This window comes from Pseudomonas putida (assembly GCF_025905425.1).
Taxonomy (GTDB): domain Bacteria; phylum Pseudomonadota; class Gammaproteobacteria; order Pseudomonadales; family Pseudomonadaceae; genus Aquipseudomonas; species Aquipseudomonas putida_AF.
This window is the reverse complement of record NZ_CP109603.1, coordinates 3,097,100-3,154,770: the sequence shown is the minus strand read 5'-3', so window position 1 is coordinate 3,154,770 and position 57,671 is coordinate 3,097,100. Positions and strand designations below refer to the sequence as shown.

General features: G+C 60.3%; 47 protein-coding genes, 1 tRNA gene and 4 pseudogenes (2 of these 52 running past the window's edge). 23 read left to right on the top strand and 29 right to left on the bottom strand.

Annotated features, from left to right (window positions below; all coding sequences use genetic code 11):
• The 4 genes from OGV19_RS14055 to OGV19_RS14040 all read right to left on the bottom strand — a co-directional run.
• Window positions 1-8,992, bottom strand: the 5' portion of a protein-coding gene (locus OGV19_RS14055; protein WP_264309330.1) for a type I polyketide synthase. The gene continues 1,010 nt to the left of window position 1, outside the view; only the first 8,992 of its 10,002 coding nucleotides appear in the window; it begins with the start codon at window positions 8,990-8,992; its stop codon lies off the left edge, out of view.
• A gap of 194 nt (window positions 8,993-9,186) precedes the next feature.
• Entirely contained in the window at window positions 9,187-9,609 is a 423-nt protein-coding gene (locus OGV19_RS14050; protein WP_264309329.1) for an acyl carrier protein, read from the bottom strand.
• Between the two features lie 64 nt (window positions 9,610-9,673).
• Window positions 9,674-11,353: an AMP-binding protein gene (locus OGV19_RS14045; RefSeq protein ID WP_264309328.1), complete on the bottom strand. Its 1,680-nt coding sequence runs from the start codon at window positions 11,351-11,353 to the stop codon at window positions 9,674-9,676.
• Between the two features lie 51 nt (window positions 11,354-11,404).
• A complete protein-coding gene (locus tag OGV19_RS14040) occupies window positions 11,405-12,733 on the bottom strand; it encodes a DUF1302 family protein (protein WP_264309327.1) in 1,329 nt (442 codons plus the stop codon).
• 514 nt (window positions 12,734-13,247) lie between these two features.
• Here OGV19_RS14040 and OGV19_RS14035 point away from each other — a divergent pair.
• The gene (locus tag OGV19_RS14035) at window positions 13,248-14,291 is read left to right on the top strand and encodes an NAD-dependent epimerase/dehydratase family protein (RefSeq protein ID WP_264309326.1); all 1,044 of its coding nucleotides are present in this window, start codon (window positions 13,248-13,250) and stop codon (window positions 14,289-14,291) included.
• Here OGV19_RS14035 and OGV19_RS14030 read toward each other — a convergent pair.
• Window positions 14,206-14,613 (bottom strand): MerR family transcriptional regulator, encoded by a 408-nt coding sequence (locus tag OGV19_RS14030; RefSeq protein ID WP_264309325.1) that lies wholly within the window; start codon window positions 14,611-14,613, stop codon window positions 14,206-14,208. The two genes, OGV19_RS14035 and OGV19_RS14030, sit on opposite strands and share 86 nt — an antisense overlap.
• A gap of 103 nt (window positions 14,614-14,716) precedes the next feature.
• Window positions 14,717-14,902, bottom strand: a complete 186-nt coding sequence (locus OGV19_RS14025) for a hypothetical protein (protein ID WP_264309324.1) — start codon at window positions 14,900-14,902, stop codon at window positions 14,717-14,719.
• Window positions 14,903-15,393: 491 nt separating this feature from the next.
• Between OGV19_RS14025 and OGV19_RS14020 the strand changes: the two genes are divergently transcribed.
• The 3 genes and pseudogenes from OGV19_RS14020 (at window position 15,394) to OGV19_RS14010 (ending at window position 16,910) form a co-directional block, all read left to right on the top strand.
• Entirely contained in the window at window positions 15,394-15,813 is a 420-nt protein-coding gene (locus OGV19_RS14020) for a DUF892 family protein (protein WP_264309323.1), read from the top strand.
• Between the two features lie 41 nt (window positions 15,814-15,854).
• Window positions 15,855-16,262, top strand: a pseudogene (locus tag OGV19_RS14015) (class I SAM-dependent methyltransferase); the annotation flags it as partial.
• Between the two features lie 453 nt (window positions 16,263-16,715).
• A complete protein-coding gene (locus tag OGV19_RS14010; protein ID WP_264309322.1) occupies window positions 16,716-16,910 on the top strand; it encodes a hypothetical protein in 195 nt (64 codons plus the stop codon).
• 132 nt (window positions 16,911-17,042) lie between these two features.
• Here OGV19_RS14010 and OGV19_RS14005 read toward each other — a convergent pair whose 3' ends face one another.
• Window positions 17,043-17,948, bottom strand: a complete 906-nt coding sequence (locus OGV19_RS14005) for a LysR family transcriptional regulator (protein WP_264309321.1) — start codon at window positions 17,946-17,948, stop codon at window positions 17,043-17,045.
• A gap of 98 nt (window positions 17,949-18,046) precedes the next feature.
• On the opposite strand from OGV19_RS14005, the gene OGV19_RS14000 reads away from it, so the two are divergent.
• Window positions 18,047-18,808: a sulfite exporter TauE/SafE family protein gene (locus OGV19_RS14000; RefSeq protein ID WP_264309320.1), complete on the top strand. Its 762-nt coding sequence runs from the start codon at window positions 18,047-18,049 to the stop codon at window positions 18,806-18,808.
• 1 nt (window position 18,809) lies between these two features.
• Here the strand turns inward: OGV19_RS14000 and OGV19_RS13995 are convergent, their stop codons facing one another.
• The 4 genes from OGV19_RS13995 to OGV19_RS13980 form a co-directional block, all read right to left on the bottom strand.
• Window positions 18,810-20,234 (bottom strand): GGDEF domain-containing protein, encoded by a 1,425-nt coding sequence (locus OGV19_RS13995; protein WP_264309319.1) that lies wholly within the window; start codon window positions 20,232-20,234, stop codon window positions 18,810-18,812.
• A gap of 138 nt (window positions 20,235-20,372) precedes the next feature.
• Window positions 20,373-22,202: an SLC13 family permease gene (locus OGV19_RS13990; protein WP_264309318.1), complete on the bottom strand. Its 1,830-nt coding sequence runs from the start codon at window positions 22,200-22,202 to the stop codon at window positions 20,373-20,375.
• A gap of 138 nt (window positions 22,203-22,340) precedes the next feature.
• The gene (locus OGV19_RS13985) at window positions 22,341-22,727 is read right to left on the bottom strand and encodes a glycine zipper domain-containing protein (RefSeq protein WP_264309317.1); all 387 of its coding nucleotides are present in this window, start codon (window positions 22,725-22,727) and stop codon (window positions 22,341-22,343) included.
• Window positions 22,728-22,801: 74 nt separating this feature from the next.
• On the bottom strand, window positions 22,802-22,990 hold the full coding sequence (locus OGV19_RS13980) for a hypothetical protein (protein WP_264309316.1): 189 nt from the start codon (window positions 22,988-22,990) through the stop codon (window positions 22,802-22,804).
• 224 nt (window positions 22,991-23,214) lie between these two features.
• On the opposite strand from OGV19_RS13980, the gene OGV19_RS13975 reads away from it, so the two are divergent.
• The 3 genes from OGV19_RS13975 to OGV19_RS13965 all read left to right on the top strand — a co-directional run bounded on the left by OGV19_RS13975 (window position 23,215) and on the right by OGV19_RS13965 (window position 25,651).
• On the top strand, window positions 23,215-24,375 hold the full coding sequence (locus OGV19_RS13975) for a GGDEF domain-containing protein (RefSeq protein WP_264309315.1): 1,161 nt from the start codon (window positions 23,215-23,217) through the stop codon (window positions 24,373-24,375).
• 70 nt (window positions 24,376-24,445) lie between these two features.
• Window positions 24,446-24,796: a hypothetical protein gene (locus tag OGV19_RS13970; protein ID WP_264309314.1), complete on the top strand. Its 351-nt coding sequence runs from the start codon at window positions 24,446-24,448 to the stop codon at window positions 24,794-24,796.
• Between the two features lie 33 nt (window positions 24,797-24,829).
• A complete protein-coding gene (locus tag OGV19_RS13965) occupies window positions 24,830-25,651 on the top strand; it encodes a class I SAM-dependent methyltransferase (protein WP_264309313.1) in 822 nt (273 codons plus the stop codon).
• On the opposite strand, the gene OGV19_RS13960 is transcribed toward OGV19_RS13965, so the two are convergent.
• The 7 genes from OGV19_RS13960 to OGV19_RS13930 all read right to left on the bottom strand — a co-directional run bounded on the left by OGV19_RS13960 (window position 25,652) and on the right by OGV19_RS13930 (window position 32,579).
• On the bottom strand, window positions 25,652-26,419 hold the full coding sequence (locus OGV19_RS13960; protein ID WP_264309312.1) for an SDR family oxidoreductase: 768 nt from the start codon (window positions 26,417-26,419) through the stop codon (window positions 25,652-25,654). It abuts the gene before it with no gap.
• A 23-nt stretch (window positions 26,420-26,442) separates the two neighbouring features.
• Window positions 26,443-27,510: a phosphotransferase family protein gene (locus tag OGV19_RS13955; RefSeq protein WP_264309311.1), complete on the bottom strand. Its 1,068-nt coding sequence runs from the start codon at window positions 27,508-27,510 to the stop codon at window positions 26,443-26,445.
• 188 nt (window positions 27,511-27,698) lie between these two features.
• Entirely contained in the window at window positions 27,699-28,016 is a 318-nt protein-coding gene (locus tag OGV19_RS13950; RefSeq protein ID WP_264309310.1) for an SCP2 sterol-binding domain-containing protein, read from the bottom strand.
• 54 nt (window positions 28,017-28,070) lie between these two features.
• Window positions 28,071-28,781 carry a histidine phosphatase family protein gene (locus tag OGV19_RS13945; RefSeq protein ID WP_264309309.1) on the bottom strand — a complete coding sequence of 237 codons (711 nt, stop codon included), beginning with the start codon at window positions 28,779-28,781 and terminating at the stop codon, window positions 28,071-28,073.
• Between the two features lie 107 nt (window positions 28,782-28,888).
• A complete protein-coding gene (locus OGV19_RS13940; RefSeq protein ID WP_264309308.1) occupies window positions 28,889-30,160 on the bottom strand; it encodes an FAD-dependent oxidoreductase in 1,272 nt (423 codons plus the stop codon).
• Window positions 30,161-31,522: an amino acid permease gene (locus OGV19_RS13935; protein ID WP_264309307.1), complete on the bottom strand. Its 1,362-nt coding sequence runs from the start codon at window positions 31,520-31,522 to the stop codon at window positions 30,161-30,163.
• A gap of 403 nt (window positions 31,523-31,925) precedes the next feature.
• The gene (locus tag OGV19_RS13930) at window positions 31,926-32,579 is read right to left on the bottom strand and encodes a helix-turn-helix domain-containing protein (RefSeq protein WP_264309306.1); all 654 of its coding nucleotides are present in this window, start codon (window positions 32,577-32,579) and stop codon (window positions 31,926-31,928) included.
• Between the two features lie 232 nt (window positions 32,580-32,811).
• On the opposite strand from OGV19_RS13930, the gene sohB reads away from it, so the two are divergent.
• Together sohB and OGV19_RS13920 are read left to right on the top strand one after the other, a co-directional pair.
• Window positions 32,812-33,831, top strand: a complete 1,020-nt coding sequence (gene sohB / locus OGV19_RS13925) for a protease SohB (protein ID WP_264309305.1) — start codon at window positions 32,812-32,814, stop codon at window positions 33,829-33,831.
• A 154-nt stretch (window positions 33,832-33,985) separates the two neighbouring features.
• Window positions 33,986-34,059 (top strand) — tRNA-Cys (locus tag OGV19_RS13920).
• 100 nt (window positions 34,060-34,159) lie between these two features.
• Here OGV19_RS13920 and OGV19_RS13915 read toward each other — a convergent pair.
• Window positions 34,160-35,182, bottom strand: a pseudogene (locus OGV19_RS13915) (integrase).
• A 196-nt stretch (window positions 35,183-35,378) separates the two neighbouring features.
• Here OGV19_RS13915 and OGV19_RS13910 point away from each other — a divergent pair.
• A complete protein-coding gene (locus OGV19_RS13910; RefSeq protein WP_264309304.1) occupies window positions 35,379-36,299 on the top strand; it encodes a hypothetical protein in 921 nt (306 codons plus the stop codon).
• Window positions 36,300-36,560: 261 nt separating this feature from the next.
• Here the strand turns inward: OGV19_RS13910 and OGV19_RS13905 are convergent, their stop codons facing one another.
• Window positions 36,561-38,531 carry an acyltransferase family protein gene (locus tag OGV19_RS13905; protein WP_264309303.1) on the bottom strand — a complete coding sequence of 657 codons (1,971 nt, stop codon included), beginning with the start codon at window positions 38,529-38,531 and terminating at the stop codon, window positions 36,561-36,563.
• 92 nt (window positions 38,532-38,623) lie between these two features.
• Between OGV19_RS13905 and OGV19_RS13900 the strand changes: the two genes are divergently transcribed.
• The 8 genes and pseudogenes from OGV19_RS13900 (at window position 38,624) to OGV19_RS13865 (ending at window position 45,890) form a co-directional block, all read left to right on the top strand.
• Window positions 38,624-39,055, top strand: a complete 432-nt coding sequence (locus tag OGV19_RS13900; protein ID WP_264309302.1) for a lysozyme — start codon at window positions 38,624-38,626, stop codon at window positions 39,053-39,055.
• A gap of 439 nt (window positions 39,056-39,494) precedes the next feature.
• A complete protein-coding gene (locus OGV19_RS13895; protein ID WP_264309301.1) occupies window positions 39,495-40,025 on the top strand; it encodes a sigma-70 family RNA polymerase sigma factor in 531 nt (176 codons plus the stop codon).
• Window positions 40,022-40,987 carry a FecR domain-containing protein gene (locus tag OGV19_RS13890; RefSeq protein ID WP_264309300.1) on the top strand — a complete coding sequence of 322 codons (966 nt, stop codon included), beginning with the start codon at window positions 40,022-40,024 and terminating at the stop codon, window positions 40,985-40,987. Before OGV19_RS13895 ends, OGV19_RS13890 begins: the two co-directional genes overlap by 4 nt.
• 90 nt (window positions 40,988-41,077) lie before the next feature.
• Window positions 41,078-43,513 (top strand): TonB-dependent siderophore receptor, encoded by a 2,436-nt coding sequence (locus tag OGV19_RS13885; protein WP_264309299.1) that lies wholly within the window; start codon window positions 41,078-41,080, stop codon window positions 43,511-43,513.
• Window positions 43,514-43,751: 238 nt separating this feature from the next.
• Window positions 43,752-44,196 (top strand): annotated as a pseudogene (locus OGV19_RS13880) (GNAT family N-acetyltransferase).
• A complete protein-coding gene (locus tag OGV19_RS13875; protein WP_264309298.1) occupies window positions 44,193-44,552 on the top strand; it encodes a cupin domain-containing protein in 360 nt (119 codons plus the stop codon). The pseudogene OGV19_RS13880 and the gene OGV19_RS13875 overlap by 4 nt, the downstream one beginning before the upstream one ends.
• A gap of 248 nt (window positions 44,553-44,800) precedes the next feature.
• Window positions 44,801-45,142, top strand: coding sequence for a hypothetical protein (locus tag OGV19_RS13870; protein WP_264309297.1), 342 nt, complete (start codon window positions 44,801-44,803; stop codon window positions 45,140-45,142).
• Between the two features lie 460 nt (window positions 45,143-45,602).
• Window positions 45,603-45,890: a hypothetical protein gene (locus OGV19_RS13865; protein ID WP_264309296.1), complete on the top strand. Its 288-nt coding sequence runs from the start codon at window positions 45,603-45,605 to the stop codon at window positions 45,888-45,890.
• 405 nt (window positions 45,891-46,295) lie between these two features.
• Here the strand turns inward: OGV19_RS13865 and OGV19_RS13860 are convergent, their stop codons facing one another.
• On the bottom strand, window positions 46,296-46,757 hold the full coding sequence (locus OGV19_RS13860; protein ID WP_264309295.1) for a hypothetical protein: 462 nt from the start codon (window positions 46,755-46,757) through the stop codon (window positions 46,296-46,298).
• 73 nt (window positions 46,758-46,830) lie between these two features.
• Here OGV19_RS13860 and OGV19_RS13855 point away from each other — a divergent pair, with 73 nt between their 5' ends.
• Window positions 46,831-47,094, top strand: a complete 264-nt coding sequence (locus OGV19_RS13855) for a hypothetical protein (protein ID WP_264309294.1) — start codon at window positions 46,831-46,833, stop codon at window positions 47,092-47,094.
• A 255-nt stretch (window positions 47,095-47,349) separates the two neighbouring features.
• Here the strand turns inward: OGV19_RS13855 and OGV19_RS13850 are convergent, their stop codons facing one another.
• Window positions 47,350-49,257: an acyltransferase family protein gene (locus OGV19_RS13850; RefSeq protein ID WP_264309293.1), complete on the bottom strand. Its 1,908-nt coding sequence runs from the start codon at window positions 49,255-49,257 to the stop codon at window positions 47,350-47,352.
• Between the two features lie 94 nt (window positions 49,258-49,351).
• Here OGV19_RS13850 and OGV19_RS13845 point away from each other — a divergent pair.
• A pseudogene (locus OGV19_RS13845) lies at window positions 49,352-49,540 on the top strand (glycoside hydrolase); the annotation flags it as partial.
• On the opposite strand, the gene OGV19_RS13840 reads toward OGV19_RS13845, so the two are convergent.
• The 3 genes from OGV19_RS13840 to OGV19_RS13830 form a co-directional block, all read right to left on the bottom strand.
• Window positions 49,535-49,918 (bottom strand): ASCH domain-containing protein, encoded by a 384-nt coding sequence (locus OGV19_RS13840; RefSeq protein ID WP_264309292.1) that lies wholly within the window; start codon window positions 49,916-49,918, stop codon window positions 49,535-49,537. The pseudogene OGV19_RS13845 and the gene OGV19_RS13840 sit on opposite strands and share 6 nt — an antisense overlap.
• A 167-nt stretch (window positions 49,919-50,085) precedes the next feature.
• Complete coding sequence (locus OGV19_RS13835; RefSeq protein WP_264309291.1) at window positions 50,086-52,056, bottom strand: acyltransferase family protein; 1,971 nt, start codon at window positions 52,054-52,056, stop codon at window positions 50,086-50,088.
• Between the two features lie 183 nt (window positions 52,057-52,239).
• Window positions 52,240-52,446 (bottom strand): DUF6434 domain-containing protein, encoded by a 207-nt coding sequence (locus OGV19_RS13830; protein WP_264309290.1) that lies wholly within the window; start codon window positions 52,444-52,446, stop codon window positions 52,240-52,242.
• Window positions 52,447-52,569: 123 nt separating this feature from the next.
• Between OGV19_RS13830 and OGV19_RS13825 the strand changes: the two genes are divergently transcribed.
• On the top strand, window positions 52,570-52,794 hold the full coding sequence (locus OGV19_RS13825; protein WP_264309289.1) for a hypothetical protein: 225 nt from the start codon (window positions 52,570-52,572) through the stop codon (window positions 52,792-52,794).
• Window positions 52,795-52,884: 90 nt separating this feature from the next.
• Complete coding sequence (locus tag OGV19_RS27815) at window positions 52,885-53,058, top strand: hypothetical protein (RefSeq protein ID WP_413470101.1); 174 nt, start codon at window positions 52,885-52,887, stop codon at window positions 53,056-53,058.
• Window positions 53,059-53,114: 56 nt separating this feature from the next.
• Here OGV19_RS27815 and OGV19_RS13820 read toward each other — a convergent pair whose 3' ends face one another.
• From OGV19_RS13820 to OGV19_RS13805, 4 genes are all read right to left on the bottom strand, one after another.
• Complete coding sequence (locus OGV19_RS13820; RefSeq protein WP_264309288.1) at window positions 53,115-53,393, bottom strand: hypothetical protein; 279 nt, start codon at window positions 53,391-53,393, stop codon at window positions 53,115-53,117.
• 214 nt (window positions 53,394-53,607) lie between these two features.
• On the bottom strand, window positions 53,608-56,130 hold the full coding sequence (locus tag OGV19_RS13815) for a TonB-dependent siderophore receptor (RefSeq protein ID WP_264309287.1): 2,523 nt from the start codon (window positions 56,128-56,130) through the stop codon (window positions 53,608-53,610).
• Between the two features lie 93 nt (window positions 56,131-56,223).
• Window positions 56,224-57,159, bottom strand: a complete 936-nt coding sequence (locus tag OGV19_RS13810; RefSeq protein WP_264309286.1) for a FecR domain-containing protein — start codon at window positions 57,157-57,159, stop codon at window positions 56,224-56,226.
• Window positions 57,156-57,671, bottom strand: partial view of a sigma-70 family RNA polymerase sigma factor gene (locus tag OGV19_RS13805; RefSeq protein ID WP_264309285.1) — the 3' portion only. It continues 12 nt past the right edge of the window; the window shows 516 of its 528 coding nt (coding positions 13-528); the start codon falls outside the window, past its right edge; it ends in the stop codon at window positions 57,156-57,158. The genes OGV19_RS13810 and OGV19_RS13805 overlap by 4 nt, the downstream gene beginning before the upstream one ends.

The window sequence follows — 57,671 nt, the reverse complement described above, 5'->3', positions numbered from 1 at the left end:
CGTCGCAAGACCTGAGCAGCACCGAGGCGCCCAGTGCTTGCCAGCGTGCAAGCTGCGGCGCAATTTTCGCCACCTCGGTGGTGCGGGCCACCAGTACCAGGTGGCGGCCACCACGCTGGATGATGAGGTCCGCCAGGCTCAGGCCGATGGCGCCGAGGCCACCGGTGATCAAGTAGCTGCGGTCGGCGTGGAATACGGCCTGCGCCGGGGCGACAGGCGCATAGGGCAGTGCGCTCAGGCGGGCAACCTGGCGAGCATCACCGGTGTAACGGATTTCACTTTCGTTGTCGTCCAGCCCAAGCTCGCTGTACAGGCAATCGACACGCTCTTGCAGCGCCTGAGCCGCTACGCTGACGTGCTTGATGCGGGCCTGCGGATGCTCTTCGCCCATCACCTTGGCCAGCCCGCGCAGCATGCCCGCGATTGGCGCTGCGGGGGCAGTGTGGGTGTCGTGGGCAACGGCAAACGTCCAGTCCGGCTCGCTCCCGGCCTTCAGGCACATCTGCTGGACCGCAAGTACCGGCAGCAGCAGGGCGCGTTGCTGCGCCGACAGGTCCTGTGCATCTGCCGGCAGATGATCAAGGCCTTGCAAGTGGATGACCTGCTGGATCGCGTGCCCCTGGGTCAATGGCTCCAGCAGCGCCGCAAGGCCTTCTGGCAGCCGATCCAGGTCATAGCGCACAAGGCCGGGTTGCTCGCTGTCCGCATCGCTAGCGAGCAGCAGGCAACGCACCCCGGCATGCTCCAGCCGTTGGCGCAAGGCGTGGGCATGGCCGCTGCGGTCAGCCAGGATCAGCCATAGCGGTTTGCTGCCCATGACCGCCAATGGCTGGTGAGCCAAGGGCGTGGCGCCTGCCACCCAGTCGATGTGATAGGCAAGCGATGGCTTGTGCTTGAGCGAATCGATCAGCACCGATTTCGGCGCGCGTTTGCTGCGCAGCGCCTCGACGGTCACCACCGGCTCGCCGGCCTCGTCATAAACCGTCAGCCGGTGGCTGTACGCCTCCAGTTCTGCTTCGCCGGCATGCTGGGGTGCTGCAGACAGGCATTGCACGTGGCACCACAACGGCCCTTTGACCTGCTTGAGAACGCGCATGGCATCGATGGCGAACGGAATGTACAGGGTGTCACGCCCGCCAAGGCTCAGGTGCGTGTCATACGAGGCGGCGGCACTGGTCTGGAAGAAGGCATCCATCAGCCCCGGCGCCACGATGTAGGCGGTCTCGGCGTTTTGTGGCGCACGTAGACGTGCCAGCGCTTGCCCAGGGCGGCGCCAAATGCGCTCGACCCAGCGGAACCCCCCTTCCAGGGCATAGCCGGCAGCGGCCATTTCGCTGTAGAAGCGCTCGCCATCCAGTTGCTGCTCAAGGCCCTGGCAGAGTTGCTGCGGGTCAAAGCTGTGCTCAACCCCAACTGCGCTTGCGGGTAACCGGGGGCTGAGGGTGCTGGTGAAGTGCTGCTGCCACGGGCCCTCGTCGCCCTCGGTGCGGCTGTAGCCTGCGATCGACAGGCGCTGGTCGGCCTGGCGGCTGACCAGGTACTGGAACTGTTTGGCTTCATCGTCGGCGAACACCATGGCGGCCGGGAAGGTGATGTCGCTCAACTCGTAGCCCAGGGCCTGGTCAAGGTTTTCGGCAATCAGCGCGCTCAGCGCCAGGTGTGTGGCACCGGCGATGACGATCGTCCCGTAAAGGCGATGGTCGGCGATCGGGAACGGCGCCTGTGCGTCGAAGCGGGTCTGGTAGATCACCTCGCCTGTGGCACTGACGGTTTTTTGCCCCAGTACCGGTAGCTCGGCCGGCCGGCTGTTGCCCTGCGAACGCTGCGCAGGGAACAGCGCCGGGCCTTGTTGTTGCGGCCAGAAGTGGCTGCGCTGGAAGGCATAGGCAGGCAGGGCGGTGCGCAGGTAGGGGCGAGTTGAAGGGAATACGGCCGACCAGTCGGGTGTGACCTGCTGGGCATAGAGTGCGCCCAGGGTGCTCAGCATGTGCCGGCGAGCCTCGGCTTTGGCCTTCAGTGAAGACAGCCAGACTATCTGTGAACCCTCCAGGCAACGCCTGGCCATGCCGATGAGCTGGGTACCAGGGCCGACCTCCAGGCCGACCTGGGGCGCCAGGGTGGCGAGCGTCGCCAAGGCCTCGTTGAACAACACCGGGGCCCGTACATGCTCGACCCAGTAATCGGCACAGGCGTTCTCACCGTTCAGCACCGTGCCGGTCACCGTCGATACGAAGGTGATAGTGGCCGGCTTGAAGCGGATACCTTCGGCCACGCGGCGGAAGGCGTCGAGCATCGGCGCCATCAAAGGCGAATGGAAGCCATGGGAAACGCGCAGTGACTGGGTGTCGATGGCCTCGCTGGCGCACAGCGCGATCAACCGCTGCAGCGTCTGCGAGCAACCGGCAACCACGGTGTTCGCCGGGCCGTTGTGGGCCGCGACCGACAGCTGCTGTGCCACGTCACCGAGCCTGGCCAGCAAGGCCTGGGTTTCGCCGCGGCTGGCATGCACCACCAGCATCGAGCCGGTTTCGCACTGTTCGACCATCAGGCGTGCACGGGCACAGATCAGACGCACTGCATCTTCCAGGCTCATCACGCCGGCCAGGCACGCAGCGGCGTACTCGCCGACGCTGTGGCCCAGCACGTAGTCCGGTACCACGCCCCAACCCATCCATTGCTTGCCCAAGGCATATTGCAGGGCGAACAGCGCCGGCTGGGTGTAGTAGGTGTTGTCCAGGCGTGCGGCATCCTCGGCCCACAGTACCTCCAGGATCGAGCCTGGCAACTGTGCCTGCATCAGCGCCGCGCACTGGTCCAGCGCTTGCTTGAACAACGACCCCTGCACATAAAGGGCACGGCCCATGCCCAGGTACTGGCTGCCCTGGCCGGTAAACAGGAAGGCCACCCGGGTGGCGCTGTGGGCGCTGCGGCGGGGTGCTTCGAGCATGGGGTGCTGCAACTGCTGGCACAGTTCGTCGGCCGTGCTGGCGACGAACGCCTCGCGTACCTCGAAATGCACGCGCCGGGTACTGGCACTGTGGCAAAGGCTGGGCAGGTCACTGACGCCCCCTTGCAGGCGTGCGACATAACGGCGCTTGAGCGCCTCCAGTGCTGCTGTGCTGCGTGCCGACAGCGCCAGCAGGCAAGGCTCGTCGACAGGCTCGGCAGGCACCTGTTGTTGCACCTCTGGGGCGCCAGCGAGGATCAGGTGAGCATTGGTGCCACTGAAACCGAACGAGCTGACAGCACCCGTCGCCGGCCCGGTGGTGGCGGGCCACGGGCGTGGCTGGTCGGCGACGATCACGCTGGGCGTTTGCCCCAGCAGGTTTGCGCTGAAGTGCGGGTTGAGCGTGTTCAGGTGCAGGTTGCGGGCGATGGTGCGGTGTTGCAGCATCAAGGACAGCTTGATCAGGCTGGCAACCCCGGCCGCCGCCTCGGTGTGGCCCAGGTTGGTCTTGACTGAGCCCACATAGAGCGGGCTAGTGCCTGCGCGCTGGCCGTACACCGCCTCGATGGCGTGCATTTCGATGGGGTCGCCCAGCGGGGTACCGGTACCGTGCGCCTCCAGGTATTGAATGTGCTCAGGCTCCATGCCGGCTTGCCCCAGCGCAGCGCGCATGACCCGCTCCTGCGCCGGCCCACTGGGCGCGGTCAGGCCTTGGCTGCGGCCATCCTGATTGATGCTGCAGCCCTTGATCACGCTCAGCACCTGGTCACCGTCGCGCAGTGCGTCTTCAAGCGGCTTGAGCAGGACCAGCCCGCACCCTTCGGAACGCACGTAGCCGTTGGCACGCTGGTCGAAGGTTTTGCAGCGCCCGTCGGGCGACAGCATGTGCGCTTTGGACAAGGCGATGTTGGTGTGTGGCGACAGGGTCAGGTTTACCCCGCCGGCCAGCGCCACCGAGCATTCGCCGTGACGCAGGCTCTGGCAGGCGAGGGCGACGCTGACCAGGCTCGAAGAGCAGGCTGTGTCGATGGCGATGGCAGGGCCTTCCCAGCCCAGGAAATACGCCAGACGCCCGGCATTGACGCTGATCGAGTTGCCGGTGGCGAAATAGGCGCTGGTTTGCGGCGCCCCCGGTGCATTGAGAATGTGGCTGTACTCATTGGGGCCACAGCCTACGAATATGCCGCCGTTGGCCACCGCTGCCGGGGTAATGCCGGCGTTTTCCAGGGTTTCCCAGCCCACCTCCAGCAACAGGCGTTGTTGCGGGTCCATGCTGATGGCTTCTTGCGCACTGATGTTGAAGAAGCGGTTGTCGAAATGGCCGACGTCATCGAGCAAACCACCCCAACGGCTGTACATCTTCCCTGGCGCATCGGGGTCGGCGTCGTAGTATTCGTCGTGATTCCAGCGTGCATTGCCGACTTCACCGACCCCGTCGACGCCATCGACCAGCATCTGCCAGAAGGACTCGGCATCGCTCACCCCGCCAGGGTAGCGACAGCCGATACCAATGATCGCGATGTCCTGTACGGCGGTGGCGCGTTGGCTGGCGTCTGGCGCTGGCAGTGCGGCAGTGTCCGGGCCGCTGCCGGCTGTGTGCAGCGACAGCAGGTAGTCGCCCAGGCGGGCCAGGCTTGGGTAGTCGAACAGCAGGCTGACCGGCAGCGCTTCGCCGGTCAGTGCCGACAGGCGATTGCGCAATTGCACGGCCATCAACGAGTCCAGGCCCATCTCGATCAACGGCGCGTCGCTGCTGAAGCCGGCCATGGCTTCATTGCCCGACACATCGGCGATGCTTTCACGCAAGAGGCTTTCGATCGCTTTGGCCGGGGCTTGCGGGTGCATGCGCTGCAGGTAGGCGCGCAGTGGCGAGTCGGTGTTGGCGGCCGCAGACGGCCGCGGGCGTTGTGCCTGAGCATAAAGACGCAGCAGCGCGGGGCCCGTTTGATCCAGTGACAGCTGTTCCAGCGCCTGGGGCTGAAGATTGAGCAGCACCGGGTTGTACGGGGCACTCGGCAACAGGCGCAAGAACAGATCGAACCCTTCATCTGGCTCGATCAACGCCAGGCCCTGAGCACGCAGGGTGGCCGCGGCGGTGCCTGCACTGGCCATGCCGGCACCCGCCCAAGGCCCCCAGGCCAAACTGGTGGCGACCAGGCCTTGGGCGACACGGTAGGCGGCCAGTTCGTCGAGGAAGCTGTTGGCAGCGCAATAAGCGCCCTGGGCGTAGTTGCCAAACACGGCCGAGGCGGACGAAAACAGGGCGAAGAAGTCCAGTTGCAGCGGGCAGGTCAGTTCATGTAGATGCCAGCCACCGGTGATTTTCGGCGCCAGCACAGACGCTGTGGCCGCAGCGGTCATTTGGTCGAGCCGGCCGTCGCTCAGGGCGCCGGCCGCATGCACGACACCGGCCAGGGGCAGTAATGACTGGCCACATTCGGCGATCAGTGCGCCCAAGGCCAGACGATCGCAGACATCCAGCGTAAACAGCCGGACATCGCAACCGAGTACGCCCAAGCCGTCGAGCAACGCTTGCTGGGTGGCGCTCGGCTCGCTACGGCGCGACACCAGCAGCAACTGCCCGGCGCCACGGCGGGCCAGGCCCTGGGCGATGGCAAGGCCCAGCGCGCCGAGGCCACCGGTGATCAGGTAACTGCGCCCCGCCTTGAGGCTGAGCGCCTCGGCCGGGCTGGCTGGCGCGAGCGTTTCCAGGCGGCATTCGTAGACGTTGTTCTGCTTGATGCGCACTTCGAAAGGCACGCCGGTATCGGCCGCACGGGCGACCCAGGCCAGCAGCCGTTTGGCATCGTCAGCCAGCGAACCTGCGGGGCGCAGGTCGATCTGGTTGAAGCGCAACTGCGGGTATTCCTGCGCCAGGGTCTTGGTTACGCCGACACCGCCGCTGTGGACCAGGCGATCGAGCGGGTCGGTGTTGTAGTGCGCGACCACGAAACGCGCCCCAGCCGCGAGGCAACTGGCCGAGCAGATGCGCGTGCTCAGCGCGATGAACCGGTTGATGGATTCAGGTGCGTGCTGACCGATGTCGGTGCCGCTGGCGCAGGCCACGTACAGCACACCGTCAAACCGTTCGAGGCCTTGGCCAAGGGCGCTGTCCACATCGCTGACGAGGACTTTGCGCACTGCGCCATCCTCGACGGCTGCCAGAAAATCGGCCGACTCACTGACCATCAACCAGCGCCCGTCCAGCGCCAGTGGCTCGCCCAGGCTGGCGCTGACCTGCCATTGCCGCTGAGCCCGCAGGTGCACGACCTCGGGCGAATTCGACGGGCGCGCGTCACGCAGCCGGACGGGGCTCATCTTGCCGCCGTTGACCCAATAGGGCTTTTCGTCGAGCACTTCGACTGGCAAGGCGAGCTTGCGCGCAGGGCTGCCGGGGATGCGGGCGAGCACGCCCTGCACATACAGCCGGGCCAGGTTGTCGCGCAGCAGGTGTTGCTCATCTTGGCCCTTGCGCAGCGAGTACAGCGTTGCACGCAGGTCATCGGTCGGCAGGCTGCGGCTGGCCAGATCGACCAGGGTAGGGCTCGGGCCGACTTCCAGCAGGCCGTGCGGTTGTTCTTGCGCCAGTGTCACCAGGGCCTGGTGAAACTCAACGGGTGCTGCCACCTGGTGAGCCCAGTAGGCGGGGTCGCACAGCTCGGTGTCGACGCGTCGACCGAGCACGGTCGAGTAGAACGCCACGGTAGGGGCGCTGTAGTGAACTTGTGCGGCGTATGCCTTGAAGGCGTCGAGCATCGGCGACATCAGCGCCGAATGGAATGCCCGCGACACGTTGAGTGCGTTGCTGCGGATACCGCGTTGATCCAGCTCGGCCTTGATCTGCTCGACCACCGGGCTGCTGCCGGAGATCACCAGGTCATTGGGCCCGTTATCGGCGGCGATGGAGACCTGCCCGGCAAACGGGGCGATCAGTTGCTCGATGGCCAACCGCTCGGCTTTGACGGCGAGCATGCTGCCTGCAACCGTCATGCTGTGCATCAAGTGGCCGCGCTGGATGATCAGGCGCAGGCCATCTTCCATCGAAAAGACCCCGGCAGCGCAGGCTGCAGCGTACTCGCCCAGGCTGTGCCCGATAACGGTCGCAGGCGCGATGCCAAGGCTGGCCCAGAGGCGGGTCAGGGCATACTGGAGACAGAAAATCGCAGGTTGGGTGTACTGGGTCTCGCTCAACGCCTGCGTGCGCTCGCCCCACAGCACATCTTTGATGCTATGGCCGAGCGCCTCGGTGTAGAGCGCATCGCACTGCTCCAGTGCTTCGCGGAATGCCGCCTGCGTGGCGTAGAGCTGCTGGCCCATGCCGGCGTACTGTGAACCCTGGCCGGTGAACAGCATGCACATCTCGGCGCGCGCGCCCGGTATTGCACCCTGATGAACCTGGGCGGGGCGTTCGCCGGCGGCAAACCGCTGCAACAGCGCCTGAGCGTCTTCTGCACGGTCGGCGACCACGCTCAGGCGGTGCTTGGCGTTGTGTCGGTAGGCATTGCTGCTGCTGCAGATGTCGGCGTAGGGCAGGGTGCTGTCGCGCAGGAAGTCGCTCCAGCGCACGCTGGTCTGTGCCAGGGTTTCGGCGCTCGTGGCGCAGAAGGTCAGCACGCCTGGGAAGTGCTCGGCTGGCGGCTGTTGCGCCTCTTCTGCCGAGGACAGGACCATGTGCACATTGGTGCCGCTCAGGCCAAATGCGCTGACGCCGGCATGGCGCAGTGCCTCCTGCTGTGGCCAGGGGCGGCACTGGGTGGGCACTTCGAGCTTGTCAGTCGCCCAGTTGATATGCGGATTGGGCTTGGCAAAATGCAGGTGCGGCACAATCAGTTGATGCTTGAGCGAAAGGCACAACTTGATGAGCGCGGCAATGCCCGCGGCCGATTCGAGGTGGCCGATGTTGGTCTTCACCGAGCCGATGAGCAATGGGTTTTCGGCGGGGGCCTGGCGCAAGGCGCGCAGCAGGGCGTTGACTTCGATGGGGTCGCCCAGCGGGGTACCGGTGCCGTGGGTTTCCACATAGTCGATGTCGCCGGGGCTGAGCCGGGCCTGCTTGAGTGCCTGCTCGATCACCTCCTGTTGCATGCGCCCGTTGGGGGCTGTCAGGCCATTGCTGGCGCCGTCGTGGTTGACCGCCGAGCCACGGATTACCGCGTAGATGTGGTCATTGTCCAGGCGCGCCTGGCTCAAGGTCTTGAGCACGACCACACCACAGCCTTCGCCGCGCACGTAGCCGTCGGCCTCGGCATCGAAGGTGCGGCATAGCCCATGGCGGGACAAGGCCTGCATTCTGGACAGGCCGATGCTGTTCTCCGGCGACAGGATCAGGTTGACGCCGCCCGCCAGGGCCATTGTCGATTCGCCTGCTCGTAAGCTCTTGCAGGCCAGGTGCACGCTGAGCAACGAGGAGGAACAGGACGTATCCAGCGCCAATGCCGGCCCATGGAAGCCGAACAGATAGGCAATGCGCCCGGCCGCCACGCTGTGCGCATTGCCAAGGCAGGCGTAGGCGTCAATGGCCTCTGGTACCAGGGGGTCGACGGCCAAGCGTGAGTAGTCGCTGGTACTCATGCCCAGAAATACGCCGGTCTTGCTGCCCTTCAGCGCGGGCAGGTCGAGGTTGGCGTTACGCAGGGCTTCCCAGCAGACCATCAGCAACAGGCGTTGCTGTGGATCCATCGCGTTCGCTTCATGGGCTGGAAGCTTGAATCGCTGGGCGTCGAAATGATCGACCCGGTCGAGCAAACCGGCATGCTGGCTGTAGAGTTTGCCGGCGGCTTCGGCATCGGGGTGGTAGTAATCGGCCGATGACCAGCGCGCGTCGCCCATGTCACGCACCGCACAGACGCCTTCCTTGAGCAGCTGCCAGAACGCCTCGGGCGTATTGGCCCCGCCGGGGAACCGGCAACCCATGCCGACGATGGCGATGGGCTCGTCGATCCCGGCCTGCAGGTGCTCGACTTTTTGCCTCAGGCTGAGGATTTCAGAGACAGAGTTTGCCAGAAGCGCCTTGATGCCCGAAGGCTGAGTGTCTGTCGATTTCAATGTGTTTGCTCTCAAGAATTTAACCATCACTCGCACGGCTGCGAGCTGGACGTTGTGCGTGTTGCTCTGGGCGACGAGCACGGGCCGGCCTGCGGCAGGCGTTCAGCCGCAGTCAGGAACCCGCCCGATGAAAAGGGATGGCGTTCGAGCGCTATCGCCGAAAACACCCGGGAACCCCGGGTGCAGATCCGCAGTCAGCGGGCCTGGGGTGCCTGGCCGGCAGGGCTTAGCAGGCTTTCAAGCAGGTCGGCCATCGCCTGTTCGTCCAGGTGCTGGAACGCGGTATTGGCAGCGGCGGCGGGTAGCCCTGTGGGCGCGGGCTGCTCTGGCTCAAGGGGCGCGGAGGCACCGGCGATGTAGCCGGCGAGGGTGGCCGGGGTCGGGTAATGCCAGGCGATGGTGGAGTCCAGGGGCACCTTAGAGGCGTGGGCGAGCTCGCTGGCGAGCTCAACGGCATCGATAGAGCTCAGGCCCATCTCGGAGAACGGTGTATCGGCGCAGATCGACAGGTATTCGTCGTAATCTCGCTCTGCCAACCAGTGGAAAATCCACTCGCTGACGGTGGTCTGGGTAAGCGGCGAAAGGGCAGGCAGGGGGGCCATTGCGAACGTGTTCATCGGGTCACTGATCCATGTGTGAGCGCAGGAAATGAAAGCGGGGTATTGGGCTGGCGTTGAACGATTACGGCACAGGTATCTGGGCCGCGAAGGGAACCAGTTGCCGGTCGAGCAGACGTTGGCGAATGACCCGGCGACGTTTTTTTCCGCTTGAGGTCTTTTCGACACTGCCGCGCGGGCAGAAATGAACCCGGTTCAACAGGGCGTCGTGGGTGTCCAGCACGGCCAGCGTGAGGGCTTTTTGCATTTCTGCGCGTGCCTCGCTGCTGGCGTTCGCATCGCCTTCGAGTACCAGGTGCAGCTCCATCAAACCGCTCTGGGTGTTCTCCATCGCCAACAGCGCGCTACCCGAGGCTCTGACGAACTCGAAATCCTCCACCGTTTCTTCGATATCGTCGGGGACGATGTTGCGCCCACCGATGACGATCAAGTCGTCCTGGCGGCTGTAGAAGTACAGTTCCTGCTCATGGAAGAAGCCCAGGTCACCCGTGCGTAGACGGCCGTTTGCAAGCTTGGCCTGCGTGGCTTCGGGCATGTTCAGATAGCCTGGGGTCAGGCAGTCGCTTTCGATGTGGATTTCACCCAGCTTGAGTGCCGGCAGCGGTTGGTCGTCAGCGTCACGCACGGTGATCCGGTGATGGAGGTTGGCGTAACCTGCTGAAACCAGCTCGACACTGCCTTCGGCGCTGGCGGTCGTCACGTGCACATCGCCATCGGCGCTGATGGTCACGGCCAGGGTATTGAGTTCGCCGCGCTTGCTGCAGCTTGCCCCCAGGCTGTTTTCCGCCATGCCATATGCCGAGTGGATGTGTTCTGCCAGCAACTTCAGCGGCGCGAAGCGCTCCTTGACCTTGCTCAGCACCTGCGCGCTGATTTTTTCTGCCGAGATGTAGAGGTGAAGGCGCGACAGATCGACCTGCTCATCGCCATACAGCCGCTTGACCGTGCGCAGCGCCGCGACCAGCGCCGAGTTGGTGATGAAGCTCAGGTCCACCTGGTGCTCGGACAACTGCCGGAACCAGCGCGCAGGGTTGCGCATGAAGTAATCCGGGGTGGCCAGCAGGTGGTTGCAGGCGCTGTAGATGGGCAGCAGCACGCCGGTGAACAGCCCCATGTCATGATGGATCGGCGTCCAGGAGGCGCAGTTGCGCAGCGCAACGCCATCCCGGCTGGCCGTGTGGGCGCGTTCGATATGCCTGAGCTGGTTGATGACCATCTCGTGGGTGACGATGACACCCTTGGGGAAGCCGGTACTGCCCGACGAGAACTGGATGATCGCCATATCGGCCGGCTGGGCCTGGGCAGGCAACGGCTGGCCAGGTGCGCCTTGAGGGTTGAACCCCGGCTCCGAGTGGATGGCCAGGCCTGTGTGCGAGCGCCACGCCGCGATGTCTTCTGCAGCGATGCTGGCATCGCACACTACCAGGCTGAACCCGCAGGAACGGTCACAACCGGCAAGAAACTCGGCGTAGTTCAGGTATTTGCCCGATTTGGTCCGCAAGGGTACGGCCACCAGATTCAGGCGCCAGCACGCCAACAGGTAAGTGACCAATTCGATGCTGTTATTTAGTACCAGGCCCACGCGGCTTTGCGGCGCAAGTTGCAATGCCGACAGCTTCGCGGCACAGACCGCTACCTGGCTGTCCAGTTCGGCAATCGGGTAAGTACGATTGCTGTCGCAGAATGTCCAGAGGGCTTTATTCTGGGTAACAGCATCTTTGAATTTATCATTGATGGTAGGCATGGTTTACGCTCGCAGAAAGGGGTGACGAAACACACAAAGCGGTGGGCCGGGTCAGAAGAAATAGTCGAGTTTCACTTGCACGCGATCATTGTTGTGAAACTGTCCGAACAGGCCATTCGGGTCGCCATGAAAGATGTCCAGGCCCACGGTGGCTTTTAGGCTTTTTGACAGCTTTGATGCATATTCCAGGCGCACAAGCCCATCGCCATCATTCAGGTTGGTCAACCATTGTGCTTCGAAGGTGTCCCGTTGGTGCATCAGGTCTTTGCGATAAAGAAAGGTCATGATGTTGTCGACTTTATCGCGTGGCAAATAGGCGTTGGTGTCGCCCAGCATGCTTTGATAGAACTGCGCGCTGAGAACACTTTCTGTGATGCCGTAGTAATCCAGGCCGATGACGTAGCTGGTTTCGTTGGTTTGAAAGCGGCCATTGGCACTGTTGGGGTCATAATCGATGACCGAACGCTGGGTGGCGTGTGCCAGCTCTGAACGCAGGACAAAGTCATTGATCGAGGTACTGGCACTTGCACCGACCGTGTGGGTCCGCTCATAGCGTTCGCGTACTTCGATCACCGGCCCCATATTTTCAAAGGTCAGGCGTGATTCGAAGAACGGCGCGTCGTTGTAGTGATACATGTAGTTGAGCGAGAAGTCCCATGACTCGACGCTGGTTGTCAGGGCCAGGCCGATGTCCGAATCCTTGACGGGCCGATCAGGGCGTTCGGCCCTGCGCCGGTTTACCGGGATCCCTAGGCCAGCAGGCGCCTGGGGGATCAGGCGGCGAGAGCGAATGGCGAATTCGCCTTCGTTGTAGTTGGGAAAGTCAGTGTAGGTCTGGTCGGGAATCCACAATACCTGCATGTCGAACGGGCCTACGGGCACCACCACATTGGCCATCCACAGCGGGATCCGCGCCTCTTCTGGATCCTCCAGGATGAACTCCCGGTAGTTCATGGGGTTGACGATATCCAGTACCGTGACACCGTCCGCCTGGCCCCACACCACCTGCTGTTTGCCCAGCGTCAGGGTCCCGGCTTCACCCAGCGAGTCCCTGAAGTAGGCTTCGCGGAGTTCGAACTGAAAGGGGTAATTGTCGTAGATTTTACGGCCATCGCTGAGGGGCGAAAGTGCTGTTTGGTCGGGCGCTCCCGGCTCAAGTTGGCCGCTCATGTTCCAGCGCAAGCGGGTGGAAAGAAAAAACCGGGCATCGGTATCGGTTTGATAAGACAGGGCGTTGTAAAAGCGAAGTTCTGACTTTGAAAGTTTCTTCACTGCCAGGTTTTCGGCGGCCTGGTAAGAGAGTTTGGAATCGACGTCGAGCGTTCCAGCGAGCACAGTAACAGGCAGCGCTGAAAGTGCGAAGGTGAATGCTTTTAACATGGAGCACGCCTTGGAGCGAAGAGTGACTTTTTTATTTTGCTCACGCCGATGCCGCGCAGCAAAGTCGCTGCGCAAGTTGCAGGTGTGGCTAAGGGTGTGGGGCGAAGCAGGAACGTCCGTGTGAGGCGCTAAAGCGTGGCGTGATTATAGAGTTTGATAGCCATTGATGCGTCCATGCAGGGTCAGTCAGCGGGGTTAAGTTGGGCTGTGTCGAAATGCTATCAGTGGTTTCCGATTAACTCAATCGGTGACTTTCGAAATAAGTCTGTGAAGAATTGTCATCATCTGTCCTATAGGGCAGATGCTCAAAGCCCTGTTTTATATGGGCTTTGCTCTTAACTGGAACGCTCGTCTCAAGTTGCCTCTTATAAATAAGCTGTTGTGTAGATGTATCAAAATGTTTCTTGATGAGAAGTTGCAACTAACGCCCCGTTTTTCGCTTGACTATGCCCTTAGGGACAGACTTTAAGCTGTGGCGATCAAGTGCGGCCGAGTTCCGTCACAAGGAGGTGCTGTGAGCAAGTTATGTCTGGTGACAGGCGCCAATGGGCATCTGGGTAATACCCTGGTCCGGGCGTTGCTCGATCAGGGCTACCGTGTGCGGGCCGGGGTGCGCGATACGTCCAGGACTGAACCTTTTGACGGGCTGGATTGCGAACTGGTTTATGCCGAGTTGCAAGATGAGCCGTCTTTGCTCAAGGCCATGACCGGCGTTGAAATCCTGTTTCAGGTCGCCGCCGTGTTCAGGCATTGGGCCCGACAGCCAGAAACCGAGATTGTCGAGCCCAATGTGCGGGGCACCCGCACGGTGCTGCAGGCCGCGTCTCGTTCGGGTGTGCAACGGGTGGTGTATGTGAGCTCGGTGGCGGCGATCGGGCACGATGGTGAACCGCTGGATGAGCACAGCTGGAACGACGAGGCCGAGAATGCCTACTACAAGTCGAAGATACTTGCCGAGCGAATGGCCTGGCAGACCGCGCGGGAGCTGGACCTGTGGATGGTCGCGGTGCTGCCCTCGGCCATGATCGGGCCCAATGCGACCCAACTCACCGACACCATGAATTTTCTCGAAACCGTGCGTCAACGGCAGATGCCACTGGACCCGGGGTTCCATTTCAACTTCGTGGACGTGCGAGACGTGGCGCAGGGCTTGATTCTGGCTGCACAGAAGGGGCGCGCCGGGCAGCGCTACATCCTCGCGAACGCGCACTCCTCGTCATTGGCTGATCTGTTGGAGGCCGCCAATGCAGAGGGGGCGGGTTATCGTTTGCCACCGCCAGCGCCGCGCTGGTTACTGATGTGTGTCGCCTGGGCACAGGAGCGCATAGCGAGCCTGACCGGCAGACCGGCTCAGCTGATGCTGAGCCAGGTGCGGCTGTTCCATGACGTCAGGCAGGAATACAGCATCGCGAAGGCTCGCCGGGAACTGGGCTACAGCCCGCGGTCTCCTGGCGACAGCTTGAGGTCGGCATTCAACTATCTTGGCAGGCGAGCGACCCAGCCGTACGAGGACATGCCTGGGTTTGCTGGCCAAACAGGGCGTTCATCTCGCCTTTGAGTTCGATCAGGTGACGGTCCAGCGCGTGTAACGTCGCGATCTGCTCACTGACCTGTTGGCGTTTGGCGTCGACAGCGTCATTGGCCAATGCCAGCGGGAAGGTTTTGAGTGCGTTCTTTGCCGCAATCAAAGGGCTCATCTCGGCCAGCTTGAAGCCGGCGGTTTGCGCCTTGCGGATGAGACGGACCATTTCCAGGTGGTGAGCATCGTACAGGCGGTACCGGCCTTGACGTTCGGGCTCATTGATCAGGCCCAGCTGTTCGTAGAGTCGGATGGCTTTCGGGGTGCAGCCAGTCAGTTCGGCAATTCTTCCAATGAACATCACAGAATCCTTTTGTTGGAGAACGCAGATTCTACGGGCGTTTGCACAGGTTCGAGCCTTGTACGCAAGAAAAAGTTGGCACCGATGGTGCGGCAGTGGGCGCTTATTGCAAAGTCGGCGGCTTGACCGCGCCTGACACGGTGGCCAACACCGTCTCGATCCGTGTGATCTGCTGTGCAAGTTCATCGGCTTGCGTGTGGTTGCCTTCCCTTCTTAAGCGATCACGCGCCTGGCGCAGTGTCAGCAGGTTTTTCTGCAGTTTCAGGGCTGAAGCGTCGAACGGGTCCATGCTTTTCTCATGCGGGGGGCGTCCATGCCGTTGTAGGAAAACCTGACCTTAGCAGCTCGAATTTGCCGATGAAACTGATGTTACATACAGGGAAACGTCACCGCCTGGATTCTCCCTACAGATAGCGGGAAAAGATCCTACAAATCTTGCATCCGTCCGTTTCAAATCGTGTATTTCAGATGGCGCTCAACGCCGCGGGTTTGTGGGTTTTGGAAAGATTTTGATAGCGCCATGCTCCTGCAGCGGAGTGATGCAGGTTCACCGTGTGCTGTGAAACCTTATGTAGCAATTAAGGCACTTGAGCCTGTTGCGGCGCAGCGTGTCAGGCAGCTTTTGCTATAACTGCAAAAAAAATGCATCAAATGAGTGTTCGCAGCACTTGTATTCAATTTAATGCAGCCAAAGCCCATTTAATTTCAATTATTTTCAGCGCCCGAGCGCTCTAAGCTCCTCCTGTCGCCGCGTCCCAGAGCGGCTTCAGGAGCTTTCTCATGCCACATGCTTGTGAAGTACCGATTTCTCCCCAACCGCCCGCCGATGACCTGATTGACTGGTTGCGCATGCTCATGCGGGCTGAGCGGGCCGGTGCCCGGCTGATGCTCGACAGTGCGCGCGAAACCGACGACCCGGCGCTGTTGCTGCGTTTGGAACAACTGCACCACGGCGAAGCAGAAAGCTGCCGACGGCTGCGCCATTGCCTGGAACGCCTGGACGCAAAGCCGGGCGCAGGCATGGGGGAGTTTCATGCCAAGGCCATGGCCATCAGCAACCTGCAAGAACGGTTGCTGTTCATTGCCCGCGGCCAGCGTTGGGTCGCCCGGCAACTGCAGGCCCGTTTGCCGCAGATCGAACAGCCCTGGCTGCGCAAGGAACTGGAAGTGGTGCTGTACCTGCACCAGGGTGACCGCTGACAGCGCGTCCGATCTCCAAAACCGACAAGGACACACCATGCTTCATGGAGGTAGCAGCCCGCTGTCTCGACGATGAAGGCCTGCTGCTGTTGCACACTATCGGCAAGAATCGCCGCCGTGACGTACCGGACCGCTGGATCGACAAGTACATCTTCCCCAATGGCGACCTGCCGTCGATTGGCCAGATCGGTGATGCCGCCGACGGTTTGCTGGTGGTCGAGGACTTGCACAACTTCGGCGCCGACTACGACCGTACGTTGATGGTCTGGTACTCAAATTTCGAGGCGCACTGGCAGTATTTTGCCAATGAACTGGGCGAGCGCTTTCGACGGATGTGGCGCTACTACCTGCTGTCGTGTGCAGGCGCGTTTCGCGCACGGGACATTCAGTTATGGCAGTGGGTGATGTCGAGAGGCGGGGTGGTTGCTTGTTATCAGCGGGTCAGTTGAGGTTGGCTTGGCGAGTGCGGGCTTGGTGCAGACTGCGACTTTTGATCAGCGTGAGTGGGGGGCGGGCTGCATCTGATCTGCTTTTTTTCTGCAAACCTGAATCTGTAACCGTATCAGGCAAGGCACGACAATATGCCCATTCCCGTATCACACTGTAGAGGTTCCGATGGGCAAGCTGACGCTGTTCCTGGGTGGTTTTCTGCTACTGGCCTTTCTGATAGGTATTTTGGGCACCATCCCGCCAAGCTGACATTCTCCACACTTTCCCCTCTGCGGCCCTTCTGATTCGCCAGATGGGCCCACCCCTGCCTGCTCGGCAACTTCTATTAATTGCCATCGCTACATCAGCGGTAGGTGAAATTAATTCTCAAGTGCAAATGGCTCGTGTAGTCTGCCCCGCCCCCATACGGCCCACGTTGCGGGCCGGTCTTTTGCCCTGGAGTCGATACACACATGGAATGTAAGGAAGGCACTTCAGCCATGCTGGAGTGGCGTAGCCGTTTTCTCGCGCAAGGTGCCCTCGATGAGGAGGGTTACGATGAGGCGCTACGCAGTGCCGGTGCGCTGGAACAGTCGGGAGTGATCAGCACCCTTGAGTGGATCGAATTGGTCAAGCTGGCCAATACTGCGTTGCTGCAGGTGCGATAAGTCTTTCTTTGCGTTGGGAAATCTGTCCACAAAAAACGTGGGTAGGTCTGTGGATAAAATGCTGTAAGCCAAGCCTGCAGCGGGCTCTGTTAGATTGAGCAGAATTTGAACAGTCCTTTTGCAGCGTTTGCGTCAGGCCGACAGCCCGGCGCGGCGCAAGGCCTGCAACAGCTCGCGCACCCGTGCGGGCAACTCGCCAGCAGGGTACAGCGCGTGCATTTGTGGGTCCTGGCCTGTGCTGGAGGTCAAGCGGTATTGAGGGCACACCCGCACCAGGCGCCCGGCCTTGACCTGGGCTTCGCCTACCCAGGCTGCGAGGCGGGCGATGCCGGCTCCGGCCAGCGTGCTGTGGTAGACCGCGTCGCCTGAGCCCAGGCGAAGCCGTGGCGTCGGGCGCAGGCTGGTGATCTGGCCATCACGGCAGAAGTGCCAGGCTTTGAGAATGCGTGGGGCGGTATGCACAATCAGTGCGTGGTTCTGCAGCGCCTCCGGGTGTTGCGGGTTGCCGGCCACGGCTACGTAGCTTGGGCTTGCATAGAGATGGCGTGGGTAGCCCCACAGCGGATAACCAATCAGTTCGCTGGATTGCGGAAAGGCCCCGCGCACCACGAAGTCGAACTTGTCCAGCAGCGGGTCCAGGGCGGCATCGCTGTACTGCACGTCCAGGGTCACCTGTGGATGGCGCTGGGAAAACTCGGCGAGCACCCGGGGCAGCACATGCTCACCGAGCAATTGCGGCACTGCAAAACGGATCCAGCCTTGTGCGCTACCGCTGAGCGCGGCCAACTCATCGACCGCATCACGTTGCACATCCAGCAAGCGTTCGGCATGGGGCAGGAAGCGCTCGCCGGCTTCGGTCAAGGTCACGGTATTGGCGTTGCGGTTGAGCAGTTTGCTGCCTGCGTTGTCTTCCAGGGTTTGTATCGCGCGTGTCACCGCGCTGGGTGAGCGCCCCAGGGCGCGTGCTGCGGCGACGAAGCTGCGCTTGTGCGCGACACTGACGAACGCCTGAATCTCCCTGAGCATGTCCAATGCCATTGCGTGGCCCTCATTGCAGTTTTCGCAATGTGGCATTTCAACACAAGCGCGGCACTTTGATTAGCCTTGCAGCCTGACTCACTGCCTGGAGCCGCGTCATGATGGATATCGCCGTACTTTCTGTATTCGCTTTCGCCGCCGGATTGATCGACGCTGCCGTGGGCGGTGGCGGGCTTATTCAGATCCCGGCGCTGTTCAACGTGCTGCCCACCGCGCAACCGGCGGCCTTGCTCGGTACCAACAAACTGGCCTCGGTATGCGGTACGGCCTTTGCGGCGCGCTCGTTCATCCGCAAGGTCACGCTGGACTGGGGGCTGATCGTGCCTGCAGCACTCAGTGCTTTCGTCATGTCGTTTGCCGGCGCCGCCACGGTATCGCTGGTGCCGCCCAGTGTGATGCGCCCGGCCGTGCTGGTGATGATCGTACTGATGGCGATCTACACATTCTGCAAGAAGGATTTCGGCACGCTGCACAAACCCACCCGGATCGGCCGTAAAGAGCAGTGCCTGGCGGTACTGATCGGCGGGGCGATCGGCTTTTACGATGGCTTGTTCGGGCCGGGTACCGGCAGCTTCCTGATCTTCCTGTTCATTCGCTTTTTCGCCCTGGACTTCCTGCATGCCTCGGCTTCGGCCAAGGTGGTGAACATCGCGACCAACCTGGCGGCGCTGGTGTTCTTCGTGCCGTCGGGCAATGTGCTGTACGCCATCGCCTTGCCGATGGCGGCCTGCAACATCCTCGGTGCACTGACGGGTACCTGGCTGGCGGTGCGCAAGGGGGCAGGTTTCGTGCGTGGGCTGTTCTTGATCCTGCTGTGCGTACTGATTGCCAAGTTGTCCTGGGACTTGCTGGCCGGCTGAATCAGACCACCTGGCGCTGTGCTTCGGCCTGCTCGACACGGTTGCGGCCATGGGCCTTGGCCCGGTACAGCGCCTGGTCGGCGCGGGCCAGCAACTCGTCAAGGCTCGGTGCCGGCGTATCGGCGGCGCAACCGTCCAGGCCGATGCTCACGGTAATTTGCAGGCGATGGTCGGCCTGCACCACGTGCAGGTCCTGCACCGCTCGGCGCAGGCGTTCGGCGGTGAATTTGGCCCGCTCCGGCGCAAGGCCAGGCAGGACCACGACGAACTCCTCGCCCCCCATGCGTGCGAACAGTTGGCCTTCGTGCAACTGGTCCTGCAGGGTGCGGGCGAACTGGCGCAGGACTTTGTCGCCGACCGCGTGGCCGTGCACATCGTTGATCGCTTTGAAATGATCGATATCCAGCATCATCAAGGTCAGCGGTAGCGCCTGGCCATGTTGCTGGCGGCTGTCGAGCAGCGCGTTGGCACGGCGGGTGAATGCGCTGCGGGTCAGCACACCGGTCAGGTGATCGATGGTGGCCTGATGCGCCAGACGCGCCATCAGGCTGCGGTTGGCCTGGCTGACACACGCCACCACCAGCGGCCCGAGCACCAGCATGGCGATGCCCAGGCGGGCCGACATCAGTGTGGTGACTCCCGGTTCGCTTTGCGGCACGCTGAAGTGCATGAGGTTTTGCGCGACCGCGACAATCAGCGTGCTGCCGGCCGTCAACGTCAGCAGCGAAACCAGAAACGGCGGGTAGGTCCAGGCACACCACAGCAGGGCGGCAATCGGGAAGGCAATGGCGCCTGGCCCCCCAAACGCGATGCTGAAGGCCAGCGAGGCAAGCAGTACCAGCAAGGGCGGCAAACGCACCGCCTGGGCGCCACCGCGCAGCAGTGCCCGCGCCGAGGGCGCCGTCAGCAGCACTGGCAGCACCAGTACGCTGGTTGAGAACTGCTCACTGAACCAGGCCAGCCAGGTGGCCTGCAGCGATTGCTCGAACCACGGGGCGGCCATGATCGACGCCAGGCTCGCCGCGACCATCGCGCCGGCGGCGCAAGCGCCAAACACACTGAGTACGCCATGCGGGCTGCGCATGCGTCGGTGCAGGCGCGGCACCCGCGACAGCAACTGCCAGACAGTGAACACCATGCCCAGGTTGCACAGGTTGAACCAAAGGGCCGGCTTCCAGTCGCTGCCACACAGCAGGTCGGCCGCCACCATGGCCAGCCAGACCAGGGTAAAGCCGAGGGCATTGGCCTGGCGGGGGTAGCGCAACAGCACGCCGACCAAGGCCGCGTTGACTGGCCAGAACAGCGACAGGGACTCGATCGGACGTGCCAGGATGCCACCGAGGGTCAGGGCAAAAGTCAGGCAAAGCAGAGCGAGGTAGGGCAACAAGCGCGATTGGGCTGGAAAAACCATGAACTCGACCGGCAAGCGGAAACGAAATCCAGGACAACGGCTTAAAGCACCTGGGGCAATTACGTATCAGTGTGTTTCGACAGGGTACTTGATGTCAATCTGCCGCGATCCTGCAGGATAATGCCAAATTGCCTGCATCCCCTGTCGATTTCTCTACAATCCAAAGAACCACGGGACCATCAGCACGGTCACCAGCATCACCAACAAGGTGAATGGCACGCCGACTTTGACGAAATCACCGAACCGGTATTGCCCAGGGCCCAGCACCAGCGTGTTGACCGGTGACGAGACCGGCGTCATGAACGCGGCCGATGCGGCGAGTGCCACGGTCATGGCAAAGGGGTAGGGCGACATGCCCAGTTGCGTGGCAGTGCTGATTGCCACCGGCGCCATCAGCACTGCGGTGGCGGTGTTGGAGATGAACAGGCCGATCACTGCGGTCACGGCGAACAGGCAGGCAAGAATGGCACTCGGCCCGGCACCGCCGAGCACACTGACCAGCCCGGTCACCGCCAAGTCGATACCGCCTGTTTTCTGCAGGGCCTGGGCGAAGGGCAGCATGCCGACGATCAGCACCAGGCTTTGCCAATGGATTGCCCGGTAGGCGCTGTTCATGTCGATGCAGCGGCCCGCGCCCATCAGCAGGCAGCCGATCAATGCAGCGATGACATTGGGCACCGCGCCGCTGACCATCAGCCCGACCATCACCGCCAGGCTTAGCAACGCTTGCGGCGCTCGTCTGCGGGCCGGGGCCACCTGATCGATCTCGGCGGGCAGGCTCAACACCAGAAAGTCGTGGGGTTTGCTTTGCAGTTGCCGCACGGCTTTCCAGGGGCCTACCACCAGCAAGGTATCGCCCAGGCGCAGTTTTTCTTCCACCAGTTGTTCCTCGATGGCCGCCTGTTCACGGCGCAAACCGACCACGTTGAGGTCGAAGCGGCTACGAAACGCCAGTTCGAGGATGCTCTTGCCGATCAGCTGTGAGCCGGGGGGCAGTGACACTTCGGCCATGCCCAGTTCCTGGGACTGATCGATGAAGTAGGCCGCCTTGAAGTGCAGGGGTTCCAGCTGCATGGTCTGGCACAGGCTGCGCAGGTCGTCGCGGTTGGCGAACAGGTCGAGCAGCAGCACGTCACCTTGGTGCAGCACCGTGTTGGAGTCGGCCGCGATTACCCGCGTGGTGAACTTGTGCTGGCGTTCGATGCCGATCACGTTGGCACCATGCCGGGTGCGCAGCTCCAGCTCGCCCAGGGTGTGACCGATCAGCGGCGAGTGGGGGCGGATGCGCAGGCGCCGCTCGCGGCCATTGAGCTTGTAGTCCAGCACCAGGTCGAGCAGCGTACGACGGGTTTCCACACGGCCGTCCTTGCGCACTTCGCCGTTGAGCCAGTGGCGGGTGAGCAGCATGTAGCCGATGCCCAGCACCAGCACCACCAGGCCGAAGGGGGTAAAGCTGAAGAAGTTGAAACCCTGTTCGCCATGGCGTACCAGTTCACTGTGCACCACCACGTTGGGGGGTGTGGCCACCAGGCTGAGCATGCCGCTGATCAAGCCGGCGAAGCTCAGGGGCATCATCAGGCGGCTGGGCGACAGCTTGAGGCGCGCGGCGATGCTCAGTACCACCGGAATGAAGATCGCCACCACCCCGGTCGAGCTCATGACCGAACCCAGGCCTGCGACCGACACCATCAGCAGTACCAGCAGGCGCGCTTCACTGTTGCCTGCCCGCTCGCTCATCCACTCGCCAATGCGGTAGGCGATGCCGGTGCGCACCAGGCCTTCGCCGATCACGAACAGGGCTGCGATCAGTACCACGTTGGGGTCGCTGAAGCCAGCCAGGGCCTGCTCCACGGTAAGGATGCCCGACAACGGCAGGGCGAGAATCACCATGAGGGCGACCACGTCCATGCGCGGGCGGTTGATGATGAACAGGACGACGACGATGGCCAGCAGGCCGAGGACCCAGAGCAGCTCTTGGTTCATGGGGAGGGGGTGTTCCTTCACACAGGGGCACGGTAGACATTAGCAGCCAGTGTGCCAGCTTGGGGTGAAGGGTGTGTTGACGTGTTGCAGGGTTTCAGAAGCAAAAGGGGCTGCAGAGCAGCCCCTCGGTCACCTGGATCAGTGACGGTGACGGCGGTGTTTCTTGCCGTTGTTGTCGCCCATGTGGTTGCCGATGGCACCACCGGCCGCGCCGCCCAGGCCAGCACCGATGGTCGAACCGGCAGAGCCGCCGACCTTGCCGCCCAGCAGCGAACCGCCAGCTGAACCCAGGCCACCGCCGATGGCGGCTTCGGTGCGGTTGCCCTTGCGTGCGCCGACCGCACTGCCCGCAGCGCCGCCAACGCCAGCACCGATGGCAGCGCCGGTGCTGCCGCCGATCTGTTGACCGACAACGTTACCCAGAACACCACCCAGGCCACCGCCAATGGCGGCGGTACCGTCACCGGCGAAAGCGCCCTGGCACAGCAGCAGGCCGAGAGCAAGGGAAGGCAGAGTCAGACGCATGGTACGAACCTCAAAAGGAATCATCAGGTTAAGGTGCCGCGCAGCGGGCGGCGGGTCAGGGTTGCAAAGACGCTTCAGCGGTAGTAACGGTCACCGCGGTATTGACGGTTGTCATCGTCATCGTCGCGGTCATGCCGATGGTGGTGGCGGTGGCCACGGTCGCGATCACGCCAGCCATCGTCGTCGTCATGATAGCGATGGCTGTGGCAGCCAGCGGTCAGCAGGATGGCGGCAATCAACGAAAAGCTTGCAAGGCGGGTCATCACGATATAGGTCCTTGATCCGCAAAGGTTTACGGGACACTTTCTGAGACTGGGATCGATCCATTTGGTTTCCTTGGCAGGCAAAAATTTGTCATGCTCGCGATAAGCGGCGTGCCTGCCGGCTGCTGTTCTGTCTCGCTCGGTCATGGCCGAGCCGGTGGCTGGCACCTAAACTTCACAGTAAGCCGCAGCCAAGACGGCAAACTGCCACACGGTGAATCACGATGATCGCCCACACCCCCACGTTGTTCGCCGCGGTTGCCCTGGTGGCAACCATTCTGGCCTTCTGCCTGTTGCTGGTCGGCCGCAGCAACCGCCGCGACAACCTGCTGCTGACCGGTTGCGGGCTGTTGGTACATGCCCTGGCCTATGTGTGCTACACACTCTATGCCCAGGCCCCGTTGTGGCTCAGCTATGGGCTGGGCAACAGTCTGTTGTCACTGGCCCTGGCGTTCTATTCGGCCAGCCTGTTCAGGGTGCGAGAGCAAGTGATCCCGTGGCGGCTGATCTTCATCATTCCGGCTTTCATGCTGGTGGGGTTGATGCTGCTGCTCGATACCCTTGAACCCCGCATGCTGCTGGCGACACTGGTACTGATGCTGCAGTGTTCGATGATCCTCTATTGGGCGCGGCGTTACGTCGAGCGGCCGGGCAGGGCGCACCTGTTGCTGCAGATCGGTGCGCTGATCAGCTTGGTCGGGCTGGGCATGCGCGCCGTGGCAGTGGCCAATGGCACGGCTGTGGAAATGCGCTACGACACCAGCAACCTCAAGCAGAGCATCTCTGTGGCGATCGGCACGGTCACGGTGATGATGTATTCGATCGGGTTGGTGCTGATGGCCAAGGAACGCAGCGAATCACGTCTGCAGCACCTGGCCCTGCGCGATGTACTGACCGGCACTTTCAACCGTCGGGCGATCCTCGAACGCTTCGCCCTGGAGCTTGACCGCGCACGGGGCACGCAGAGCAGCTTGGCCGTGGCCATGATCGACATCGATCACTTCAAACGCATCAACGACCTCTACGGGCACTTGGCCGGTGACGAGGTGCTGTGCCACTGCGTGCGCCAGTTGCAGCAACGCTTGCGCCAGGGGGACAGCCTCGGTCGTTATGGCGGCGAGGAGTTTCTGCTGCTCTTGCCCGGCACCGACCACGTTGGCGCGATGGCAGCCCTGCAGGGCCTGCGTGAGGCCATCGCCCGCAGCCCGGCACGCTTCGCCGGCGATGAAATCGAGCTGCGTTTCAGTGTCGGGTTGTGGTGTGGGGTGCCCGGGGCCAAGGACAGCACCGCCAGCCTGCTTGCCCAGGCCGATGCGGCGCTGTACCAGGCCAAGGCCGCCGGGCGCAACACCGTGCACATGGCGGCGCTGGGCGAAGTGGGTTGACCACACGGCCATTCACGCGCAATGCCCGCCAGTGCTAGAGTCGCATTCTTTTTTACCCCGAGGATGGAACATGCGTGCGATTCTGCCGATAGCTGTGGCGCTGGTGCTGGCCGGTTGTGCTTCAGCGACCATGGAGACGGCACGCGGCGGCAAGCCGACCGCGCAGCTCGACTCGCACAAAGCGCCAGAGCTGGTCGCCCAGTGCATCCAGTTCAGCTGGCAGGAAGAGGCGGTGTTCGGGGACGATGCCAGTGGCTACCTGGAGCCGCGCAAACAGGGTGGTTTGACTGTGTATACCCGCGATGCCGAGGCGTTCGTGGATGTGTATCCGCAGGCGGGCGGGGCGCGGGTCGACTATTACGCGCAAAAAAATGACGGCGTGGCACTGCAGCGACGTGCAGCTGCGGCAACTTGCCTGTAGTAAACCAGTACACGTAAAAGGACATTTTTAGCCATGGACCGATCACTGCAACTCAACCGCACCAGTTGGGACGAACGCGCGCCCTTGCATGCCGCCTCGCAAGACTATGAGGTCGAGCTGCTGGTCGAGCGCCCGACGCACCTTTCCGAAACCGTTCGCTTCGACCTGCCGCTGCTGGGTGATATCAACGGGCTCAACGCCGTTCACCTGCAGTGCCACATCGGTACCGACACCCTCTCGCTCGCACGCCTTGGTGCGAAGGTTTGCGGCCTGGATTATTCCGCGGCTTCGCTGGCCGAGGCGCGGGCGCTGGCCGAGCGCTGCGCGGTGCCTATCGAGTATGTGGAGGCGGATGTCTACGCGGCCGATCAAGTGCTACCGGCAGGTACCTTCGACCTGGTCTACACCGGCATCGGCGCACTGTGCTGGCTGCCCCGCATCGAACCTTGGGCGCGCACGGTGGCAGCCTTGCTCAAGCCGGGTGGGCGGTTGTTCCTGCGTGATGGCCACCCGATGCTGATGGCCGTCAACGAAGACCACCAGGACTGTTTGCAGATCGAATACCCGTACTTCGAGCACGAAGCCCCGACGGTCTGGCACAACGACCAGACGTACGTTGAAACCGATCAGCGCCTCGTCCACACCGAAACCCACGAGTGGAACCACGGCCTGGGCGAGGTGATCAGTGCCTTGCTGGCGCACGGGCTGCAGTTGACAGGCCTGGTCGAGCACCAGAGCCTGCCCTGGGAGGCGCTGCCGGGGCAGATGGACTTGGGCGCCGATGGCGAATGGCGCTTGCGCCATCAGCCGTCACGCCTGCCCCTGAGCTACACCTTGCAGGCGATCAAGGCCTGATCAGGACAGGAAACCACCGTCGACGTTGAGCGCGGTGCCGGTGGTGTAGCTGGACGCGTTGCTGGCCAGGTACAGCACCGCGCCGGCCATTTCCTTGGGGTCGGCCACGCGCTTGAGCGGGATCTGTTGCAGGGCGGCGTTGAGGATGGCGTCGTTCTTCACCAGCGCCGAGGCGAACTTGGTGTCGGTCAGGCCCGGCAGCAAGGCGTTGCAGCGGATGCCGAACGGCGCACACTCTTTGGCGAAGACCTTGGTCATGTTGATCACTGCGGCCTTGGTCACCGAATAGATGCCCTGGAAGTGCCCTGGCGAGACGCCGTTGATCGACGCTACGTTGATGATGCTGCCGCCGCCGTGTTCGCGCATCAGCTTGCCGGCTTCCACCGACATGAAGAAGTAGCCACGGATGTTGACGTCCACAGTCTTCTGGAAGGCGTTCAGGTCGGTGTCCAGCACGTTGCAGAACTGCGGGTTGGTAGCGGCGTTGTTGACCAATACATCCAGGCGCCCGAACTGTTCGCGGATGTCGGCGAACACCTGCTGAATCTGCTCCATCTCGCCAATGTGGCAGGCTACAGCCGTCGCCTTGCCGCCGGCGGCGATGATCGCCTCGGCGACCTGCTGGCAGCCGTCCAGCTTGCGGCTGGAGACGATCACATGGGCGCCCTGTTGGGCCAGCAAATGGGCGATGGCCTCACCGATGCCGCGGCTGGCGCCGGAAACGAAGGCGATCTTGCCGTCGAGGTCGAACAAGTGGGTCTTGGACATGCTGTTTTCCTTGTTGTCTGTCGTCAGAGCGTGGATTTGGCGATCACCTGCAAGGCCATCTGCTCCAGCAGCCGGTTCATGTGGATGAACTGAGCGAAGCGCTTGTCCTGGGTCTGGCCGTGGTAGTAGCGGTAGTAGATCTGCTGGACGATGCCGGCGAGGCGGAACAGCCCGTAGCAATAGTAGTAATCGAAGTTGTCCAGGCGGATGCCGGCGCGCTCGGCGTAGTAATCGACGAACTGGCGACGGCTGAGCATGCCGGGTGCGTTGCTGGGCTGGCGGCGCATCAGCTGTACCGGCGCTGGGTCATCAGCTTCGATCCAATAGGCCAGGCTGTTGCCCAGGTCCATCAACGGGTCGCCGATCGTTGCCATTTCCCAATCCAGCACGCCGATGATGCGCATCGGGTTGTCGGCGTCGAGGATCACATTGTCGAAGCGGTAGTCGTTGTGCACGATGCCGGGGCGGGGGTGGTCGGCGGGCATCTTCTCGTGCAGCCAGGCGATAACCTGCTCCCAGCGTGGTGCATCTTCGGTGATGGCCTTGGCATAGCGGCTGGTCCAACCCTCGATCTGGCGCTGCACATAGCCCTCTGGCTTGCCCAGGTCAGCCAGGCCGCAGGCCTGGTAGTCAACCTGATGCAGTTCCACCAGGCGGTCGATGAAGCTTTTGCACAGCGCTTCGGTAGTGGCTGCATCGAGGTTGAGTTCAGCCGGGATGTCCGAGCGCAGGATGATGCCCTTGACCCGCTCCATCACGTAGAACTCGCCGCCGATCAGGGCTGGATCAGTGCAGTGCACATACGCCTTGGGGCAGTACGGGAAGCCGCTGTTGAGCTGATTGAGAATGCGGAACTCGCGGCCCATGTCATGGGCCGACTTGGCCTTATGGCCAAACGGCGGGCGACGCAGCACGAAATCGCGGCCCGGATAGCTGACCAGATAAGTGAGATTGGACGCGCCACCGGGGAACTGGGTGATGGTCGGCAGGCCATCGAGGCCGGGGATGTGGGCCTTGAGATAAGGGTCGATGACGGCCGCGTCGAGCTCTTCGCCGGGGCGTACCTGGGTGGACTGATCGGTGAGCGTCATGCGTTTTCCTTATTTTCTGGCGCAATTACTATTGGCTAATCTAATGGTCTGTCGGCCTTGGAACAAGCGTGCCAAGCGTCATATAGGTGAGGGTGTTGCCGCTGGATCAATTGCCTTGATGTGGCCGGGCAAAAAAAAACCGAAGCCGGTCAGGCTTCGGTTTTTTCATCGCTCGGTGTGCCCGTCACTCAGGAAGGGAACAGCTCGCTGAGCTTCATCGACAGCATCATGTCGCCTTCGACGCGCAGCTTGCCGCCCATGAAGGCCTGCATGCCGTCGGTCTCGCCGCTGACGATACCCTTGAGGGTCTCGCTGTCCAGCACCAGGGTGCAGTTGGCGTCTGGGTTTTCGCCTTCTTGGATGTCGCAGGTACCGTCCTTGACGATCAGCGCGTACTGCTTGCCTTCGTCGGTGATGTCGAAGCCGAACACCAGGTCCAGGCCGGCGGCAGCGGCTGGGTTGAACTTTGCTTTCATCGCTTCGACGGCTTTAGCTACATCGCTCATGGCGTAATCCTTATTAAGTTATTTTCGCGTCCGCAGGGACACAACAAGCCGGACTCATCGGTAAGTGACAAGCTCCGGCGCCCTCAATAGCTGCAAGTGGGCTTGGCTATTGAAGGAGGCCAGCGCCACGTCGCGGCCGCGGAACTTCAGTTGGCTGAGCGACGTGTTGATAATCTGCCAGTTAAGCGCAAAGGCCTGGCTGGGGGTAATTTGGGTAACCAGGTGGAGCAGGGCGGCGATGGTGCCGCCGGAGGTGAAGATGGCGATGTTGTCGCCGCTGCCCGCGGCTTGGAGCACGCGCTGCAGGCCCTTCTGGACCCGAGCGGTAAACGCCTGCCAGCTCTCCAGCCCGTCGTCGGCGTGATCGCCAGCGTGCCAGCGCTGCACCATCAGTGCGAACAGGCGCTGAAATTCACTGCGGTGCTGCGCGCCATTGCGCAAGATGTGCAGGGCGTCGGGCTCTTCCCCGATCAGCCCAGGCAGCAGGGCACGGATCACGCCGTCGGCATCGAACTCATTGAACGCCGCGTCGGTCTCGACAGCCGGAACCGGGCAGCCGCTGGCGTGCAAGGCCTCCAGCGCCAGACGTGCGGTATCTTGCTGGCGGCGCAAGTCACCGGCCACGCAACGATCCAGCTGCACACCCAGCTGAGCCAGGTGGTCGCCCAGGGCCTGGCTCTGACGCACACCGATGGGTGAGAGGACATCGTAGTCTTCGGCACCGAAGGAGGCTTGGCCATGTCGGATGAGGTAGAGGTTGCCCACGAAGGTATCCGGCCTGTTGGAGGTTGTTGCGAGGTTAGGATGTGCCACACAGGCTGTCAACGAAAAAACATACAAGTGTTTGAAAAGGTTGTTTGAACTGTTTCGGCTCAGCTTTGCAGGGCCGTGCGGCGTCCTAGCAGCCCATAGCGATTCCAGTGGTACGGTTCAAGGTTGAGGGCGGGCCTACGACCAGCAGCGAGGTCGCAGATGATCCGTGCAGAGCCGCAAGCCATGGTCCAGCCCATGGCGCCGTGGCCACAGTTGAGCAAGACATTCGGTACATGGCTCACGCCCAGGAAGGGTAAGTTGTCAGGCGTCATCGGGCGCTGTCCCACCCACTTTAGTGCTGTGCGGTCTTTAAGGCTTGGGCAAACCTCTTCTGCGAAACGCCCAAGTTCCGCAAAGCGTTTGTGCACGGTGGATTCACCGGGGACCCCGACATCTGCAAACCCTGTGAATCGAAGGGTTTCACCAAATGACGCCCAAGCAACTTTATGTGGGATCGAGACAGCCCCGACACTGGGCTTTTGGCCTGGCGGGCTTTCATACGAAATCGAATAACCCGTGACGGGGTGAATGGGCAGGTTGTGCCCAATGGATGCAAGCAAATGTCGGGACGCGAGGCCTGCTGTTGCGACGACCAGGTCCGCATGACGATAGCCTTTGTCTGTGTGTACACCCTTGGCAACGCCGCCGCGAATATCGAACCCGAGCACGCGCTCGCCAAACCGCGCCGTCGTGCCGAGCTGGATAGCTTTTTTCAGTGCGGCAGTCGCATAGCGAGCGGCGTCGCCTGTACCGTCCTGGGCGCAGTAAATGCCTTTCGCAAACTTGACCCGGGCTGTCTTCAGCAGAGGCTCGCACTCCAGTACAGCAGGGGGATCGAGCGCTTCAAAGGGTTCTCCAGCGGCGCGCAGTAGTGCGGCATCGTGGGGGCCTGGCGTTTGTCCCTCACCATACAGATACAAAATACCCTTATGCCGCCCTCCATATTCATCCTGCGAAATACCCGCGTGTTTGAACTGAAGGTCGCGCGAGTAGCCGGCAAGCGCCAATGCCGCTTTCGAGTTCGTTAGCCAGCGCGTTTGTGTCGCCTCGCGGGCGAACAGGGTGGCCCACCGCGCAAGTGCAGGTGTCCAGGGGCCGTAGATGCCTAGGCCTTCGCCAATGCCGAATAGTGACTTCAAGGCAACACCTACCACGCCAGGCTCCGCCCAGCTAAAGCAGTGCCCCGGAGAGATAAGGCCCGCGTTGGCGAAACTTGCACCGGTTGCTGGAGCCTGAGCCCCTTCAATAATTTCGACGCTGTGCCCTTCTTGCGCGAGTGTCAGCGCAGTGACGGTGCCACTGATGCCCGCGCCCACAACAATGATGTGCATTTAGAATCCTGCCTCTGCTGCGTCACGCTTCGCGGCTCGATTGGCCATGAAGTACAGGGCCGACAGGGCTACAGTCCAGATACCGCCGGCGTACAGCGAAACCCGGCTTTCTGGGTGGTAGCCGAGCATGAACAGTACAAAAGCGACAAACAGTAAGCAGATGGCGGGAGATGCCTTGCGTAGCGGCATTGGGAATTCACTGGCGATACCAGAGCGCTTCATGCGGCGTTGGAACGCCACGTAGGTCAGGGCGATCATTCCCCAGGTCCAGGCCACGTTGAAAGCCAAGATGGACATCATGTAGCCAAAGGCACGGTCTGGCATCACAAAGTTAAGAAGCACGCCGAAGGCCATGCACGCGACGGTTGCAAATACCGCTCTAGTCGGAATGCCATTACTGCCCACTTTCCGCAACATGCTGGGGGCTTGGCCTTCATCTGCGAGTTTTTTCAGGATGCGCGCGCCACTGAACAGGATGCAGTTGAAACTTGATAAGGCCGCCGTGATCACCACGAAGTTTATGGCGCCCGCTGCCTCTCTGATGCCCAGGCGCTCAAAGGTAGTCACGAACGGGCTTCCTTGGGTGCCGATCTGATTCCAGGGATAAATTGCCAAGATCACTGCGATGGCCGCCACGTAGAAAAGCAGAATTCGCCACAGCACGGAGTTGATAGCGCGCGGTATGGTTTTCTTAGGGTTTTCCGCCTCTGCTGCCGCGATGCCGATCATTTCTACACCCGCAAAGGAGTACGCTACGATCGGCAACGCAATGAGCATTCCGCTAATACCATTGGGAAACCACCCGCCGTGCTGCCAAAGATTAGCCAGGCCCAGTGGTTCGCCGTTGTTGCCCCAGCCGGCAAAAATCATCATGCCACCGCCGACCACAAGGGCGAGGATTGTGACGACCTTGATCAGTGCGAACCAAAACTCGGCTTCACCGAAAGCGCGTACGGCGAGCAGATTCAATGCACAGATTGAGGCTATCGATGCGCATACCCAAATCCACTGAGGCACATCCGGGAACCAGGCCTTCATGTAGATGCCTACAGCGGTCGATTCGGCTACGCCAACCCCGACCATCAAAATCCAGTAGTTCCAGCTGGAGAGAAAGCCTGCATAAGGGCCAAGGTACTCATGCGCATAAGCTGCAAATGAGCCCGAAACCGGGTTGTGGACGGTCATTTCACCCAGGGCGCGCAGAATTAAAAAAATGATGCCGCCGCTGATTGTGTAGGCCAACAGCACAGACGGCCCAGCCGATTGGATGGCTGATGCCGATCCCAGGAAAAGCCCTACGCCGATAGACATGCCCAATGCCATGAATGCAATCTGGCGAGCGCTTAAAAGTTTACTTCCCATGTTGTTACCGCCTGCTCATAGCCTAATTGTTATTGAAAATTGGCTTTTATCCCGTTTACAGCGACCGATGTAGGCCGCTCTTCCCGGTTGCCCGCACGCTGCTTTGCTCCATCGCCAAAGGCTCCTTTCGGGTCGCTCTTCCTGCGCGTTACCGAGACTGCCCAGTGAAACCGCAGCCCGCCGCAGCGGTATGCGGATGATCCCAAAATTTGCGTATACGCGAAGTCGCCATGGAACTACCATTAGCGTGAGATTACAAGCGATTTTTGCGTAAACGCAAATTACGATTCAGGCTCACGGGTAGAGAGCAGGTCGTGCAAGGGAGGTTTTTTGAAGGGCACAGCCTGAAGCGGGCGCAGAAGGCGGCGCTACTCAGGCTGGGCAGGCTACAGAAGGGGAAGGTTTATTGCTCAAGCTGATCGTGCCCTTGTCGCGCAAGCAGCATCTGGTCGCTTTCAGCGGTGATCACGCCAACGATTCTGGCTAATTGCTTGCTGACACTGATGTAGGCGTGGCCGATGCGGCTGTCAAAATACAGCGAGTCACCTTTCCCAAGTCTGGTCACTTCACCTGTTTCGAAATGGACCTCGAGCTTGCCCGAAAGCACGTAGATGAACTCCACGCCGGAGTGTCGGGCAAAATCCTCGGGGCTATTGATCTTGCGTGCGTGGATCGTACCCAGTACAGGGTTGATTGGTTTGCCGCTGGCTGATGTGGCCAGGAACTCATAGGTAAACGACAGCCCTTTGTAGGCCACCCCCTCGCCGGCCCTCGTTACCACCGGGCCCTGTTTGGCGGGCGGCTCCTCATACTCATGCGAGAACAGTGTTCCGATATCCAGCTGCAGCGCCTGCGCCAGGGCAGCGACATTTTCGTACCCCAAAGCGAGCTGGCCGCGTTCGGCGCGGGAAATAGTGGTTATCGATACCTTGGAACGTTCGGCAACCTGAACCAGCGTCCAGCCCCTCTGTTTGCGTGCGGTGCGCAGACGCATCCCGAGCGACTCCGGGGTTAGCAGGTTTGGCGTTGCTGTGGCATGGGTTGGCGTGCTCTTCACGGTTCCTCCTTTGTTGGCGGGCATTCTACCATTCAAGCGGGATCAAGCCGTCAACACTTCGCGTTTACGCAAAACTCCAGCGTGATCGTGTAGCCATGAAGGGCAGGTAGCGGCATAGGCTCTGCCTGGCCCCAAGCGGCCGAAGGATTTGCTTCGGAATGTCACAAGGCCGTACCAAACAGCCCCAAGCTTAGGTACGATGAAGCCTTGATTCCGGGCTTCGAGGATTACTGTGGAGTTTCTTGCCGAATACGCAAGCTTTCTCGCCAAAACCGCCACCTTGGTGATTGCCATTCTGGTGGTGCTGTCGGCCATTGCCGGTTTACGCGGAAAAGGGCGGCGCAAGCCGGGTGGGCAATTGCAGGTCACGCGCCTGAATGAGTTCTATAAAGAGCTGCGCGAGCGCCTGGAATCGGGCCTGCTCGACAAGGCCCAGCTCAAGGCTCTGCGCAAGCAGCAGGCGAAGGCGGAAAAACAGCAGAAAAAAGTCAAGGCTGAGGAAAAGAGCCGGGTCTTCGTGCTCGATTTCGATGGCGATATCAAGGCCTCGGCCACCGACAGCCTGCGCAACGAGATCACTGCGCTGCTGACCCTCGCCACCCCGCGTGACGAAGTGGTGCTGCGGCTCGAGAGTGGCGGCGGCCTGGTGCACAGCTATGGCCTGGCGGCTTCGCAGTTGGCGCGCATTCGCCAGGCCGGTATCCCCTTGACCGTGTGCATCGACAAGGTGGCTGCCAGCGGTGGTTACATGATGGCTTGCATTGGCGAGAAGATCGTCAGCGCACCCTTTGCCGTGTTGGGTTCGATTGGTGTGGTTGCACAGCTGCCCAACGTCAATCGCCTGCTGAAGAAGCACGACATCGATTTCGAGGTGCTCACCGCCGGTGAATACAAGCGCACCCTCACCGTGTTCGGCGAAAACACCGAGAAGGGCAGGGAGAAGTTCCAGGAAGACCTGGACATCACCCACCAGCTGTTCAAGGACTTTGTCGCCCGCTATCGTCCACAGCTGCATATCGACGAAGTGGCCACCGGCGAGGTTTGGCTGGGCGTGGCAGCGCTAAACCGCAAGCTGGTGGACGAGTTGCAGACCAGCGACGAATACCTCAGCGACCGCGCCCGCAATGCCAACCTGTTCCACTTGCACTATGCCGAACGCAAGAGCCTGCAGGAGCGCATCGGCATGGCTGCCAGCGGCACGGTGGAGAACACCGTGGTCGGCCTTTGGAGCAAACTCGGTCGCTTGCGCTAACACCTTGAACCCCTTGAAATTTTTTTCTGTTCAGGGGGTTGCAAGGTTCAATGAATGCAGACATAATGGCGCCCATCGAAACGCAGCGAACTTTGAAAAAGGTTCAGTGTTTCAAGGAGATAGCAAGGCGCAAGCCGCTAACTCCGAACTTTGAGGCCGAGTAGCAAAGTGGTTATGCTCCGGATTGCAAATCCGTCTACGCCGGTTCGATTCCGACCTCGGCCTCCATTATTCGAAAGCCCCGCAGATTAGCGTCTGCGGGGTTTTTCTTTGCGCTCGAAAAAGACGAAGTGTTCCGCAATTTTTGGCATGTGTTCCGCAACCCAGCCTATTTTGTGGGGCTCACGACCTCGCCGACGCGGCGGTAGACGCGCTTGGTGATTTCTTCCTTGGAGTGCCCAAGTAGCCGGCTGGCGTGGCTGATATCCTCATCTCCGAAGCAGCCTTCGGGCGGATATCGCGGAACTGGAATTGCCGAACTTTGGCGGCCAGGTCAGTGTTGCCGTCGGCGATCAGCTTGCGAGCAGCCTTGTCCCGCGCCTCACTGAAGCGATTCCTCAGCATTTCCCAGCTCATCCGAAGGCCGGCGTCGTTGGTGATCAGACGTGAATTGCGCACGCCCTGCAGCTTGCGCCGTTCAAGAAGCGCGTCGATGAACAGGCCTAGGCCGGTCAGCACGCCATTGACGTGCCGTCGAGTTCGCAACTTCTCATCGGTCTTGTTCTGGTCGACCCACAAGTAGTCCTCGTCGAGGTCGACTGTGCTGAACTTCAGCGTGTCGGCTGGACGTTGGCCGGCCAGGTAGGCCAGGTCCATGGCGTCCTTAAGACCCTGGTCGCCTTCTGCGTACACCGCATCCCAGATCTCGTCGGCCGCGTAGAAGTCGCGGACCTTCTCTTTGTTGCGGCGAACCGCCAGGCAGGGGTTACGCTCGACAAACCCCCACTCCATGGCCATGGTGAAGACATGCGAGAGCAGGGCGATCTCCCGGTTTGCCCGAGTCTTCGCGGTGCGTGCGTCCCGGTACTGGGCAACGACCAGCGGGCTGATGGCCTCGATCGGCGCGTCAGCGAACGCCTTGCGCAGGCGCTCCAGCTCGTATTTGTTGTCTTTTTGAGTGCGCGGCGATTTCGTCGGGGATAATGTCCCGCTCATACCGTTCAAACAGCTCCCCCATTGTTGCCATAACCTTCGGCCTTGCCTTCTGCTCCAGGCGCGCCCACTCCAGCTTGGCCTCCGCCAAGTCCTGCCCCAAAGGGATTTCGATCCTCTTTCCGTCCGCGTCTCTACCGCAGTAGTAGTACGCAACCCAAATTTTCCCGCCTTTCCTTTTTCGGGCCCGCCGAAGCATGCGCTCCGGCAGGTCACGGTTTTCCTTTTTCTATGGCGCACTTTCTACCCCACGCGCGATAAGTCCAATGTCCATGTTTCGGCCGTGGCATTCGTTGCCGTTTGCTTGACGCCTGCCATCTTGAGCCGGGCGTATACCCGGCCGACAATGGGCCGCCTGGCCCGGGTGGATTGTCGATCTATCGCGGTACACCTACGTGAACGCATCGGCTACGTCGAAGCAGCTGCAAGCCGGCCGGATGTGGGTGGAGGGCGAGACCATCGGCAATAACTTCGACTTCATTTGGTCGCATGGCGCCGGTCAAATGTTCATGCAGAAGTTCGGTCCCAACCAGATCAACCAGCTTTTCAACTTCAAGGGCTGGCGCATCGCGCCGCTAACGACAGTTGAATCGGCGGCATGGGAAGACCTTGGTGGGTGGAGCACAGACTGGCTTCCGCCCATGGTCGTGTGTGCAGTCAACAATGGGGACGGTGGAGCCAAGCAGTACACGGGCGGTGGCCACTGGAATGAGGTTGAGCCGACAAAGCCTACCGCGCGGATGGTGAACCTGAAGTGCTCCATCAATGGGCAGCAGATGGCCGCCGAACAAACCTATTCCGCCCCGGCTGATACAGCCACGTTTTCCTGGCAGGTCGAGCTTCTTGCTTACAACACTCTGACGCTTGAGCGCTATGTGGGTCGGCAGCACTTCGTGGTGCATGTAAGGCCTGGTTCTTGGGAGGTTCTCTACGAGTTCGAAGCACTAGAGGATGTGGTAGTTGAAATCGAAAACGGCCCGCAGACGGGGGTGTACTCTGCGTTCCCTGAGTGGGTGCACTATATCGGTGATAACCGCGGCCCTTTGCTTGTGACCGACGAGGCCTCGGTAAGTGCCCAGCCGAAGAGCACAGCACCGGACGTCTTCGCTGCGGTCTGCTTCCACCCGACCCGGGGATTCTGTGCTAGCTGGATGGATCGAACCTATGAGGCGGGGGGTGGACGCTATGTGACGCCTACCTTGCCTTTCGCTCGCCGTAACTCGAATAGCTGGAAATTCTACCAAGCAGCTATCTCCGGCATTCACACAACCTTCCTGGCTGGACAGGGTATAAGTGGCGCGGCGGCTACGCAGTAGCCCCTATCGATATCGTCCAGGGTGATGTGAACTGCGCATTCCAGTACACCAAAGGTGGAAATTTAGATGCAGCCGGAGCCGGGCGAGTGACTCCGATGCCATCGATTGCCGGGGAAGAAGTTGGCAGCACTGTGGTTGGGGCTAGGGGGCTGGATGTTTCGTCAAAGGGATATGAATTCGGTAATCTTGGAGTGCAATGAGTAAATTAAGCCCGCTTTATCGGCGGGCTTAATGTTACATCAGGACCATCAGTTCATATCGTTAATCAGGAGTGTGTTGGCCCAATGACCGAGCCGACTGCCCAAGAGCAGCGATAGGCTGTGGTACTTGATCGTTCTCCAATACAGATCGGCCTAATATCTCAGACCCTATCATGCTGATGTGGGCGTGGTCGAAGTAGAGGAGGGTGCCTTTGTCATATGCCGAGCAGGTGCCGTCCTTGCAAATTTGTGGGCGCACATCAAACGTTGCGACATTCGGGTACTGTGCGGCGATTGCCTTTAGGTACATATTTACTTCGCTGTCGCCTTGGTCGGGGACGATCGCTGTAGAAGGGCAGTCCATCCCAGGAATACGAATGGATTTAGCAGTACACATGCGGTCGAGCCCCTCAAATAGAGGAACGTTGAGGGCGATAATTACCTGATTGTGATAACCGGCCAGCTCGGCAATGGTTTCAGCAAACTTTTCCTTTCCGCCTCTCATTGCATAAGATTCCCATGATGCACCGATTATCACAGTTCTATATTTCTTCGACTCAGCAAAAGCTCGAGCGTTGAATTCGTTGCAGGACTTTTCGCGGTTTGGCCCAAGAATTCCTTTCGTATCCCTGATCGGTGGGCAAGAAGAATGCGAGATATTACGGATTGAGAAGTGTCTGCTTTCTCCGATAGCTTTCAGATATCCTACGTAGTGCGCAGCATTCGAATCACCCCAAAGAAGAGTTTCGGGAGGTACTGACCTGTCGCCGTTTACGCACTGATCCTCAGTCCAGTTAATTGGATCGTATTTCGTCATCTGGCAATTGAACGGGAAGCGGCTGGCCGGCTTGGTGTTGTAGTCGTGCTGAGAAATTAGCCTTTTGTACTGATCGCCAGAAGTTGTTGGCCAGTAGCCTTTGTTATTGCTCAGGACATACCCGGTGACTATTACCCCAGCACTTGTCGCAACGATGGGCCCTACCTTAGTGAGAAGCCACATAGGGCTTTTCGACCTGAACGGTGTTTCGATTAGGTGATACGAGATCAGGGTCAGCGCTACCATCAGTGCAGCGCACGCTAGCCCGCCAGCCAAAGTTGGCTCACCGTAAGCGTAGCGGTAGAAGGCAAGCACAGGCCAGTGCCACAGGTAGAGTGAGAATGACCGTAGCCCGATGTACCTAGCCGCCGAGTTGCCGAGAACTTTGGAAAGAGGACTGGCTTGATTTGCACCCGCCAGAATCAGTAGCGCTGCGCCTACAGAAGGGATAACCGATCGTATCCCAGGGAATCCATTTTTCTCGTCGAGCAGCACCACTGCGCCTGCAACCATGGCTAGGCCAACGACGCCAGCAATATTTGCAACCGCAGCCGTAATACGGCGGGAGTCTTGCCACAGGAAAAGCAGGGCGCCTACCAGCAGTTCGCCAGCTCTGGATGGCAGCATGTAGTAAGCGAAGGAAGGGTCACGCGCAAGGAAGTATTCGCTCACTGCGAACGATGCAATGGCCAGGACCACGCCGGTAGCTACAAGCAGGCGTTTACCGCCGAGTTTCAAGGCGATGATCATGAGTGCCGGCCAGATCATATAGAACTGCTCTTCGACGCCCAGCGACCACATATGCAACAGCGGCACGGTATCGGACGAAGCGGCGAAGTAACCTGTATCTAGGAAAAGCCAGAAGTAGATGTTTGCTGCAGAAAGAGTGGCGCCGATTGCCGACTGCGACAGGGTCTTCACGTCTGCTGGCAAGAGTAAGAATGACCCAGCAAGCAAAGTGACTATGGTCACAAATGTCGCGGCAGGAAGAATCCGGCGGACTCGACGACCGTAAAAGTCACCAAAAGAAAAGTCAGAGCCTTTCCCGTAGATGATTCCCGTGATCAGGTAGCCAGATATGACGAAAAAAACGTCAACTCCGACGAAGCCGCCAGGTAGCCATTGCTTGTTGAAGTGGAAAATTGTCACGGCCAGTACGGCCAGAGCCCTGAGCCCGTCTATGTCCGGACGATAGGCCAAGTGTTTGCCTTGCATTTCTGAATTCCCTTTCATCTCGCTGCTGAGTAAGCCGCGAATATTACCCCTTCGCCCGCATTTGTGGGCTTTTTTGTGCCTGGAGAAAACCCATGCGTACATCGCAACGCGGCTTGAGCCTCATCAAGTCGTTTGAGGGCCTGCGCCTGCAGGCCTATCAGGATTCTGTCGGCGTCTGGACCATCGGCTATGGCGCCACTCGAAGCATGCAGCCCGGCATGAAAGTCAGCATGGAGCAGGCCGAGCGCATGTTGCTGAACGACGTGCAGCGCTTCGAGCCAGAAGTTGAGCGCCTCATCACGTCGCCGCTGAGCCAGAACCAGTGGGACGCCATGATCAGCTTCACCTACAACTTGGGTGCGGCGAATCTTGAGTCGTCCACGCTGCGCCGATTGATCAATGCCGGAAACTACGTAGCCGCAGCCGACCAGTTCCCGCGTTGGAACAAGGCAGGCGGGAAGGTGCTGGCTGGCCTGGTGCGTCGGCGTGCCGCTGAACGGGACTTGTTTCTGGAGTCGGCGTGAACGGGTGGGTACCCTCGTTAGAGCCATATTTGGCAAATACGTATCATTGGCGGCCGGTTGCAGATGGCCGCTTTGGGTCGAAAGCTGCCGGTCGTGAGGAGCAGCATTCGACCCGAGGCTGCTAGTGGCGAAAGGCTGTCATGGCTGAGTCTGAACGGCAACACCAACAAACTCGCTGCCCGCTAGTTCAATGGACTTTCTCCAGGCGTGCTTGATGTTGGCGATGGCGGGACACTCGGCCAAATGTGCTTTTCTTGCCAGGTCTCGATGCAGCGCGGGCGTAACGCGCAGCGTCCTCCCAGATCAAAGAGGCTTTTGATCGGCTGCCTCGGGTCGAAAACGGCCATGCACCTGGCCTCCGACCTGGCCAATTGCCCGAAATCCGCATCAACGCTAGAATTGCTTATTATTCGCATTAGTAACCCTAGGCGCCGTTCCCATGACCGCTTCTCCCGGCACTGCTGGCTCCGACCTGGAGAACCTCTACCGCGCCCACCACGGCTGGATCCGCCAGTGGCTGCAGCGCAAGCTCGGCAATGCCCACGATGCTGCGGAGTTGGCGCAGGATGTGTTCGTGCGGTTGCTGACCAAACCCCGGGCTTTCAATGACCACGAGCATGCCCGCGCGTATCTGGGGCGTATGTCGCGCAATGCGTGTGTCGACTTCTGGCGGCGGCGGCGGGTGGAGCAGGCTTATCTGGATGTATTGGCCGCCCAGCCCGAGCAACTTGCACCATCGCTGGAGCAGCAGGCGGTCATCCTCGAAACACTGGCACAACTGCAGGCGATGTTCGAACGCATGCCCAAGCGGGTGGCCGACGCGTTTTCCATGGCGCAACTGCAGGGCATGAAGCAACGCGAGATCGCTGAGCAGTTGGGCGTGAGTGAGCGCAGTGTGAACAGCTACCTGGCTCAGGCGATGTACCAGTGCCTGTTGCTGGAAGCCGAACTGGATGATTCGCTGGCATGAGCCGGGGGCAACTCGACCATGGCGTGCTGCAAGCGGCGGCAGGGTGGTTCGCGCGGCTGCACGGGGCAGGGCATGACGCAGCAACACAGGCGCAATGGCAGGCCTGGCTGACCGAGGATGCGCGGCATCGCCTGGCGTGGTCCTATGTGGAAAACATCAACCAGCGCTTCGGCACCCTCGATGGTCAGGCAGCACAGGCCCGGCAGGTGTTCGACAACGCTCGCAGTCACCGGCAGTCGCGTCGTGCCGTGCTCGGCAGCCTTTGCGTGGCGGGCGCGGCTGGCGTGTTGGGGTGGGGCGGCTGGCAGCACGGTTGGGTGGACTCGCCGCGCGCCTGGTTCGCCACTTATCGCACCGGCCTGGGGGACGTGCGGCCGCTTACACTGGCCGATGGCAGCCAGTTGTGGCTGAACGGCGGGACGGCACTGGATGTGCAGTTCGATGAAGGCGTGCGGCAACTGCGTCTGTACCGCGGCGAAATCCTGATCGAGACCGGCAAGGACTCACGACCACTGTTCGTCGACACGCGGGCAGGGCGGATGCGGCCACTCGGCACGCGGTTCAGTGTACGGGATCAGGGGCTGGTAACGACCTTGAGTGTGTTTGCAGGCTCGGTGCAGGCAACCTGCGCCGGCAGTGGTGTGCACATTACGCTGGGCGCCGGGCAGATGCTGGTGTTCGATGCGCAACAGGCAGGCGCATCAACAGCTGCACAGGCTCTGCGCCAGGACTGGAGCCGTGGCGTGCTGGTGGCGGAGGACATGCCGTTGGGCCAGGTAGTCGACGTTCTGCGCGACTACCGTCACGGCCACCTGGGCATCGACCCTGTGCTGAACAACTTGCGTGCGGTGGGTACCTTCCCGCTGCTGGACACCGACCGCACCTTGGCCATGCTCGAGCGTGCGTTACCCATTCGGGTGGTGCGCACCTTGCCTTGGTGGGTTTCCATCGAGGCGCGCTGAAAAAATTTCAAAATTCTTTTTCTGGTTTTGCGACGCTCATGCGCTTGGTGGGATGACGCTACTTCATCCTACTTCCGGAAGGACCCTTTCATGCTGCTTCGCGATCCTGCTTTTTCGCGCCCTCATCCGCTGGCTTTGGCCATCCTCCTTGCCCTTGGCAGTTACGCTGCCACCACCCAGGCCGAAAGCAACGGCGCAGCAGTGCAGCGCGCGATGTTCGACATTCCGGCCGGGCCGCTGGCACATCAACTGAACCTGCTGGCCAAACAGGCCGGGTTGTTGATTGGCGGTGATGCCACGCTCACCGCCAACAAGCAGAGCCAGGTGGTGCACGCCACCGGTGTCGAGCAGGCGCTGGCGCAGATGCTGGCGGGCAGCGGCGTGGAGGCGGTGGCCACCGGCGAGCGGGAATTCCAGCTGGTGCGTCAGGTTGAAAACGCTGCCGGTGCCGTGACCCTGGGCAGCACCACCATCTCTGGTCAGGGATTGGGCGACTTGACCGAGGGCACCGGGGCCTACGCGACGGGGCGTTCGTCCACCGCCACCAAACTGCCGATGAGCCTGCGCGAAACGCCGCAGTCGGTCACCGTGGTCACTCGCCAGCGCATGGATGACCAGAACATGCAAAACCTCGACGACGTCATGCGTAACGCCACCGGCGTCACCATCATCAAGAATGGCAGCGAGCGCTCGCTGTACCAGGCCCGCGGGCAGACGGTCGAAAACCTGCAGATCGATGGCGTGCCGACCAACATCGGCAACCCGTACTCGATGGACACCATTTCCAAGCCCAACACCGACATCTACGACCGCGTAGAAGTGGTGCGGGGCGCCACCGGCCTGATGGAAGGTGCGGGTAACCCGTCGGCCTCGATCAACCTGGTCCGAAAGCGGCCTACGGCCGAGCCTCAGGCATTGATCGAAACCTCGGTCGGCTCCTGGGACGACTACAAGGCCATGCTCGACCTGTCGGCGCCGCTGAATGAAGCCGGCACCCTGCGCGGCCGCTCGGTCATTACCTACAACAATGCCAACAGCTACCTGGACACGGCCCAGAAAGAGAACCAGCTGTTCTACGGCATCATCGAGGCCGACCTGGATGAGTCGACCCTGGCCACTTTCGGTTTTACCTACCAGAAGGAACGCAACTCCGGTTATGACTGGTCGGGCCTGCCCAGCAAGGAGAGCGGCGCGTTCTACCCGATGTCGCGCTCTACCTCGCTGACCGGTGACTGGAACCACCTGGACAAGCGCAATACCACCCTGTTCGCCGACATCCAGCACACCTTTGCCAACGGCTGGAAGGGCGTGGTGGCAGTCAACCAGATGTGGGCAAAGTCGGATTTCCTGGGTAACTACACCTACCCAGGCGGTGGCACCGACCTGTTCACCCTCAATCCGCGCCACTTTCACTTCGATGACACCCAGACCAGTATCGATGGCTACTTCACGGGCCCGTTCCAGCTGCTGGGCCGCCAGCATGAGCTGATTGTGGGTGGCAACTGGAACAAGGACGACTTCGACTACCACGGCGGGCGCGACGCCAGCTACCGCTACATCGTCGACATGAACAACCTGGCAGCGTTTGACCCACCCACACCGACCGCCCTCAATGTCAACCAATGGCAATACAACCGCACTCAGGAGCAAAAGGGCGTGTATGTGGCCAGCCGGTTCAGTCTCACCGACAGCACTACGTTCATTCTCGGCAGCCGCCTGAGCTGGTACAGCCACGATTCGCTGGATGACACCAATGGCGTGCGTGAACCCACAGACCATAAGCACTTCTCCAAGAGTGGCGAAGTCACACCTTACGCAGGCCTGGTGCAGGACCTGAACGAAAACTGGTCGGCCTATGCCAGCTACACCGAAATCTTCAAGCCGCAGAGCGCGCAGGATGCGGATGGCACAACGCTTTTGCCGATGACCGGCAGCAACTACGAGATCGGCTTGAAGGGAGAGTTCCTCGATAAGCGCCTGCAAACCGCTATCGCGCTGTTCCAGGCGGACCAGACCGGCCGTGCCGAGCGAGTGACCTGTGCGCAGACCTGGGCTTGCTACCGGGCGTCCGACAAAGTGCGCAACAAAGGTATCGAGCTGGAGCTGACCGGTGAGGTGCTGGCGAACTGGAACGTATCGGCGGGGTACACCTATACCCAGTCCAAATACATGGGTGGCGAGCAGAAAGGCGAAGACTTCAACGGCGCCTCGCCACGCCATTTGTTCAAGGTTGCAACCGACTACCGCCTGCCAGGTACGCTCAACCAGCTGCGTGTAGGTGGCAGCTTCTACGCCCAGAGCAAGATGACCCAGACCGAGGTCGGCAAGTATTACAAGATCCGGCAGGATGCCTACCACCTGACCAACCTGCACGCCATCTACGAGATCAGCCGCAACCTGGAGCTGCAGTACAACCTTGATAACGTGTTCGACAAGAAGTACTACCAGACCCTGGGAAATACTAATTACTGGAATTTCTACGGTGAGCCGCGCAATTTCAATGTGGCGTTGCGGGCGAAATTCTGACTGAGGCGGGCCCGCGAAACCACAGAGTGGCCCGCTCTGTAGATACGAGGCCGGCGGTGGCTGGATGGCGTGTATCAATGGCCTGGCCGTTGAGCAGACGGCCACGTGCCTTTGAGCATGGGGCAGCGTCGCACGCCGTGCTGACGGTGTTCGCCCAGAGCATGATGGGAACCGTTCAACCCGCCTACCCTGCCTCCCTGTCAAAGGCGAAATCCTTGAAAAACTAACCACCCGATCCATGGGAGCACTGTACATGCCTGTCGACTTCAGACCCGCTCAAGCCTCGGACGCGCACGATATTGCGCGCTTCTTTCAACTGACATCGGAGGGCATGGCCGATTACATATGGAGCAAGCTTGCCGCACCTGGAGAGAATTGCTGAGTGTCGGTGCGTCTCGCTATGCCAGGGAACAGGGCGACTTTTCCTACAAGAACTGCCTGATGGCCACTTTCGAAGGGCGCGTCATCGGCATGATGCATAGCTATGCCTTGCGCGAGACCCCTGACAGTCCTGTCGAGACAGACCCGGTCCTCGCACCTTATTCCGATATGGAAATACTCGACACCTTGTACATATCCAGCCTGGCCCTGGATGAGGCCTGGCGCACCCGATGCTGGGCGTAACCGGTGAAGCCTATTTGATGTATCGCCCTACCCACGACGTGCTCGAGAAAAAACCATGAACAAGAAACTGACCGTGTTCCGCGAATTGGATATCCAACCGGTGCGCGACCTTCCCTTTTTTGAAGAGGTCGTGGAAGGCACCCCTCATACGCTGACGTCCAAGTACTATCACGATGAACAGCAAGGTCGCATTTCCGGAGAATGGGAAGCCAGCACTGGCGCGTGGCGCATCGACTACAAAGTTTGGGAGTTCTGCCATGTCCTGAGTGGGTGCTGCGTCATCGAGCTTGAGGATTGCGCCCCCATCACACTGGCCACTGGCGACACGTTCATTATCGAACCGGGCGCCAAGGGCAAATGGACCGTGCTGGAAGACATGAAAAAGAACTTCGTGATCCTCTTGCCCGCGAACTAGGCACGGGGTCGCGCTTCATCGAGCGCAGCGCAAGGATGACCGAGCGTTTGAAATTTTTGGTGTACTTGCTCAAATGACGCGCTCCTTACGTTGGATCTGTGTCCAACGTCAGGGGCGCAGTTCAGATAGCGGTTGGCTTGTTTACGGCCTTTCGGGTCGAAAACGGACAGTCAGGGACAGCCACCAGGTGATACCAATTTTGATACCACTGATGGGAATCGAGGGGGAATGAAGGGGCGTCTGGCCCAATGAAATTAACCCTTTGTCACCGCCAAACACCCCTGAAATACTGCATGGTGATGTTGGCGGTGGAGATCAGGCGGCTCTTTCGGGCTCTACTGGCAGTCGCGCACATCGAACAGGTACGAGCCGATGACATCAGCGCGGCGCGCGAACTGCTCGATAGTTTTGCTCCGGTACACCTCCACGCCTGGTTGACGTTCCGAGACCGTCCGGTGAATGGCCTCGCAGAATTGCTCGTAAGCGATCGAGTAGCCAAGCTCGCTGAAGGTCACATGCAGCGCTTTGTGAAAGCGTTCTTCATCTGTCGGATGTCGGGTGTGCCAAGTGCCTACGAGGAGCCACGGTAGCAGAAAAGGCTGTGTTTTGGATTCGATTCCGCTTCCTAGACTCCAAGAAACGGGCGCTTGTACCACGGTCTTGAAATCCGTCTACGCCGGTTCGATTTCGACCTCGCCTCCACCATTCGAAAGCCCCGCAGCCATTGAGGTTGCGGGGCATTTTTTAATGCCTGCGGATTTTGTCCCGCGCCATATTTGGGACAAATTTGGGACACCGAAGAAAATTGCGTGTACCAGTTGTCCCCGGCAAAATCCGGTGCATGGCCACTTACGAGCAGCGCCCAGGCGGCGCATGGCGGGCAAAGATCTGCCGCAAAGGATACCCGTCGCTATCTGCGACCTTCGATACCAAGGCCTAAGCCCAGCGCTGAGCGGCCGAGATCGAAGGGGATATGTCGCGTGGCGCTGGCGGGCAGCGCCGAATTGGGCTATTGCTTCTCTCTCGGTCAATCCACTCAAGGAGCGAGAGATGAAGCGATTACTGCTAGTCGCCTTGCTGGCTGCGTCAGGCGTGGCCCAGGCTGGTATTTCGCTGGTGAACGCCACGTGCCCAGGTAACATCGAGGTGCACGCCGATAAGGGCGGCCCGATTTACATCAATGGCAAGGAAGGCAAGCTGAAGAAGTTCAACGAGAACTACTTCGAAGCGAAGGGCAGTGGTGTGACGGTCTCGCTGTCGATCAACCCGGATGGCTCTCCAAGCGTTTCCTATACCGGGAAGAATCGCGCCAATGGGGTTTGCCAGGTGAAGGAATAACGCTTCTGAGGTGCTGACGGGCAGCGCCGGAGGGTCAGGCCTGGCGAACCTTGAAGCCGAACATGCCTCGATTTCTTGGTATTCGCAGTTCTCGAAGGCCTTGTACGTGGCCTGCGACGGTGTGTTGGCGAACACTTCGACCGGCGCCCGATTTCGGCCGGCACGTCCTAGGCTCTGTACGAAAAGTTTTGTGGGAGCGGGCTTGCCCCGCGATGGAGTGCGAAGCGCTCCTGTACCCGATATCAAATAGTGTCAAAGACGCCGCGAATTCAGGCTTTGCTGCCGCGTTGCGGCAGATCGCGGGGCAAGCCCGCTCCCACAACGATGGATAACCATACTTTTCGTATAAAACCTAGTGGCGGCGCACGTAGTCGCAGTTGTAGTTGCTCATGGATCGCACCTTGATCAGGCCGCGACGCATTCGCCGATGACGGAAGTGCTATAGGTGACCTCGTAGTTCAGGGTCAGCTCGAAGCGGCCGCCGCATACGTCGCACGTCATCTCCAGGCCTTTGTGGTCTTCCGACTCCAGGTGGATGGAAGTCGCGCAATGTGGGCACTTGCACTCGCCCTGATACTCAAAGTCTGATGCGTCGAACTCCGCCTCTGCGAACTTGGCCAGCGCTTGCGCCTTGGTTGCAGCGTCGATGCGATCCTGGCAAGGCTTGCAGGTGAATCCTTCGGAGTGCCCCCAGGGCGTCTCGGTGAGCTTCGAGCGATGGGTTCCGCAGTGGTGACAGGCGTTGTGCTTGTCGCAGACGAGGTAGCTCCACTTGCCCGTTGTGCCGTTGCACTTGTTGCAGCCAGAAATCCAGTACCAGGCATCCGTCGATGCGCTCGGCGTACAGGCCCCTTTTCGGCGGCTCAAGCTTCACTTATGTTAGGTCGCGCCGGGTGCCGGTAACTTGGTACCATCCGCAGCTTCTTGAAAGGAGTCTCGAATGAAGTACCGTATTATCTGTCTGGCCCTGACCTCACTTGCCCTAGCTGGATGTAATGATTCCTCTAGCGGGAAAGCCTGTCTCGGAAGCAACGGCGACACCCTCGTAGAATCAATGCCCGGTCAGTGCAAAGCGGGCGATATTATTGGCACCAAAAATCCGGCCTACTTCTGCGACTTCAGTCACGCCGTTGCCTTCAATAGCTACAACTCCGCATTCTGCGTCTACAGTGGCCAGCAGGCGGAGGAGCGCACTGCCAAGTAACTATCCCGGATCACTTGATGTGATTACCTGGGTAGGCGCCAGATTTGCCGTGTAAAGCCCCAGGCTTTACCGGTCTCCGCATTGTAGCCGTCGTTCACCAGGTTCTCGATGGCGCCGTTTTCCGGCAGGCTGGCGCTGGCCATGTGCAGGGCCGCTGGGCTGCCTGCCTGGCGCGCAAGCTGGCGAGTTAAAAAAGCACTACGGCGCCCGTCGTGTAGGCCAGGCGCCGTATGGGATCTAACTTACCACCTGCCGTTAGGTGTTGCTGTCTACGCCTGCAAGGATGTTGGGCATTTTCTGGTAAAGCTTCACAGACCCGGTGGTGCTCAGGTGGCCTGGATCCCGGTAGATCGGGACACCATCAATGATCGTTTTGCACGACTTGGCGTCACATAGGGCGTCGGACAGGTAGATCACTTTGGCGCCGAGAGAAGTCTCGGCATACTTCATAAGGTCCAGCACGTTCTTGTGGGAGCGCTCGAACACCGCTCTGTCGAGCATGCACTTACCGGACTGATTGGTGAGCGACGGGTTTGCCATCTCACTCTGAATGCAACCCAGGATTGTGCTGTTAAGAGGTGGTGGTGGGGCGATAATTACCACTTGCTTGCCGAGTGCCTTGAGCTTCTCAACAACGTCGTGCATATCCTTTTTTGCGCGCTCCGGGGTTGATTTGTCAATTTGCATTGACCCGTTTGCGTCGAAAGAGATCGTCTCGTAAGTGTCCTGGGTGTACTGCCAGTACGAGGCCGCCAAGATAACGGTGTTGATCGATGGGGTTTCGCTGATGAACTTGAAGGTGCTGTCGTTGAAGCCGACACACTGGCGCGCTTGCTCTTCGAAGTTGCTCCTCTTGGTGTTCGGAGCCGTGTTCAGGAAGGGTGCACACGCGCTGCGGGTGGCCTGGCGGATATCGATCTTCTGCGACTGAGACAGCCCTGGAATGTTGTGCATCGCATAGGAGTCGCCCCACACGATGATCTTCGGATCTTGCGAGGTCCGGCACTTCTCGGTGTCTTTATAGATGTTGGTACCGCAAGACCGGTCAAGGCCGTAGTTCGGTGCGAATAGCTTCTCGATCTTTTCAGCCGATTGGACCTTCAGGAACGAATGCGAAAGGCCGAACAGCGCCAGGGTAAGGGCAGGAAAGACGACCAGCGATGGCTTGAAGCCGTACTGCATAATCCGGAATGGCTTTTCCACCAGGTTGTACAGCGCGATGGCCGTCACCAAAGAGGCGGCCAGCAGGGTCACTTTTACCGTCATGCTCTCGGTGCCGATTGAGGCGTTCGCGATCGCAATGATTGGCCAGTGGACCAGGTACAGGGAGTAGGAAATGTCGCCCGCTTTCTCGATTGGCGTCCAAACCTTGCTATTGATCAGTCGGTGGTTCGCCAGGAGGACGATGGCCGTTGCGAAGCAAACTACAACTGCGTCCAGGCCAGGGTGTGACAGACCGGAGTTGACGAAGGGGGATGCCAGTAGCACGGCAAACGCAGGGATTGCCAGCTTCGACGTGATGTTTTTGACAGCGTTGCTGTGCACGAGCATGGACGCGATGCTGCCGATCAGCAGTTCCCAGGCCCGGGTCGGGAGCAGATAAAACGCTGCCGACTGGTTGCTCAAGGACAGGTACAGGCAGCCAACGAAGCTGGCGATGGCGAGCACGACCAGGATCTTCCGCCAGTGCTTGGCCGGGGTGAAGGCCAAGAGTGCAGGCACGAAGAAGTAGAACTGTTCTTCAACCGCAAGGGACCACATGTGCAGCAGCGGCTTAGTTGCCGACTCAAGGTCGAAGTAACCTGCTTGGCTCAGCAGCACAAAGTTTGTGGAGAAGGTCAGTGCGCCGATGATCTGTTGCTTCAGCGATTCGATCTGCATAGGTGGCAGGAAGAATTTAGCCGCAACAATAGTTGCAAGAATCGTTACGAACGAAGCAGGGAGTAGGCGCTTGGCTCGACGCAGATAGAATTCTTTGAAGGAAAATTTATCGCGCTCAAGTCCCCTTGAAACAATCGATGTAATCAAAAAGCCAGAGATTACAAAGAATATGTCTACGCCAAGGTATCCGTATTGGAAACCCGGTATAGCCAAGTGTTCTAGGACAACGAATAAGACAGCAAGCCCTCGTAAGACTTGTATATCAACCCTGATTGTAGACATCTCATTCCCGAATTGGATCGTTGCGAAAGTCGCGAATTATAGCCACAAGCCATGCCCATACCAAGCTGGGCGTGGCCCATTTCACGGAGAAAACGTGGCCAGACGCACCGAACCCCAGGCCGGAGGCGCGAACGCGCTCCGGTTTCTGGACCTGATCGCCTTTTCTGAGGGAACCTCGACCGTCAGGCCCCGTGATGACGGGTACGACGTGCTGTATGGTGGCGGTTTGTTGGACGGGTACCGTGACCCTCCGCGCCGCAAGCTGACACTCCCTCTTTCAGGTCTGTCGTGACAAGCCCACCAGCGGAACGTCAAAGAATCCAAGGCGCCCTTTCATTGGCGCAAATGGCAGTGGCTCAGGATCGCGCAGCAGAACCCCCTTCTTTCCCAGGTACCAGGGGGAATCGCTGGTATTTAGGCTATCGACCAGTTCAACCGACCCGATGATGCCGCCTCGCAGCATCTGCTCTCGATCAGGTATCTGCAGGCCGCGCTCGGCACAGAACTGCAGCGCCCGCGTGAACTCGCTGCGGGTCATGCCTTGGGCTGCATGCACCTGGAACCGGCCACGGAATTTCGTGTGCCAGGTTCGGTTCTCGATGTCCTTGCAGCCATGGATGATCAGCCAGGCCCACGGCTGGCGAATGGAAAGTGCTTTCACAGCTGATATCTCTCTTCAATCCTGCGAACAGGCGCTGCCCGCGTGCGCGAACAGGACGTCAACGAGCCGTGCGCAGTAACAATGCTGGGGTGGATTGAGCGCTGAAGTGTAACGCCCGCCGATGCGGCGGGCTTACAGTGATTTGGAGGGTAGTCTGGCCGTCGGTTTTAATCGGCGGGTTGTTGCCCTACAGATCGAGCGGCCTGCGCTAGCGCTGCGATAGGCTGTGGTACCTCCCCGGATTCTACAACCGAACGGCCAATGCTCTCGGACCCGATCATGCTCATGTGGTTGCGGTCGTAGTAAAGGAGGGTGCCTTTTTCGTAAGCGGAGCACGTTCCGTTTTTGCATATCTGCGGGCGGACGTCGAAGGTCGTGACGTTCGGGTACTGGCTCGCAAGCGCCTTCAAATAGAGGTTTATTTCGTTTTCCCCATTGTCAGGCGTTACAGCATTCGATGCGCAATCCATGCCTGGAATGCGAATCGCCTTTGCTGAACACATGCGGTCCATGCCATTGAACGCAGGAACAGTCAGGGCAATAATCACCTGATTACCGTTCTGAGCCAGCTCTGCGATGGTTTTGGCAAACTGCTCTTTCTTGCCTATCCTGGCATAGTCCACCCAGGAGGCGCCGATAATCACAGTCCTGTAGTTCTTGGACTCCGCGAAGGCTTGTTCGTTGAAGTCGCTGCAAGATTTGGCTATGGAGGGTGGAACGAGCCCGCGTGTGTCGCGTACTGGAGGGCAAGAAGAATGGGATATGTTGCGGGTGGCGAAATGAATGCCTTCACCCACTGCTTTCAGGTAGCCAACGTAGTGCGCGGCGTGAGAATCACCCCAAAGTAGCGTTTCTGTCGGTACGGATTTGTCACCGTTTACACACTTGTCATCGGTCCATTTCTTTGGGTCGTATTGAACCATCTGGCAGTTGAACGGAAATTTGCTCGCAGATTTTGTGTTGTAGTCATGCTGAGAGAATTCCCGCTTGTAGGCGGACCCTGCTGCAGTCGGCCAGTAACCATTGTTTTCCACCATGACGTACCCCACGACCATTACGGCAGCGCTGGTCGCCAAGATCGGCCCGGCCTTGGTAACCAGCCACATTGGCGTCCGTGCCCTGAACGGTGTCTCTATCAGGTGATACGTAACAAGGGTGAGAAGGCACATCAGCAGTGCACAGGCAATGCCGCCAGACAGGGTGGGCTCACCGTATGCGTAACGGTAGAACGCTAGCACTGGCCAATGCCAGAGGTAGAGCGAGAATGAGCGCAGCCCCACATACCGCGCTGCTGGGTTCCCCAGCACCTTGGAAAGAAGGTTTCCTTGGTGGGTGCCCGTAAGGATCAGGAGTGCTGCACCCAGGGATGGAAGAATCGACCGAATCCCAGGGAAGCCGTTTCTCTCGTCGAGAAAGAGTATCGACCCGCCAACCAAGGCCAGGCCCAATATGCCTGCGAAGTTCGCAATAGATGCTGGAATGCGTCGCGAGTCCTGCCACAAGAACAGCAAGGCACCCACCAGAAGTTCGCCTGCCCTGGAAGGCAGCATGTAATAAGCGAACGATGGATCGCGGGTCAGGAAATACTCACTTACCGCAAACGAACCTATCGCCAGGATTACGCCCGTCGCCACCAGTAGCCGTTTACCACCGAGCTTCATGGCGACGATCATCAGCGCTGGCCAGATCAGATAGAACTGCTCTTCGACGCCAAGCGACCACATATGCAGCAGTGGCACCGTATCGGACGATGCGGCAAAGTAACTTGTATCCAGGAAGAGCCAGAAGTAGATATTGGCTGCCGAAAGGGTGGCGCCAATAGCCGATACTGACAGGGACTTGACGTCTGCAGGCAATAGCAAGAAAGAGCCAGCAATCAATGTAACCAGTGTTACAAATACAGCTGCAGGGAGAATCCGCCGGACACGACGACCATAAAAGTCACCGAACGAGAAGTCTGCGCCTTTTCCGTAGATGATGCCTGTAATCAGGAAGCCGGAAATGACGAAAAAAACGTCAACGCCGACAAAGCCGCCAGGAAGCCACTGTTTGTTGAAATGAAATAGGGTTACGGCCAGGACGGCCAGTGCCCTAAGCCCGTCTATGTCCGGACGATAGGCCAAGTGTTTGCCTTGCATTTCTGAATTCCATGTCATGAGGAGCTGAATAACCGGCGAATGATACCTGTTTACACACCTGTTCGGTTTTTTTGTGCTTGGAGAAAGCCTGAGCCACTCTGCGCAGCGCCTAACAAAAATACGCGCGCAACAATTCCAATTCGCTCATCACTGAGCAAGCCGCTTCAATGGGTATCGCGGTTATCACTCGCGCCTACGTAGCCATTCATCTGCGACGTCACCCAACGTCAAAGGCACGCCGCTCTTGATCCAAGCCATGAAGCTGCGATCAAACTTGAAGGCCTCGCCGCATTCACCGACCAGGAACTCGCGGACCTTCTGCGTGTTGCGGTAGTGCTTGTCTAGCGGGGTCGTGCGGGTGATCGGTCCTGCGTGCCAGTCGAAGCTCATTCCTTGCTCCTTGGATGGTGGGCGGTGCCCGGCGCCCCTGTGAGCGCGAATTTATAGGTGGCGCTTCTGATGCTGGAGGAGTATTGATGGCTTCCCGGCGCAATGTCGGAGGGAGTCACCTCAATGGATTGCAAGCCTAGCAATCAGGAAGTCGCAGTGGCGATCGGAATCAGCGAAGCGGAAGTCGTACGGTACAGAAGCGATACCTTGCTACTTGGCGACGGTTCATGGCTGATCCACTTCACGTTCGTGATGCCCAAAGAGCTACGGTTCGGTTTGACCGGTAGTTTTACCCACATCTTGAAGGCGCCGCCGCCTTCCGGTGATCGGCGGGTGGAGGCACTGTAAGGGGGGGAATTCGCCCATTGATTGCTGGATGCAGCGTATAGTGACTAACGAGTTGCTGCATTTCAGTGACTTCCCTATCGAGGTTCAGTCATGAATGCCTCCCATCAGTCCCCCACGCACAAAGCCCACCTGCGGCTCGACGAGCAGATCAAAGCCTTCCTCTCAAAAGGTGGATCCATCCAGGAGGTGGCTTCTGGCATTGGCGCGTCCGATCGTGTCGGCCCCAGGCAGCCTTCGGCCAGATGGCCCAACTCAAAGGGCTAGGCCTTTAGTTTGACGTTAAAGGGAAACCGGCCAATGGCCGGTTTTTTTGTGCGCTTTCAACTGCTCGAAGAGGGCTGTATAGGGTAGCGATGTGGGTACAGGGCCATGTCTGCCTCCAGCTTTTCAGCGTCTCCCACACGCTTGCGCACTTCAGCGTAGAACTGCTGGCTCTGGTTCTGGAACCGGACAAAGTCCCGGTCGCAATCGTCCTGCGCGGCCCGGAGTTCCTGGCCGGCAAGCCCCAGGGTGGATTGGCGTGACAGGATATAGGCCTGCCAGCAGTTTTCTACCTTCAGCAGCCCGTGAGCGAACGCTGCTGTCTCGATTGTCGCCATTGGAACACCCTCTTTGAGCCGACATCGGCCCGTCGGTGTGGATCGCCAGAGCGACGATAGACAAGCGTGTTGAAGCGCCGAATACCAAGGCATCGGATAGACGAGCTTAGCGTGTTTTCAGGGTTGTGCTGCAGCCAGGGCAATGAGTGGTCAACGCGTGGGCAGGGCCCCTGACGTGTGCCGTCAGGGGGTTGCCTGGCGCTGGCGGGGTGGGTCAGAAGCTGTACTTCACATTGAACATGATGTTACGCGGCGCGCCCCAGAACACGGTGCCGTAATTGCCGATGCCGCTGTAGTAGTGCTTGTCGAACAGGTTGTTGACGTTGACTGTCGTTTTCAGGTTGCGGGTGACGTCGTAGCCGCCCACCAACCCGACCAACGCGTAGGACTTTTGCTCGAACTTGGCGGCTGGATCGTCTATCGAATACCAGTCTTCATCGCTGGGCTTGAAGAAGGTCGAACTCTGCCAGTAGAGGTTGCCGCCAACGGTGAGTTTGTTCCAGTCACCCTGCAGGCGATAGTGGGTCGCCACTTTAAGCAGGTGCTGTGGCTGGTTGGTTGCCACGCGCGTGTCGTCGGCATCATGGGACTCGGCAAAGGTGTAGCCGGCCATCAATTGCAGGTCCTTCATCACCTCGCCGCTCACTTCCAGCTCGACGCCGCGGGTAGTCACACCCTCGATCCCCCTGTAAGCATCGCCACCTGAAGGGCTGGTGCCGCCGGTGAGCACGGCGAAGTTGTCCTGCTTGAGCTCGAACAGCGCCAGGCTGGCGTTCAGGCGGTCCTCGAAGTAGGCCCCTTTGATGCCGACTTCATAGCTTTCACCGGTAAGCGGGTCGATGGGCTGGCCGTCAGTGCCGAGGCTATAGGCCTGCGGCTTGAAGATGTCGGTATAACTGGCATACACAGTATGGTAGGTGTCCAGGTCGTAGGTCAGGCCTGCGTAGGGGACGATTTCGCTGGTATTGGTGGCGCTGGCAGGGAACTTCCTGCCAGCGCTGTTGAGGGTGTCGATGTCCCATTTGTAGTCGACGATCCTCGCCCCCAGAATGACGGCCAGTGCGTCGGTTGGTTTAAGCACCGTCGCAGCGAAACCGACCTTCTGACGCGCCTCGATATCGAACGTTGAGCGCCATTTGAAATGGGCGGGTACGTCACCGTAGCCATCCCACTGGAAGACATCGTCGATGATGCCATTGGTGTCGCCGTCCTGGCGTTTGGAGGTGGCTTCGGTACGCGCGATGCTGTAGCCGAACACCGCTTCATGCACACGCCCCCCTAAGGTGAATGGGCCGCGAGCATAAAGGTCCAGGCCTTTTTCCTTGCTGGTGGTGTTGAAGCGGGTCGCAATGCCGTTGTTGTCCACGGCGCCTGTCGTGGGGTCTATGTTGCCGCCGATGAAGCCATGAGAAATGCTGCCGTTGGCCTGGATGGCCTCGCTGCTGATGCCAGATGTCAGTTCGCGAGAGCGGTAGTCGCGGCTGCTGGCGACACCCTTGATCACCCAGTCGTTGTCGAAGCTGTGCGCGAGCTCTGCGAACGCGCGCTGGGTTTCCTGGTTGCGCCAGGTCCAGCGGTCGGCGGCATTGGTATTGCGGTCAAATTCGACGGTGCGGCCGTCTTTGTAGAAAGCGGGTAATGAACCGGTGGTGCTGCCGTTGTCATGGTTCTTCTGGACGTCATAGCCGACCGTGAACAGGGTGTTTTCCGTGAGGTCGGCTTCGAGTACGCCGTAAAGGGTGTTCTGCTCGCCTGTCAGGTAATCGATGTAGCTGTGTTGGGACTGGCTGCCGGCAACCAGGCGCCCACGGATGTTGCCACTGTCGGTCAGTGGGCCGGACAGGTCGATGTCGGCGCTGTACGTGTCCCAGGAGCCGGCGCCTGCACCGACGTGGCCCTGGAATGTGTCCGTTGGGCGTTTGCGAACCAGGTTGACCACACCCGATGGGTTGCCGGAGCCATTGACCAGGCCGGTAGCGCCTTTAAGTACTTCTACGCGGTCGTAAACGAGGCTGTTGCCGATGCTGTAGTTATCGCGCAGCGAGCCGCCGTCGGAAGACAGGCTGGGTACGCCATCGAACTGGAAGTTTTCCAGTTTGAAGCCGCGCGAGTAGAAGGTGAAGGCTTCCGAGCTTTCCTGGTTCACGGTGACACCGGGCGTCTGTTTAAGGACTTGTGAGACACTTCGCAGGTTCTGGTCGTCCATTTGCTGGCGCGTGACCACGCTGATCGACTGTGGCGTCTTGCGCAGGCTCAGGCTCATGCGTGTTGCCGCAGCCGTTTCGCCCGTGGTGTAGGAGCCAGTGCCTTCGGTCGTGGTGCCCAAAGACTGGCCGGTGATGCTGGTCGCACCCAGTTGCAGCGCCGAGCCCGCCTCGACCCGAGTGGTGAGTACGTAATTGTTGCCGGCCAGCATCACCTGCAACTCGCTACCCGCCAGCAATTGCGCGAACCCCTGTTCGACGCTGAAGCGCCCTTGCAGGCCTGGCGCCTGCCGCCCCTGGGTGAGCGCCGCATCGAATGACAGCAGCACCCCGGCTTCTTTGGCAAAGCGGTTCAGCATGGGCCCCAAAGGCCCGGGAGCAATGTCATAGACGCGCGTGGCCTCGGCGTGGGCCTGTGCGGCGGGCGACAGCAACGGGTACAAGAGCCCTGCGTGCAGCGAGATTGCCCCACCCAACAGCAGAGGGGTGAAGATTTTTCGACGTGGATGCGGACAGTGAATGTTTCGCGGCATGACAGCTCCTTCAAATGCCTGTGTGGGCGGTTTGCAAGAGAGCTCGAACGAGGGGTGCGAAACCGACAATGGCCAGCGAACTATTTTTCAACGTCAGGGTGTGAGCGTGACCCACAGGCAGGTCCAGGTCTGGATCTTCAGCTGCAGCGCCTGGGCGATGGCCGCGAGGATGCGGTCGGTGTCATCCAGTGGGTACACACCTGAGATGCGCAGCCCGGCGACCTCGTCGCTGCAGCGCAGGACGCCCCTGCGATAACGCTGCAGCTCGGCGAGCGCCTGATCCAGTCGCCAGTCATCGAGCACCAAGCGGCCTTGGTTCCACTCGGTACGGCCCAGGTCGGCCACGCGGGGCTCGGCTAGCATCCCCTCGTCGAACGTCAGGGACATGCCAGCCTCCACGCGTACTGCATGGTTTGTCGCAGCGTTATGCACCGCGACCGCGTGCTCCACCACCGTCAGTTCGGTGTGTTGAGGGTGCAGGCGCACATTGAAGCGGGTGCCCAGAGCACGCATGTCGCCATGCACGCTTCGCACCCGTAGAGGGCGTGGGTCAGCGGCGGTCTCCACGAAGATTTCGCCTTGTCGCAGGATGATCAGCCGCTGTTCGTCGGTGTAGCGAATGTCGACGGCAGAGTCGCTATTGAGTGCCAGGCGTGTGCCGTCCTCCAGGGTCAGGTGGCGCCGTTCGCCCATGTTGGTGTGGGTGTCTGCCAGCCAGACAGGGGCACTTCGATAGCCCGTCCAGCCCAGCCCGGCGGCGCCGAAACCCAGCACCAGCCCTTTGAGCACCGTGCGCCGGGCAGGCGCCACCATGCCGGCAGCCAGCGCGTGGCGTGCCAGCGGGCCGGGGACGCCGAGCAGGTCGGCTTGAAGCCGTTCCAGCTGTTGCCAGGCCCAGACATGCACCGGGTCGTGTTCAAGCCAGGCCTGCCATTGTGAACGGTTATGCGGGCAATCGGGCTTTGCGCACAGTTTTGCATGCCATTGCGCGGCCGCCCGTAACGCCTGGCGCTGTTCAGCGTGTTTCACAGTTGCGCGTCAAAGATGAACAACAAGCACTGCTCGGTGGCCTTGGCCATGTACTTGGTCACCGAGCTCACCGACACCCCCAGGCGTTGTGCCACCTGTGGGTAGGTCAGCCCGTCGAGCTGCACGTATAGGAAGGCCTGGCGCGCCTTGTGGCCAAGGCCGTCAAGCATGGTGTTCAACTGCATCAGGGTTTCCAGCATCAGCACCCGCTGCTCGGGCGAACACTCCTCCAATACCGGTTGGCTGGCCAGAAACTCCAGATAGGCCTGCTCGAGCTTGCGTCGACGCAGTTGGTCGATCATCACTCGCTTGGCCACGGTGGCCAAATAACTGCGGGGCTCTCGGGGGGTGTTGCGCAGCGCGCTGCTGATCAGGCGCAGGAAGGTGTCATGCGTGATGTCGGCTGCGCGGTCGGTGTCGCCCAGGCGCCTCCGGATCCAGCCGTGCAGCCACTGGCTGTGGTCACGATAAAGCGTGTGCATATCGTCGTGGGGGGAGGACGCGGGCGAAGG

Coding starts and splice junctions, on each gene's coding strand:
- OGV19_RS13970 (WP_264309314.1), top strand. CDS start 24,446: ATGCGTGCGATTCTGCCGATAGCTGTGGCGCTGGTGCTGGCCGGTTGT.
- OGV19_RS13980 (WP_264309316.1), bottom strand. CDS start 22,990: ATGACCCGCCTTGCAAGCTTTTCGTTGATTGCCGCCATCCTGCTGACC.
- OGV19_RS13875 (WP_264309298.1), top strand. CDS start 44,193: ATGAACAAGAAACTGACCGTGTTCCGCGAATTGGATATCCAACCGGTG.
- OGV19_RS14045 (WP_264309328.1), bottom strand. CDS start 11,353: ATGCCTACCATCAATGATAAATTCAAAGATGCTGTTACCCAGAATAAA.
- OGV19_RS13815 (WP_264309287.1), bottom strand. CDS start 56,130: ATGCCGCGAAACATTCACTGTCCGCATCCACGTCGAAAAATCTTCACC.
- OGV19_RS14010 (WP_264309322.1), top strand. CDS start 16,716: ATGGAATGTAAGGAAGGCACTTCAGCCATGCTGGAGTGGCGTAGCCGT.
- OGV19_RS13850 (WP_264309293.1), bottom strand. CDS start 49,257: ATGTCTACAATCAGGGTTGATATACAAGTCTTACGAGGGCTTGCTGTC.
- OGV19_RS13870 (WP_264309297.1), top strand. CDS start 44,801: ATGAAATTAACCCTTTGTCACCGCCAAACACCCCTGAAATACTGCATG.
- OGV19_RS14025 (WP_264309324.1), bottom strand. CDS start 14,902: ATGGACCCGTTCGACGCTTCAGCCCTGAAACTGCAGAAAAACCTGCTG.
- OGV19_RS13885 (WP_264309299.1), top strand. CDS start 41,078: ATGCTGCTTCGCGATCCTGCTTTTTCGCGCCCTCATCCGCTGGCTTTG.
- OGV19_RS13895 (WP_264309301.1), top strand. CDS start 39,495: ATGACCGCTTCTCCCGGCACTGCTGGCTCCGACCTGGAGAACCTCTAC.
- OGV19_RS13950 (WP_264309310.1), bottom strand. CDS start 28,016: ATGAGCGATGTAGCTAAAGCCGTCGAAGCGATGAAAGCAAAGTTCAAC.
- OGV19_RS13965 (WP_264309313.1), top strand. CDS start 24,830: ATGGACCGATCACTGCAACTCAACCGCACCAGTTGGGACGAACGCGCG.
- OGV19_RS14050 (WP_264309329.1), bottom strand. CDS start 9,609: ATGAACACGTTCGCAATGGCCCCCCTGCCTGCCCTTTCGCCGCTTACC.
- OGV19_RS13835 (WP_264309291.1), bottom strand. CDS start 52,056: ATGCAAGGCAAACACTTGGCCTATCGTCCGGACATAGACGGGCTTAGG.
- OGV19_RS13905 (WP_264309303.1), bottom strand. CDS start 38,531: ATGCAAGGCAAACACTTGGCCTATCGTCCGGACATAGACGGGCTCAGG.
- OGV19_RS13825 (WP_264309289.1), top strand. CDS start 52,570: ATGGATTGCAAGCCTAGCAATCAGGAAGTCGCAGTGGCGATCGGAATC.
- OGV19_RS13955 (WP_264309311.1), bottom strand. CDS start 27,510: ATGACGCTCACCGATCAGTCCACCCAGGTACGCCCCGGCGAAGAGCTC.
- OGV19_RS13865 (WP_264309296.1), top strand. CDS start 45,603: ATGAAGCGATTACTGCTAGTCGCCTTGCTGGCTGCGTCAGGCGTGGCC.
- OGV19_RS14030 (WP_264309325.1), bottom strand. CDS start 14,613: ATGTTCATTGGAAGAATTGCCGAACTGACTGGCTGCACCCCGAAAGCC.
- OGV19_RS13900 (WP_264309302.1), top strand. CDS start 38,624: ATGCGTACATCGCAACGCGGCTTGAGCCTCATCAAGTCGTTTGAGGGC.
- OGV19_RS13935 (WP_264309307.1), bottom strand. CDS start 31,522: ATGGGAAGTAAACTTTTAAGCGCTCGCCAGATTGCATTCATGGCATTG.
- OGV19_RS27815 (WP_413470101.1), top strand. CDS start 52,885: ATGAATGCCTCCCATCAGTCCCCCACGCACAAAGCCCACCTGCGGCTC.
- OGV19_RS13855 (WP_264309294.1), top strand. CDS start 46,831: ATGAAGTACCGTATTATCTGTCTGGCCCTGACCTCACTTGCCCTAGCT.
- OGV19_RS14020 (WP_264309323.1), top strand. CDS start 15,394: ATGCCACATGCTTGTGAAGTACCGATTTCTCCCCAACCGCCCGCCGAT.
- OGV19_RS13985 (WP_264309317.1), bottom strand. CDS start 22,727: ATGCGTCTGACTCTGCCTTCCCTTGCTCTCGGCCTGCTGCTGTGCCAG.
- OGV19_RS14000 (WP_264309320.1), top strand. CDS start 18,047: ATGATGGATATCGCCGTACTTTCTGTATTCGCTTTCGCCGCCGGATTG.
- OGV19_RS13990 (WP_264309318.1), bottom strand. CDS start 22,202: ATGAACCAAGAGCTGCTCTGGGTCCTCGGCCTGCTGGCCATCGTCGTC.
- OGV19_RS13975 (WP_264309315.1), top strand. CDS start 23,215: ATGATCGCCCACACCCCCACGTTGTTCGCCGCGGTTGCCCTGGTGGCA.
- OGV19_RS13960 (WP_264309312.1), bottom strand. CDS start 26,419: ATGTCCAAGACCCACTTGTTCGACCTCGACGGCAAGATCGCCTTCGTT.
- OGV19_RS13820 (WP_264309288.1), bottom strand. CDS start 53,393: ATGGCGACAATCGAGACAGCAGCGTTCGCTCACGGGCTGCTGAAGGTA.
- OGV19_RS13940 (WP_264309308.1), bottom strand. CDS start 30,160: ATGCACATCATTGTTGTGGGCGCGGGCATCAGTGGCACCGTCACTGCG.
- OGV19_RS14040 (WP_264309327.1), bottom strand. CDS start 12,733: ATGTTAAAAGCATTCACCTTCGCACTTTCAGCGCTGCCTGTTACTGTG.
- OGV19_RS13890 (WP_264309300.1), top strand. CDS start 40,022: ATGAGCCGGGGGCAACTCGACCATGGCGTGCTGCAAGCGGCGGCAGGG.
- OGV19_RS14005 (WP_264309321.1), bottom strand. CDS start 17,948: ATGGCATTGGACATGCTCAGGGAGATTCAGGCGTTCGTCAGTGTCGCG.
- OGV19_RS13830 (WP_264309290.1), bottom strand. CDS start 52,446: ATGAGCTTCGACTGGCACGCAGGACCGATCACCCGCACGACCCCGCTA.